Source organism: Pelomonas sp. BJYL3 (assembly GCF_027257975.1).
Taxonomy (GTDB): Bacteria; Pseudomonadota; Gammaproteobacteria; order Burkholderiales; family Burkholderiaceae_C; genus Roseateles_B; species Roseateles_B flavus.
This window is the reverse complement of record NZ_JANZKX010000004.1, coordinates 331,565-384,286: the sequence shown is the minus strand read 5'-3', so window position 1 is coordinate 384,286 and position 52,722 is coordinate 331,565. Positions and strand designations below refer to the sequence as shown.

Below are 52,722 nucleotides of genomic sequence, written 5' to 3'. Positions count from 1 at the left end.
GGTGACCGCGCACATCAGCTCGTAGCCGATGGTGCCGGCGGCACGGGCGACTTCGTCGATGGAGAGCACGGCGCCCTTGCTGCTCTGGCCCCACAGGGTCACCTCGGAACCGAAGCCGGCCTGGGGCAGCTCGCTGAGGTCCACGGCCAGCATGTCCATGGAGACGCGGCCCACGGTCTGGCTGCGCTGGCCGTCCACCAGCACCGGCGTGCCGCTGCCGGCATGGCGGGGGTAGCCGTCGGCATAGCCGCAGGCCACGGTGCCGATGCGCATGGGGCGCTCCGCCACGAAGGTGCTGCCGTAGCCCACGGAGTCACCCGGCTGCAGCTGCTGCACGGCGATGACCTTGGCGCGCAGGCTCATGCCGGGCTTGAGGTCCCAGTGCGCCATGTCGTGCTCGGGGTAGTCCGGCACGCCGCCATAGCTCATGATGCCGGCGCGCACCCAGTCGGCCCGGACTTCCGGACGCTGGTTGTAGCGCAAGGTGGCGGCGCTGTTTGAAAGCGAGCGCTCACCTGGCAGGTCATGGGTGGCTTCGGTCCAGGCGGCCATCTGGTGGGCGATGCCGTCCTCGCCGAAGCGCCGGGCGTCGGCGTCGGAGAAGTGCGTCATCAGGGAGATCTCGTCGACCTGGGGCAGGGCGTTGAGCCGGGTCCAGGCGGCGCGGAAGGCCTGGGGGGTGAAACCCAGGCGGTTCATGCCGCTGTTCATCTTGAGGAAGACGCGGTGGGGCTCGTGCGTCTTGTGCATGGCCAGCCAGTCGATCTGCTGCTCGCAGTGCACGGCATGCCAGAGCTTCAGGCGCGAGCACAGTTCGAGGTCGCGCGCCTCGAAGCAGCCTTCCAGCAGCAGGATGGGGCCGCGCCAGCCCAGCTCGCGCAGCAGCTGGGCCTCGTCCAGGTCCAGCAGCGCGAAGCCATCAGCGGCACGGAAGGCCTCGAAGACGTTGGCCACGCCATGCCCGTAGGCATTGGCCTTGACCACCGCCCAGACTTGGGCATCCGGGGCGCAGGCGCGGGCGCGGGCCAGGTTGTGGGCCAGATGGGCGGGGTGGATCAGGGCTTGGATGGGACGCGGCATGGCTGCCATTGTGGCAGCAAAGCCCGAGGGTTTGCCCTAGGGCAAGGACTTGCCCGCACGAGGCGGGGCGCTGGCCTGCCCTGGATTGGGTCACGGGCGGCGCCCTGTACGGGTCTGCTGCCGGCCGGGCTTGCCGCCTGTCGGCCGTGCGCCCCGGCTGCGAAGGATTGCAGTGGCCTGCCCGGACGCCGGCCCCTGACGTCATGGCATGCACAGGTGTGCGTGCTATAAACCCGCCGCAGCATGGCCCGCTTGTGAAGTTTTGTGAGGCGTTTACGGGGGCACGGCTTCTCTTTCCTTTGCTTCGATAAGACAGGCATTCACAAGCTCGGGTCCATGAAAAAAGGCTTCTACACCATCATGGCGGCGCAGTTCTTCAGCTCGCTGGCTGATAACGCGCTGTTTGTCGCTGCCGTGGAGTTGCTGCGCAGTGGCGGGTCTCCGGAATGGCAGCGCGCGGCCCTTGTGCCCATGTTTGCGCTGTTCTACGTGGTGCTGGCCCCCTTTGTCGGGGCCTTCGCCGATGCGGTGCCCAAGGGCCGGGTGATGTTCGTCTCGAACAGCATCAAGGTCGTGGGCTGCCTGCTCATGCTGACGGGACTGCACCCGCTGCTGGCCTATGCGGTCGTTGGCCTCGGTGCAGCGGCCTACTCGCCGGCCAAGTACGGCATCCTGACCGAGCTGTTGCCGCCGTCGCAACTGGTCAAGGCCAATGGTTGGATCGAGGGCCTGACCATTACCTCGATCATCCTTGGCGTGCTGCTGGGCGGCCAGCTGGTCGGGCAGCACATCGCGCCGCGGCTGCTGGCGCTGGACTTGCCTCTGGTCGATACCGGTATCGATACCCCTGCCGAGGCGGCCATCGCCGCTCTGGTGAGCCTTTATCTGCTGGCCGCGGCCTTCAACCTGCGCATCCCGCGCACCGACAGCGCCCTGCAGCCCATGGGCCGGGACCTGCTCTACCTGGTGCGCGATTTCGCCAACTGCAATTCGCGTCTCTGGCAAGACAAGCTGGGCCAGATCTCCCTCGCCACCACGACCCTGTTCTGGGGCGTCTCCGGCAATTTGCGCTACATCGTGCTGGCCTGGGCTCTTGCCGCGCTGGGCTATGGCACGACGCAGGCCTCCAGCCTGGTCGGGGTCGTTGCCATCGGCACCGCTGCGGGTGCTGTGGTGGCGTCCATGGTCATGCGCCTGGACAAGGCAACGGCCGTGGTGCCTCTGGGCATCGTCATGGGCTTGCTGGTCATCCTCATGAACTTCATCCACAACGTGTGGATCGCTGCGCCTTTCCTGATCCTGCTCGGCGGCATCGGTGGTTACCTCGTCGTCCCCATGAACGCGCTGCTGCAGCACCGGGGCCACAACCTCATGGGCGCCGGCCGCTCCATCGCGGTGCAGAACTTCAACGAGCAGGCCTGCATCCTGGGCCTGGGCGCGCTGTACACGGGCATGACCCGCGTCGGCATGTCGGCCTTCGGCGCCATCACCATCTTCGGCCTGGTCGTGGCCGGCACCATGTGGCTGATCCAGCGCTGGCACCGCAGCAACTGCGTCCAGCACGCCGAGGAAGTGCAGCGCCTGCTGGCCATCGCGCGCAGCGACAAGCACTGAGTCCGGTCGGCGGACCAGCAAAAGGAAAAGGGGCGCTGCGAGCGCCCCTTCTTCATGGTCGGTCCGAAGCGCTCAGGCCTTCTTCTTTCCGCCCGTGTTGCCGTTGAGCACGCCTTCGATGTGCTCGCTCCAGGCGCGGGCGATCTTGAAGCAGCCACTGTGGTTCAGGTGGATCTCGTTGAACCAGTCCCCGCTGTTGCCGCTGGAGCCGGGCGCGGCCAGGGCCAGGGGCACGGCGGTGGAGTCGAAGACATGCAGGCCGGGGTAGAGCTGCTGGTCGGCGGCCAGGCGCTTGAGCAGCTGGGCGAGGTGGTAGACCATCAGCCGGCTCACCGCGGCCCAGTCAGCCGCCGGGATGGCATAGGCCTTCAGTGCGGGGTAGAGCCAGGGGCCCGAGGCGTCCTCGGCGCCGGCAGGGCGGGGCATGGGCACGGCATAGCTGTGCATGAAGACCGGCTTGCCCGCCGAGCGGCCCTGGTCGCGCAGGCTCAGCAGATGGCGCAGGTTGGCGCTGAGGTAGTCGGCATAGGTGGCCCAGCCGGGTTCGGAGAAATAGCGGGCGACGCCGGCCGAGGGCGGGCCCCATTCGGTCTGGCGGCGCAGCAGGCGCAGATGCAGGGCCACGGGCTCGCCGCCGGGCAGGTGGGCCGGGGTCTGGGCGGCCTTCACCAGGTCATTGCCACCGACCGACAGCAGGATGCCGTCCCAGACCGGGGCGTCGTCGGCACTTAGCAGGCGCACGAACTCGGGCGCGGATTCCAGGTCCACCATGTGGCTCAGGGCATTGCTCTGGCCGGCGCAGTTGACGGCGAGGGCCTTGTCCCGGAAGACCAGCTCCTCCAGCAGATTGGCGTGCGCATTCATCTGCGCGGCGGTGAAGCTGAACCAGGAATCGCCCTGGGCCAGCAGGCGCCAGCGGAAGGCGCTGAGGTCGGGTGCCGGTTTCGCTTGCAGATCAGCCGGGGTCAAGCAGGCCAAGTGGTCCAAGTCGGGCTCTCCCTAGTTCATGAGGCTCATCGGAGGGGGGCCGGCCTCCCGGAGGCTGGCCGCACGGCGTCCCGATTGGAGTACGGTTCTCCTTCCGGACACCATGCTATAAACCCTGGGCATTGTGGGTCGGCAGTGTGTCGGCTTCCCAATGGATTTCAAGGGGTTGTTGCAGCGAGCCAACCCATGCCCTGTAAGCAGTGACATGGTCCGCACGGCCCTGCTGCCCCCGAGGCATGACCTGACCCCATCGTTTCACCCGGCCCTCGCATTCGCCGGGCTCTTGCACGCCTCGCTGCATGGCATTCCTCGGTCTGATCTTCAACGCCCTGGTCTGGGGCCTGTCCTGGTGGCCCTTTCGCCAGTTCCAGTCCGCCGGGCTCCACCCGCTGTGGGCCACGGTCTCCTTCTTCTTTCTGTCCTGGCTGGTGATCCTGCTGCTGCGCCGCGAGGCCTGGCGGGAGTTGCTGGCCACGCCCTCGCTGTGGCCCATCATGCTGGCCGCCGGCGTCACCAACACCTTCTTCAACTGGGGCGTGGCCACCGGCGACGTGGTGCGGGTGGTGCTGCTGTTCTACCTGATGCCGCTGTGGGCGGTGCTGCTGGCGCGGCTGATCCTGGGCGAGCACCTGACCCGGCTGGCCCTGCTGCGCATGGCCCTGGCCCTGGGGGGCGCGGCGGCGGTGCTGGCGCCGGCCGGCGGCGGGCTGCCCCTGCCGGCCAGCCTCTCGGACTGGCTCGGCGTGCTGGGCGGCATGTCCTTTGCGCTGAACAACGTCATGCTGCGCCGCGAGGCCGGCCGCAGCCCCGAGGCCCGCGCCCTGGCCATGTTCAGCGGCGGCGTGGGCGTCTCGGCCCTGGCGGCCACGCTGATGGCGTCGCAGGGCCTGGCGCCCTGGCCGGCCCTGGCCTCGCCGTGGTGGGTGCTGCCGCTGGCGGGCATGGCCGTGCTGTTCTTCCTCTCCAATCTGTCGCTGCAATATGGGGCAGCGCGGCTGCCGGCCAACGTGACGGCCATCGTGATGCTTTGCGAGGTGCCCTTCGCGGCCCTCTCGTCCCTGGCCTGGGGCGGCGGGACCCTGGGCCTGCGCACGGCCGTCGGCGGCCTGTGCATCGTCGGAGCGGCCCTGCTGGCTGCGCTGGAGAAGCGGCAGGGCTAATATCCGGCTTCCCAAGGAGCGCGCCATGGCACAACAGACGATCTACGACTTCAACGCCACCTCCATCGACGGCCAGCCCTTCTCGCTGGCCGCCGAGCACGGCAAGGTGCTGCTTGTCGTCAACACGGCCAGCGAATGCGGCTTCACGCCGCAGTTCAAGGGGCTGGAGCAGCTCTGGCACGACTACCGCACCCGTGGCCTGGTCGTCATCGGCTTCCCCAGCAACGAGTTCGGCGGGCAGGACCCCGGCACGAACGACGAAATCTCGTCCTTCTGCGAAATCAACTACGGCGTCACCTTCCCCATGATGGCCAAGGTGGAAGTCAACGGCGAGAAGGCCGATCCGCTCTGGCAGTGGCTCAAGAAGGAAAAGCCGGGCCTGCTGGGCACGCAGGCGATCAAGTGGAACTTCACCAAGTTCCTGATCGGCCGTGACGGGCGCGTGCTGCGCCGCTACGCCCCCAACGACACACCGGAATCACTGCGCGCCGACATCGAGGCCGCACTCGGCGGCTGACCCCGCCATCCTCAGCACGCCAGTGATTCGCGCAGCTGCGCGCCCTCCAGGCCGACGCGCAGGGTGCGCGCCTGCAGGCGCAGGCTGCCGCCGCGCGCGAACTCCAGCTGCAGCGCCAGCCGGCCTGCGTAGAGCGCTGGCAGCTGCGGGGTCAGGTCTTGCCCGTCCCGGCTCAGCCGGGCCTGGGCGATGCGCCCCGGCGTGAAGTCCCGCAGCGTCCAGACCTCCAGGCCGGACCACTGCAGCCGCAGGGGCCAGACCCAGCCCTGCACCGGCTCGCGCTGGCTGGGGCTGTGCCAGTGCACGAGGGCGCTGGAGAGCTCGATGAGGCCGTCGTCGCCCTCCCGCCCCAGCCGCAGCAGCTCCGAGTCCTGCAGGACCAGGGTCAGGGGCGAGGGCCAGTCGGCGAGGGCCTGGACGGGCACCTGGGGGGGCACGGAGTCAGGCGGGGAATGCATGGCTTCATTGTCGACGCCATCCCTAGCACATCAACCGAAGTGATCCCGTTGCCCCTGTCTCCCTCTCCTACAGTTGTTATGACTTTGTAAATGGGAGCAAGTCATGACGAGGACGAGAGCAAGAACCCCCGTGGCCGCGGCCGTCGCGGCGCTGACCCTGGCCGCCTGCGCGCTGTGGCAGCCCATCAAGCCCACGCCCGACAACACGCCGCTGCCGGACCCCGTCGGCCCGATGTCCGTGGTCACCCTCGACCAGGGCTGGGACCAGTTCACGCGCATGTCCTACTGGTTCACCTCCCAGGGCTCCCAGATCGTGCCCTACCGCTGGTTCCTGGTGCTGGAGCAGGCCCACAGCACCGAGCGGTTCCGCAGCGACGCCCACATCGAGCAGCTGGGCTACCTGCCCGCCGCGCCGGGCCCGGGCGCCTGGAACCCGGACGGCCTGCCCGTGGGCTTCACCAAGGCCAGCAGCAAGGGCCAGGACTGGATGGGCATGAGCTGCGCCGCCTGCCACACCGGCCAGATCAACTACAAGGGCCGCGGCCTGCGCATCGACGGCGCACCGGCCCTGTCGAGCTTCGACCGCTTCTACGCCGAGCTGGTGGCGGCCCTGCAGGCCACGCAGGCGGACGAGGCCAAGTTCCAGCGCTTTGCCACCGCCCTGGGCCAGACCAGCCCCGCCCAGCAGCAGGCCCTGCGCGATGATCTCGCCCGCCAGACGCGTGACTCCGCCGCCCGCCTGGCCCTGAACAGGCCGACCTACGACCCCGGCCACGCCCGCCTGGACGCCTTCGGCAACATCTTCAACGAGGTGCTGGTGACGGCCCTGGATCAGCCGAGCAACGCCCGGCCGCCCAACGCCCCGGTGTCCTACCCCTTCCTGTGGGACACCCCCCAGCACGACAAGGTGCAATGGAACGGCTCCGCGCCCAACGGTCCGCTGGGCCTGGGCGAGGTGACCCGCAATGTGGGCGAGGTGCTGGGCGTCTTCGGCGGCCTGCACATCGAGGACTGCAAGCCCCAGGGCTGCAGCTACCCCAGCACTGTGGACATCGTGGCGCTGGGTCACCTGGAGGGCTGGCTGCGCAGCCTGTGGTCGCCGCAATGGGACGAGAAGGTGCTGGGCCCGCTGGATCGCGAGCTCGCCCGCAAGGGCGAGGCGATATATGGCCAGCAGTGCGCGCAGTGCCACCTGCCCATCGAGCGCACCAATCCCTACCGCCGGATCACCGCGCAGATGCATGACGTCGGCACCGACCCGGCCATGGCCACCGCAGTCGCCATGCGCCAGGCCCTGACCGGGCGGCTGCAGGGCACGCCCATCATCACCAGCCTCCCGAAGCGCTTCGGTGACAAGGACGGCGGGGCCACCATCGTGGTCCAGGGCGCGCTGGGTGTGATGTTGAGCACCAAGGAGGCCCGGATGGCGACGCTGCGGGCGCTGATCATCCAGTACGAGGCCCAGCTGGCCGACGAGCTGCGCGGCGCCGGCCAGTTCAAGGCACCGGCCGGCTGGACGCACGAGAAGCCCTCCGAGGAGCTGCTCAACAAGGTGCTGGCCACACCCGCACCTCACGAAGATCCGCCGCCCAGCCTGGCGACCTACAAGGCGCGGCCGCTCAACGGCATCTGGGCCACGGCGCCCTATCTGCACAACGGCTCGGTGCCCAATCTCTGGGCCCTGCTGCAGCCGGTGGCGCAGCGGCCGGCGCGCTTCTTTGTCGGCAGCCGCGAGTTCGATCCGGTGCGCGTTGGCCAGGTCAGTGAGCAGGGCCCCTCGCTCCTGGACACCAGCCTGCCCGGCAACAGCAATCGCGGCCACCTGGCCGGCACGACCCTGCCCGAGGCGGACAAGCGCGCCCTGCTCGAGTACCTCAAGACCCTGTGAACGGTGCCGCCGCCCCGGCGCCGGGGGCGGGCGGCCGCCACAGGATGCAGCGGTAGGCCTGGCGCAGCCGGCCTTCGCGGGCCTGCTGGCCCAGCCATTCATTGACCGTTTGCCGGGAGACGTTGGCCAGCGCTGCCAGCTCCGCCTGGCTGACCCGCAGGCGCCGCCAGCCGGGCTCGCCCGGCAGCGGCTCGCCGCGTTCCTGGTCCAGCTGCTGCAGACCCAGCAGCAGGCGCTCCGCCGCCGTGGCATGGCGCGAGGCCGCCAGCAGCCCCAGGGTGCCAGCGAAGCGGCCGGCGAATTCCTGCATCAGGGCGCGCGCAAAGCCGGGCAGCTCGTCCATCAGCCGGGCATAGGCCGCCGGGCCGATGGCGATCAGCACGCTGGGGCGCAGCGCCACGGCCTCGTAGCGTGAGGGCTGACGGCACACGAAGCCGGCCAGGCCGAAGAGCCGCGGCGGCCGCATGGTCTCCAGCACCGAGACCTGGCCGTCCAGGCCGCTGAATCGGGCCTCGATCTCCCCCTGCACCACCGCGTAGAAGGCCTGGGGCTGCTGGCCCTGCAGCAGCACCGCCTCGCCCGTCGCCAGGTGCTGCAGGCGCAGCAGCGGTGCCAGGGCTTGCCAGCGGGTGTCGTCCAGGGGCAGGCCCGGCGCCAGGCTCTCGAGGACGGTGGCGAAGCCGGTCCGCAGGTCCACACGGCCGGGGGCGGCCGCGCCGACGCGGGGAGCTCGCGCCCGGGATGGGCCGGATGGGGCCCTGGCGGAGGTGCGGGGGGCAGGGGCGCGAGGGGCGCGAGGGGCGGACATGTGGAAATTGTCGGGTATCCGACCATTGCCTGCCGGCCCTGCGCCTAAGCTTCTCCCATGACCGCTCTGCCTGCTTCATCGTCCTTCGCCACCGAGCCGCCCCGGCCGCCCCGGCCGCCCCGGCCGGACTTGTCCGCCCGGTTCCGGCGCTTTGCCGATGAGGACTGCCCCGAAGATCCGCTCTACCAGGCGCTGTGCCGGCTGCTGGCGGCGCGGCCGGCCCTGCTGGCCCTGATGGACGAGGCGCCGCCCGAGCAGGCCCAGCCCAACCTCTATCTGGCGGCGCTGCATGCACGGGTGATGGCGGCGCCGCAGTCGGCCCTGGCCGCCTACTTCCCCTCCGTGGGCGGCCGGCGCCTGCCTGACGAGGCCCTGGCCGCCGTCCTCGCCGGCTTTGTCGCCGACCATGAAGCCGCGCTGCGCAGCCTGCTGCGCCACCGTGCCACGCAGACCAACGAGATCGGCCGCTGCGCCCTGCTGTGGCCCGCCCTGCAGCATCTGGCAGGGGCCGGCGGCCGGCGGCGGCTGGCCCTGTTCGACTTTGGCTGCAGCGCCGGGCTCAACCTGGGGGTGGATGCCTACCGCTACCGCTACCTCGGGGAGGATGGGCAGGCGGTCGAGGCCGGCGCGCTCGCGGACCGGGACGCTCCGCAGATCAGCTGCCGCTGGCAGGGCGCGCTGCCCCGGTCGGAGGCGGGCTTCGAGCTGGCCTTTCGGCAGGGCGTGGACCTCAGCCCGCTGCATGCCGCCGAGCCGGAGGACGCCCGCTGGCTGCTGGCCTGCCTGTGGCCGCATGACCAGGAGCGCCGCGAGCGCCTGCAGTCCGCCCTGGCCCTGGCGCGGCAGCGCGCCTGGCCGGTGCAGGCGGCGGACGACGGCCTGGCGCGGCTCGAGGCCTGGCTGGACGGCCTGCCCCCAGAGGTGCAGCCGGTGCTCTTCCACAGCTGGGTGCTCTACTACTTCCAGGCGGCGGACCGCCGGCGCCATGGGCAGCGCGTCGAGCGGCTGATGGCGCAGCGGGGCCTGTGGTGGCTCTCGGCCGAGTCCCTGGCTGACAGCGACTGGCCCGCCGACGCCGCGCTGGCTCCCCGGCCCGACGGCGTGTCCGCGGGCAGCGCCACGCTGTGGCAATGGCGCCGGGCCGGGCAGGCGCCCCAGGCCCTGGCCTGGTCGCATCCGCATGGGCGCTTCGCGCACTGGCTGGCGCCCGCGGTGGGCGCTCCGGGCGCGCGCTGACGGGTGCCCTTCGGCACGCGAACAGGGCCGGCTCCCTGGCATAGACTCCCGCGCAGTGGCCCTGCGGCACAGCCGGCGCGGGGCAAGCCTCCCCTCATCAGGGACGAAGGCGCCCGCCAGGGCCTGGCGGGCCTGGGCTGCCGGCTGCGAGGCCAGGCGCCAGGCCCCCGGCCGCATAATGGCAGGCTGTCTCAGACCCCGGAGTGACCTGCCATGTTCCAACACGTTGACGCCTACGCTGGCGACCCCATCCTCAGCCTGAACGAAGCCTTCCAGAAGGATCCGCGGGCCGGCAAGATCAACCTGTCCATTGGCATCTACTTCGACAACGACGGCCGCATTCCCATGATGGATTCGGTCCGCAAGGCCGAGCTGGCCGTCGTCGAGTCCGCCGGCGCGCGACCCTACCTGCCCATGGAAGGCCTGGCCGCCTTCCGCACCGAGGTGCAGGCGCTGCTGTTTGGCCGCGACGCCGAGGTGCTGAAGGCGGGCCGCGTGGCCACCGTCCAGAGCGTGGGTTCCAGCGGCGGCCTGAAGGTCGGCGCCGACTTCATCAAGCGCTACTTCCCCGAGAGCGCGATCTACGTCTCCGACCCCACCTGGGACAACCACCGCGCCGTCTTCGAAGGCTCGGGCATCGCGGTCAAGACCTATCCCTACTACGACCCGGTCACCGGCGGCGTGCGCTTCAAGGAGCTGCTGGAGGCCGTGCAGGCCATGCCCGCCAAGAGCGTGGTGCTGCTGCACGCCTGCTGCCACAACCCCACCGGCGTGGACCTGACCCCCACCCAGTGGGACACCCTGATCCCCCTGCTGAAGCAGCGCGAGCTGCTGCCCTTCCTGGACATCGCCTACCAGGGCTATGGTGAAGGCCTGGAGCAGGACGCCTTCGCCATCCGCGCCATGGCCGATGCCGGCCTGTGCTTCTTCGTGGCCAACAGCTTCTCCAAGAACATGAGCCTCTACGGCGAGCGCTGTGGCGGCCTCTCCGTCGTCTGCCCAGACGCCCAGCAGGCCACGCACGTGCTCGGCCAGCTCAAGGCCACCATCCGCCGCAACTACTCCAACCCGCCGATGCACGGCGGCCAGCTCGTCGCCAAGGTGCTGGGCGACCCGGCCCTGCGCGCTCTGTGGGAAGGCGAAGTCGAGGAGATGCGCGAGCGCATCCTGGCCATGCGCAACGCCCTGCACCAGGTGCTGTCGGCCAAGCTGCCGGGCCGCAACTTCGACTACTTCCTGCACCAGCGCGGCATGTTCAGCTACACGGGCCTCACGCCCGCCCAGGTGGACCGCCTGAAGGACGAGTTCGGCGTCTACCTGGTCCGCTCGGGCCGCATGTGCGTTGCCGGCCTCAACACCAAGAACGTGGAAGCCGTGGCCAACGCCATGGCCGCGGTGCTGGCGTGAGCCGGGCAGGCCGCATCGCCTGGGGCGGCGCGCTGGCGCTGCTGGCCTGCGGCCTGGTCTTTTCCATCGGCCCCCGCAACGGCGAGATCGCCTGGGAGCCCGCCCCCATGACGCCCGTCCAACTGCCCGAGCAGCTGGACGCGCTGGAGGCCCAGCTGGCCATGGGCGAGGCGCGCGTCGCCGGCCTGACGCCGCAGACCGAGAAGCACATCGTCTGGGGCGACCAGGGCCGCAAACGCGCGCCCTGGGCCGTGGTCTACCTGCACGGCTTCTCCGCCACCCGCCAGGAGATGGCGCCTGTGCCCGAGCGCCTGGCCCAGGCCCTGGGCGGCAACACCTTCTACACCCGCCTGGCCGGCCACGGCCTGCCTGGCGATGCCATGGCCCAGGCCAGCCTGGGCCAGTGGAAGGCCGACGCGCTGGAGGCCCTGCAGGTGGGCCAGCGCATCGGCGAACGCGTGCTGGTGGTGGGGGCCTCCACCGGCGCCACCCTGGCCGCCTGGCTGGCCCAGCGCGAGGAAGCCAAGGACGTGGCCGGCTGGGTGCTCATCTCGCCCAACTTCGGTCCCCGCGATCCCAAGGCCGGCATCATCAACTGGCCCTGGGGCCGCAGCATCGCCCGCCTGGTGCAGGGCGCCGAGTACGAGGAGCAGCCCGCCAATGAGCGCAAGGCGCGCTTCTGGACCCACCGCTACCCCACCGAGGCGCTGTTCCCCATGATGGCCCTGGTCGAGCGCGTGCGCAGCAGCGAGCTGGGCAAGATCCAGGCGCCCACGCTGATGCTGATGTCCCCGCGCGATACCGTGATCGACGTCGCCGAAGCCCGCGCGGCCTTCGAGCGCATCGGCAGCCCGCGCAAGCAGCTGATCGAGGTCGACTACAGCGAATCGCCCGGCCAGCACGTGCTGGCAGGCGACATCGATGCCCCGCGCGCGGTGCAGCCCATGGTCGAGCAGATCCGCGAGTTCGTGGCCACCCAGGTCGAACCCCGGCCCTGAACGCGGGCCCTCGCCCCTTGCCACCTCAACAGGTGACGGTCCCCTGAAACAGGGGGCTTCTGCGCCGCAGATGCGATGGCTTTCGCTCAGGCAGCGGCGCACACTGCATCCATCACTGAAGCCGTAGAGGTGGACCATGGCACAGCTGATCAAGCCCCGCGGGGCCGCACATCCCGAGACCGGCATGGCCCGCATGGCCGCGCTGGGACGCAGCGCGATGAACGCCATCGCACGGCCGCTGAACATCGTCGGGAGCAGCAAGATCGACGGCCTGGAAGTCCAGGACTCGACGCTGGAGGAATGGGAGCAATGCCAGTCCCAGTTCGAGGACAAGTTCCGCCACGGCGTCTCCGACTACCTGCGCTGAGCGCCCTGCCTGCGCCGCTCCGTCCGCTCCTGGGTCCTCAGGATGCAGGCCGGACGCCGGCCGGGCGCTACATTGCGGTCCATGCATTGCAGCGCCCCCGCCACTCGCCCACTCCCCTTTCGGTCCCTGGTGCAGGCCGCCCTTCTGGGTCTGGCCTGCGTGGGCCTCGCCTTGCCGGTGCGGGGCGCCACGGACCGGCTGCCGGCGCAGGGTGCCACGAACCGGCTGCCGGCGCCGGTGGCCGCCGCTCTTCAGCGGGCCGGCTTGCCGCCTGAATCCCTGGCCCTGCGTGCCTTCCCGCTGGACCGCCCCCGGGCCGGCTACGCCTGGCAGGCGGACCGGCCCATGGTGCCGGGCTCGGTGGCCAAGCTGCTGACGGCGGCCGTCGCCCTGGACCAGCTGGGGCCAGGCGCGCGGACCCGGACCGAGCTGCTGAGCACGGGCACGCCGCAGGACGGCATCCTCGAGACCCCGCTGTACCTGCGCGGCGGCGGCGACGGCGAGCTGGACAGCGCCGCCCTGTGGCAGCTGCTGCGCGAGCTGCGGCAGTCCGGCGTGCGCGAGCTGCGCGGCGGCCTGGTGCTGGACCGCAGCGCCTTCCAGCCCGAGCGCGAGGACCTGCAGACGCCGGACTTCGACGACACGCCCAACTTCCCCTACAACGTCGTGCCCGACGCCCTGCTGCTGGAGGGCGGCGTGCAGCTGCTGGAGCTCGCCAGCGGTGCCCAGGGGCCGGTGCAGGCGCGCCTGCCGGCCTGGCCGCAGCTGCAGGTCGACACCAGCGGCCTGACCCTGGCCGAGGCCCCCTGCCGGCACTGGGACGTGCTGCCCCTGCAGCCGCGTTTCGAGCCCGGCCAGGGCGGCACGCCGCCGCGCCTGCTGCTCAGCGGCCGCTTCCCCGTCGAGTGCCGGGTGAGCCAGGCCCTGCAGCTGCTGGACCGCCAGTGGCTGCTGGGCGAGACAGTGCGCCAGCTGTGGCTGTCCCTGGGCGGGACGATGAGCGGCGAGCTGCGCAGCGGGCGCGCGCCCGCCGAGGCCCGCGTGCTGCAGACCCGCTGGGGCCGGCCGCTGGCGGAGGTGCTGCGCGGCGCGCTCAAGCGCTCCGACAACGTCCAGCTGCGCCTCGTCTACCTTCGACTGGGCCAGCAGGCGGGCGCTGACGCCGCCCTGCCCACTCGCGAGCGGGCCGCCCAGGCCGTGCAGCGCTGGCTGAGCGAGCAGGGGATCGCTGCGCCCGACCTGGTGCCGGACAACGGCGCCGGCCTCTCGCGCAGCGAGCGCATGAGCGCCGAGACCCTGGCCGCCGTGATCCGGCAGGCCGCCCAGGGCCGCCATGCGCCGGACTGGCTGGCCGGCCTGCCCCTGGCGGGTGTCGACGGCACGCTGTCACGCCGCTTCCAGGGCTCGCCGGCCCAGGGCCGGGCTCGGCTCAAGACGGGCACCTTGCGCAATGTCGTCTCCCTGGCCGGACTGGTGCAGGACCGTCGCGGCCGCTCCTGGGTGCTGGTGCTGATGCTCAATGACGAGTCGGCCCTCTGGGTGGGACGCCCGGCCCTGGACCGCATCGTGGACTGGCTGGCGGGTCAGTCCTGATCTCGCGGGCCGCCGTACTGGCGCTATGCTGCCTGCATGAAGCCTCTGGTCCTGACGCTGAGTCTGAGCCTGCTGGTCGCGACGCCGATCGCCGCCGAGCCACCGCCCGTGCTGCACTTCGGGACGGAACCCTTTCCACCCTATGTGATCGAGCGCCAGGGGCGGGCCGTGGGCCCCATGGTGGAGGTGCTGCGGGCCACCTGCGAGCGACTGGCCTGGCGCTGCGAGCTGACGCTGCTGCCCTGGCGCCGCGCGCTGGCCGAGGCCGAGGCCGGCCGCCTCGATGGCCTCTTCCCCCTGCTGCAGACGCCCGAGCGCGAGCGCCTGTTCCACTTCAGCAGCCCCGTGCTGAATGCCCGCTACGCCCTGTTCAGCCGCAGCGGCCAGAGCTACCGCTACGATGGACCGGCCAGCCTGGAGGGGCATGAGCTGGGCGTCTACGGCCCCTCGGGCTCGTCCATCGCCCTCAACGAGCTGCTGCAGGACGGCCCAACCGTCTCCGTGCATGTGGAACCCGACAACGCCACGGTGCTGCGCAAGCTGGTCCATGGCCGCTATGGCGAGCAAGGCCTGGCCTTCATCAACGAGAGCGTGGCGCTGTGGCTGCTCAAGCAGGAGCAGCTGCAGGGCCTGCAGATGGCCGGCGTGGTCCGGGAGATCAGCTACGGCTTCGGCCTCGTCAAGGCCCGGCTGTCGGAGGCCGACTTCCAGCGCTTCGACGAAGCCCTGCAGGCCAACTGCCGCAGCGGGCGCACGGCCGCGCTGGTCCGCCCCTACGCGCTGCCGGCCTCGGCCTGTGTGGTGCGCATGCCGCGCTGAGCGCCGGCGCGGGGCCTGCCGCGCCGGATGCGCGCCCCTCAGGCCCTATGCTGGCAGCCTCATCCCCGGAGACATCACCCCATGCTCCTGATGCCGCGGCCCGCCTCCGCCCGCCTTCCCGGCTTCCGTGCCCTGGTCCGCCTGCTCGGCACCGCCGTGGCGGGCCTGGCCGTGCTGGCGGCCCAGGCGGCGCCGGCGCCCCGGCGTCTCTTCCTGACTGAACCCTTCCCGCCCTACACCTACGAGCGTGCCGGCAAGCCTGCCGGCCCCATGGTGGATGTGCTGGACAAGGCCTGCGAGCAGCTCGGCTGGCGCTGCGAGGTCCGGGTGATGCCCTGGCGGCGGGCGCTGGCCCTGGCAGAGCAGGGCGCGGCCGACGGCCTGTTCACCGTGGTCGACGCCCCGGAGCGGCGCAAGTACTTCGCGCTCTCGCCGGCCGTGCTGCAGGCGCGCTACACCGTCTTCGGCCGCCAGGGCGAGAGCCTGCAATACAAGGGGCCGGCCTCGCTGGAGGGCCGCACGGTGGCGGCCTACGGCCCTTCGGGCACCTCGATGATGCTGGAGGAGCTGGCCCAGGGCCTGCAGATCCAGACCCTGATCGAGCGTGACAACCTCACCGTGCTGCGCATGCTGCACGCAGGCCGCTACGGCCCCCAGGGCCTGGTGCTGATGAACGAGGCCGTGGCCCTGTGGCTCACCGCCCAGAACGACATGCCGCCCCTGCAGGCCGTGGGCACGGTCAAGCAGTTCGGCTACCACTTCGGCCTGAGCCGACAGCGCCTGAGCGTGGCCGATCAGCAGCGCTTCCAGCGCGGCCTGCAGCAGCTGTGCCGCAGCGGGCGCATGGCCGAGCTGTTGCAGCCGTATGCGCTGCCGGCGGCGCCCTGCAACTGAAGGCCCCCGCTCAGGCCACCGCGGGCGCCAGGATGCGCAGGGTGCGGGCGTCCGCGTCGATCTCGGCCTCGGCGCCGATGGGCAGGGTGAACTTGCGCGGAATGTGGCCGATCATCGCGCCGCGATAGACCGGCACGCCCAGCCCGCCGAAGTAGTCCTCGAAAACCTCGTCCAGCGTCAGCGTGCCGAAGTTGCCGTCGCCCGGCTCGCACTTCGTGAACTGGCCCAGCACCACGCCGGCCAGGCGGCGGAAGGCCCCAGCCAGGCGCAGGGTGGCCAGCATGCGGTCCACGCGGTAGATGTACTCGTTGATGTCTTCCAGGAAGAGCACCGCGCCGTCGAAGTCCGGAAAGTAGGCCGAACCGGCCATGGCGCTGAGCACGGCCAGGTTGCCGCCCACCAGCCGGCCGCGGGCGCGCCCGCCGCGCACGGTCCAGGCGCGGTCGTGGGCCTGCACCAGATCGCCCCCCTGCTCGCCCTCGGGATTGCGCAGCAGCGGCGCCTCGCCCGCCATCACCAGGGCACGGAAGTGCTGGGTGGTGAAGGCCGTCCAGGTGGAGCCGGCAAAGGGTGCATGGAAGGTGAGGAGCCCGGTCTGGCGGTGGATGGCGTTGATCAGGCAGGTGACATCCGAGAAGCCGCCGAAGAACTTGGGATGCTGACGGATCAGGCCGTAGTCCAGCCGGTCCACGATGCGCGCGCAGCCCGAGCCGCCGGTGAGGGCCAGAAGGCCGGCGATGCCGTCATCGGCGAAGAAGCGGTGGATGTCCTCGGCGCGTTCGGCGTCGCTGCCACCGAACTGGCCGCGGCGGGACAGCGCATGCGCGCCCAGCGTCACCTTCAGGCCCAGGGCCTGCAGGGCCTCGATGGCCAGGGCCACGGGCTCGCGTTCGAAGCTGGCGTTGGCGGGGCTGATCAGGCCCAGCGTGTCGCCCGGGCGCAGGCGGCGCGGGCGCACGGGGTCAGGTCTTGCGCTCGCCGCCCCTGCGGCACCGGTGGCGGTCAGCGGGCCGAGCACGGCCGGGGCCTGCAGGAAATGACGTCGGTCCATGCGGGGCTCCTTCACAGCACGCGGGGCAGGGTGGCGCGCGCCTGCTCGCGGTCGCCGAACTCGAAATGCCACCATTCCGTGGCGATGGTGTGGAAGCCGCCCGCACGCATCGCTGCGCGCAGCCAGCCGCGGTGCACCAGCTGCTGCGCCGTCAGCAGGCCCAGGGCCAGGTGCTCGGCTTCGTGGTCGGGGTGGGACAGCAGGCACATCTCGTCGAAGCCCGAGCCCATGTCCAGCTCCTGCCCGTGTTCGTCCAGCAGGCCGGCGTCCACCGCCACGCCAAAGGAATGCAGGGAGCCGGCCTCGGGGTGGGCCAGGTACATCGCCAGCGGCGTGCCGGCCAGCTCGGCGTAGAGCGCCTCCTGCACCCGCTGCGGGCGCAGGGCATCGAAGACGCGGATCTGCCATTGCGGCCGCTGCCGCTGCAGCCATTGCGCCGCGCGCCGCAGGCCCTCGGCTGCGTCCTTTCGCAGGTAGGCGCAGTCCAGCGGGCCGTAGACGTCACGGCTGACGAAGTTGTCGGGCGTGGCGTAGCGCAGGTCCAGGTCGACCTCCGCCATGCCGCGCAGGGGCTGGAAGTCGGGATGGGTCGCGATGTCCTCGCAGGCAATCATGGGAACGGGCAGGGTCTTCATTCGCGCCAGACCTTCTCGAACTCGACCCCACCATTGGGGTTGATCACAAAGCCTTTCACGTCCGCGCGCACCGGCAGGTACAGCGTGGAATGGGCGAAGGGGATCCAGGGCCGCTCGCGCTTGAAGATCTGCTGGGCCTGGACGTAGAGCGCGCTGCGCCGCGCGGCATCCGGCGTGGCGCGCGCGGTGTCGATCAGGCGCTCGAACTCCGCGTTGCAGAACTTCACGCCGCTGCGGTTGGCCGCGCAGCTGAGATTGGGGGTGAGGAACTCGTCGGCATCGCCGCTCTCGCCGCTCCAGCCGCTCATGTACACGTCATGCTCGCCCTTGTTGGCGCGCTTGAGGTACTCGCCCCACTCGTAGGTCTTGATGCTGGCGCGCACGCCGATGCGGGCCCAGTCCTGCTGGATCATCTGCGCCAGCAGCAGGCCGTTGGGATTGGTGGGCCGCGCGATGGGCAGGGCCCACAGGTCGAGGGCGAAACCCTGCGGGAAGCCGGCCTCGGCCAGCAGGCGGCGGGCGCGTTCGGGGTCGTACTCGTTGCGCAGCGTCGTGTCGAATCCCGGGATGGCCGGCGGGAAGGCGCTGGTGGCCGGCGTGGCGTCGCCGCGCGGGAACAGCACCTTGAAGAGGGCCGGGCGGTCGATGGCGATGTCCAGCGCCTCGCGTACCGCCCGGATGTTGGTGGGCGCGCGGGCCAGGTTGAAGCTCAGGTAGCTGATGTTGAGGGCCTGGACCTGCAGCAGCTGGATGTCCGCGCGCTTGGTGAGCACCGGCACGTCGATGTCGCGGGCTGGTGCGCTCACCTGGCATTCGCCGGCCAGCAGCTTCTGGATGCGCACATTGGGCTCGCGGGCGATGGCGAAGATCAGCTTGGGCGTGCGCACCGGCCCGGCCCAGTAGCCGGGGCTGGCCTCCAGGCGCAGCACGTCGTCCTTGGCATAGCTGCGAAAGGCGAAGGGGCCGGTGCCGATGGGCGCGTTGTTCAGCTTGTGCGGTTCGCCGCGCTGCAGCAGCTGGGCCGCATATTCCGCCGAATGGATGCCCGCGAAGGGCATGGCGAACCAGCTGAGGAAGACGACATTGGGCTCGCGCAGCGTGAAGCGCACGGTGTGATCGTCCAGCTTCTCAAGCTGCTGCACCAGCTTCGCCAGGCCCAGGTTGTTCGGGTAGATGAAGTTGCCGGGCAGGGCCTTGTTGAAGGGGTGGGCGGGGTCCAGGAAGCGGCCGAAGGTGAAGAGCACGTCATCCGCGTTGAACTCGCGCGAGGGCGTGAACCAGGCCCGCGAGTGGAAGCGCACGCCGCGGCGCAGCGTGAAGGTGAAGACGCGGGCGTCCTGCGACACCGTCCAGCGCTCCGCCAGCCGCGGCACCAGGGCCGTGCCGCCGCGCTCGAAGCCCAGCAGGCCCTGGAACATCTGGCGCACGGCGTTGTTGGTGCTGGTGCTGTCCCACAGGCCGGGATCGAAGCCCTCGGGGCTGGCCTCGCTGCAGTAGACGATGGGCTTGCCCACCGGCAGCGTGGCCTGGGCCGACGCAGCGGCGGTCGCCAGCATCAGCAGGGGAGCGAACAGCGGGGGGAGACCGGGGCGGGACATCGGCACAGGCGCGCAAGGCAGGTGGGACTGGGCTGCCATTGTGAGCGCAGCGCGCGCCCTGTCCAGGCAGGGGGCGCTCATGGCCGTGCGCCCGTGGGCGAGGGCAGGCGGGCGTGGCGCCGGCGGAACTCGCCCGGCGTGCAGGCCAGCAGGGCCTGGAAGCTGCGGTGCAGGCCGGCCTCGCTGCCATAGCCCAGCTGCTCGGCCACGGTCTTCACGGGCAGGGCGGACTCGCACAGCAGCTCCGCCGCCTGGCGCAGCTTGAGCAGGCGCAGCCACTGGCCGGCGGCCAGGCCGGTCTGCGCCGGCAGCCAGCGGCTGAGGCTGCGCACCGACAGCCCGAGCGCCTGCGCCGCCGCCGCCAGCGACAGCGCCTGCGCCGGCTGCCGCTGCGCGAAGACGATCAGGCGGCGCAGGGCCTCGTCGGACTGGCCCATCAGCTCCACGGGACGGAAGGCCGCCGGCCACTGCTGCGGGCGCGGCAGCATCAGCACGGCCTCGATGTCACGCAGGGCCGACGCCTCCAGACGCTCCGCCAGCGCCTGCAGCATCAGGGGCAGGTAGCCGTGCGGCCCTGCGGCGGTGCGCACGGGGCCGCTGGACACCAGCAGCTCGTCGAAGCGCCAGTGCACCTTGGGGAAGCGGGCGCCCAGGGCGGGCCTGAGCCACCAGGTGGCCGTGGCGTCCCGGCCGTCCAGCCGCCCGGCCGCCGCCAGCAGGGCGACGCCAGCGCAGTAGCTCCACAGCGCATGCCGCCTGGGCAGCTGGCCCAGGGCCTGCACCAGGGGGGCGAGCGTGGCCAGCTGCTGCGCCAGCGCCTGGGGCGAGTCCGTCCAGAGGCCGGGCAACAGCCAGGCCTCGCAGCCGGCTTCGGCCAGGGCCGCCTCGGCGGCGAGCACCGGGCCTTGCCAGGTCTTCACCGGGCGGCCATCCAGGCTGACCCAGCGCAGGCGCAAGACCTCGCGGCCGGCGCGCAGATGGGCCGCCCGGGCCAGGTCCGCTGCGGCGAAGAGGCCGGCGGGCATGCAGCCCTCGAAGAGCAGCAGGCCCAGGTTCAGCGGCGGTCTTGGCATGGCTTGGCCTGAAACGGCATGAAATTGGCGAATTGCGCCATTGTGGGGGTCGGCCGGGCTTTGAACAATCCGGCCAACGACCACTCACCACGCCCTGCGCGAGACCGCCCATGCACATCACCCAGATCCGCAATGCCACCGTGCTGCTGGAGTTCCGCGCCGGCGGCCACGACGTCGCCCTGCTGGTGGACCCCATGCTGGCCGAGGCCGGGGCCCTGCCCAGCCTGCGCTACCTGGGGGGCACGCGGCGGCGCAATCCGCTGGTGCCGCTGCCGGCCGCCGCGGGGCCGGCGCTGGAGCGCAGCACCCATGCCCTGATCACGCATTGCCAGAAGGGTCACTTCGACCACCTGGATCGCGCCGGCCGACGCTTCCTGCGCGAGCGCGGCCTGCCCGTGCTCTGCATGCCGGACGATGCCGCCTGGCTCAGCGCCCGCGGCCTGCAGGCGCAGCCCCTGGCAGGCCTGCAGCGCCAGCCCTTCCTGGGCGGCTTCGTCACGCCCATCCCCTGCCTGCATGGCCGTGGCTGGGTGGGGCGGCTGATGGCCCATGGCGCGGGCTACCTGATCGAGATGCCGGGCGAGCCCAGCGTCTATGTGGCGGGCGACACCGTGCTGCACGAGCCCGTGCGCCACTGCCTGTCGGTGCTGAGGCCGGACATCGCCGTGCTGCCTGCCGGCGGCGCCCGCTTCGACCTGGGCGGTGAAATCCTGATGGACGCGGCCGAGGTGGCCGAGGCCGGGCGGCTGTTCGCGGGCCAGCTGGTGGTCAACCACCTCGAAGCCCTGGACCACTGCCCCGTGAGCCGCGAGGACGTGCGGCGCGAGGCCGCCTGCCTGGGCGATCGCCTGTGGGTGCCGATGGACGGCGAGTCGCGCCGCTACCCAGCCCCGGCGGGCCTTCAGCGCGCGGCCTGAGCCAGCCGGCCGCAGAGGTAGGTCCAGACGAACTGCGCGGCGGCGTAGCTGGTCAGCTCGGCGTGGTCGTAGGGCGGGGCCACCTCCACGCAGTCCATGCCCACCCAGGGCAGGTCGGCCAGCTCCTCCAGGATGCTCAGCACCTGGTTGCTGCTCATGCCGCCGGGCTCGGGCGTGCCGGTGCCGGGCGCGAAGGCGGGGTCCAGGCAGTCGATGTCCAGGCTGAGGTAGATCGGCGGATGGCCCAGCGCCGCCATTCGCTCGCGGATGCCGCCCAGCACGCCGGCCAGCTGGGCCGGGCTCTCCAGGCCGCGCAGGCTGCGGGCGTCGTGGATCAGGCCGCCCTGGTCGCGGACGTAGTCGCGGGCCTCGCGCTGGCCGGCCGAGCGGATGCCCAGCTGCACCATGCCCTCGGGCATCACCAGGCCCTCCTGCAGGGCCTCGTAGACCCAGGTGCCATGGCCGCTGGGCTCGCCGAAGTGGTCTTCCCAGGTGTCGCAGTGGGCGTCGAAGTGCAGGCAGGCCAGGGGCCGGCCGACGTGGGCCCGGTAGGCGCGCAGCAGGGGCAGGGTGATGCTGTGGTCCCCGCCCAGCCAGACCATGTGCTGCTGCGCGATCAGCGGCTGGATCAGGGGCATCATCGCGGCGCGCATGCCCTCCAGGCTGGTGTTGGGCAGGGGGAGGTCGCCGTGGTCCTGGAGATGGCCGTCGGGCGTGGTGTCGAAGAAGGGGTGGATGCCGTCGCACAGCATGTGGCTGGCCTCGCGGATGGCGCGCGGGCCGAAGCGGGCGCCGGGCCGGTTGGTCACGCAGCCGTCCCAGGCGATGCCGGCCAGGCCGAAGGGCTTGCTGCCCGGCGCGGCGGCGGGCTGCTTCATGAAACTCGTGTGGCTGAGGAAGGCGAACTGCGTCATGGCGAGGTCATGGAGGGGATGCGGGGCCATCTTGACCGAAGTCGGCGCCTGCGTCACCTCGTGCATGCGCGAGGCGGGAAGCCGGGCTCAGCCGCGGCGCAGCCTGGGGTCCAGTGCATCCCGCAGGCCGTCGCCGACGAGGTTGACGCTCAGCACCGTCAGCAGGATGGCCAGGCCCGGCAGGCTCAGGACCCAGGGCGCGCGCTGGAGCGCGTCTCGCGCCGTGGCCAGCATGCCGCCCCACTCCGGCGTGGGCGCCTGCACGCCCAGGCCCAGAAAGCCCAGACCCGCCGCCTCCAGGATGGCCGAGGAGAAGGCCAGCGTGGCCTGCACGATCAGCGGCGCGGCGCAGTTGGGCAGCACGGTGCGGAACATCAGGTGCCAGGACGAGGCCCCGGCGGCCCGGGCCGCCTGCACGTAATCGCGGGACTTCTCGGCCAGGGCCGCGGCGCGTGCCAGCCGGGTGCTGCCGGGCAGGGCGCCGATGGCGATGGCGATCACCGTGTTCATCAGCCCCGGGCCGAGGATGGTGATCACGCAGATGGCCAGCAGCAGCCCCGGCAGCGCCAGCAGCACGTCCATGCTGCGCATCACCAGGGGCGAGAGCCAGCGCTCGTGGAAGGCGGCCAGCAGGCCCAGCACGATGCCCGGCACGAGCGCCAGCACCACCGAGGCCAGGCCCAGGCCCAGGGAGACGCGCGCGCCGTGCAGCAGGCGCGAGAGCAGGTCGCGGCCCAGCTCGTCGGTGCCCAGCGGGAAGCGGGCGATGCCGCCCTCCATCCACAGCGGCGGCTGCAGCAGGTGGTCGCGGTACTGCTGCAGCGGATCGTGCGGAGACAGCCAGGGCGCCAGCAGGGCCGCCAGCGCCACCAGGCCGAACACCCCCAGGGCCGCCAGGGCGCCGCGCTGCGTGGCAAAGCGGTCCCAGGCCGCGCGTGCCGGGCTGCGGCCCCGCGGCGGGCGTGGGGTCAGGTCTGGAGTCCGGGAGGGCTGGTTCATGGCTTCAGCGCGCACGCATCCGCGGGTTGACGACGCCATAGAGCAGGTCCACCGCCAGGTTCACCCCCATGAAGGTCAGCGCGGAGATCAGGATGCCCGCCTGCACCACGGGATAGTCGCGCCGGGCGATGGCGTCGATCAGCCACTTGCCCACGCCGGGCCAGGAGAAGATGGTCTCGGTGAGCACCGCGCCGGCCAGCAGGCTGCCGGTCTGCAGGCCCACCACGGTCAGCACGGGCACCAGGGCGTTGCGCAGGGCATGGCCCAGCACCACGCGGGCGGTGGAGAGGCCCTTGGCGCGGGCGGTGCGGATGTAGTCCTCCTGCAGCACCTCCAGCATGCTGGAGCGCGTCATGCGGGCGATCACCGCGGTGCTGGACGTGCCCAGCACCAGGGCCGGCAGCAGCAGGTGCAGCAGGGCCGAGCGCCAGGCGCCGGGCTCGGGGTGCAGGGCGGCGTCGACGAGCATGAAGCCGGTCACCCGCGTGACCTCGTACTCGATGGCGATGCGCCCCGTCACCGGCGTCCAGGCCAGGCCCACCGAGAAGGTCATGATGAGGATCAGGCCCCACCAGAACACCGGCATGGAATAGCCCAGCGTGGCCAGGCCCATCACGCCCTGGTCCAGCCAGGAGCCGCGCTTCAGGCTGGCCGCCAGGCCGAGGCCCAGACCGAGCAGCAGGGCCAGCAGCAGGGCGGCCACGGCCAGCTCCACCGTGGCAGGGAAGAGGGCGAGGAACTCCTGCGCCACCGGCTCATGGCTGACCAGGCTGCGGCCGAGGTCGCCCTGCAGGAGCTGCTGCAGGTAGCGGCCGTACTGCACGGGCCAGGGCGCGTCCAGCCCCAGTTCGTGCATCAGCCGGGCGTGCGTGGCGGCGTCCAGGGCGCGCTCCCCCATCATCACCTCGACCGGATCGCCGGGCACCAGGCGGATCAGGCCGAAGGCGACCAGGCTCACCCCCAGCAAGGTGGGCAGCAGGGTCAGCAGGCGGCGCAGCAGGGCGTTGAGCATGGGCGGGTGTCAGCGCGGCAGGCTGCCGTCCTTCATGCGAAATCCCTCGCGGCGGGTGATCACGTCCAGCAGGGCGGCGGTCTCGGCGTCGGCCTCGCCGTCGTAGCGGGCGGGGCGGTATTTCATCTGGAAGGCGGCCAGCACCTTGCGGGTCTCGGTGTCCCAGAGGCCGCTCTGCGTCAGGCCGAACCCGTGCTGGGCCAGCTTCTGCTGGAACCAGGCGGCGTCGGGCAGCCCCTGCTCATAGAAGGGGCGCAGGCTCTCCGCCAGGGCCTCGTCGGGCCAGGGAATGAGGCCGGCCGCCCACAGCTGCTTCCAGGGGAAGGCGGGGCCGGGGTCCTGCTTGCTGAGCGGTTGCACGTCGCTGTGGCCCAGGATGCGGTCCGGGCGGATGCGGTGGCGGGCGACGATGTCCTGGCACAGCCGGATCACCTCGTCGATCTGGGCCTGGGGGAAGGGTGCGTAGCGCGGGCCGTCGGGGGTGTCCACGCGGCCGGGGTTGACGATCTCGATGCCGATGGAGGCCGCGTTGAGGTTGCCCCAGCTCTTCCAGCGGCTCACGCCGGCATGCCAGGCGCGGCGGGACTCGTCCACCAGGCGGTAGATGCGCACGGGCTCGTCGCGCACCAGGTAGTGGGCCGAGACCTCGCCACCACCGGGATTGGGCTGGGTGAGCGTCTTCAGCGAACTCTCGAAGTTGCCGACGGTGTAATGCAGCACCAGCAGCTGGGCGCGGCTGTCCTGGTTGAAGGACGAAAAGCTGTCGTCGATCTGCAGGCCGCGCGGGCCGGTGGCGCAGGCGGCCAGCAGCAGGCTGGCCAGCAGGGGCAGGGAGCGGGTGAAGCGAACGGCACTCATCGGCCCGCATTGTTGCAGCTTGTGCATTGGGGAAAGGCCCGATCCCGCCGAGGGGCCTGACGAGCGGCAGGGAGCGGGTCCTGGCGCCACAATGCGGGCCTTCACGAAGACACCCTTGCCCCACCATGAAGACTGCCCGCAAGACCGCCTGGCGCCTCAGCGCCCTGGGCACCGCACTCGTCCTGGCCAGCCTCGCCCAGGCGCAGGAAGCCAAGCCCGCCGAACAGCCGCTGCAGAGCCTGCCCTACACGCCCAGCCTGGACCTCTCGGCCATGGACCGCACGGCAGACCCCTGCGAAGACCTCTACCAGTACGCCTGCGGCGGCTGGAACAAGAACAACCCCATCCCGGACGACCAGGCCCGGTGGTCCGTCTACGCCAAGGCGGCCAATGACAACCAGCGCTACCTCTGGGGCATCCTGGAGAAGCTGGCCCAGCCCGCGGCGGCCGGCGAGACCCGCAGCGCTTCGCAGGCGAAGATCGGTGACTACTTCGCCGCCTGCATGGACGAGGCCGCCGTCGCGAAGAACGGCCTGGCCGCGCTCAAGCCGCTGATGAGCCGCATCGAGGGTATGAAGGACAAGTCCGAGCTGCCCTTCGTGCTGGCGGCCCTGCACCAGAACACCCACAACAACCGGATCTTCTTCAGCTTCGGCTCAGGCCAGGACTTCGCGGACAGCACCCGCCAGATCGCCTTCGCGGCCACGGGCGGCCTGAGCCTGCCGGAGCGCGACTACTACCTCAAGACCGATGCCAAGAGCCGCGAGCTGCGCGCCAAGTTCCAGGCCCATGTGGCCCGCATCTTCGAGCTGATGGGCGATGCCAAGCCGCAGGCCGCGGCCAATGCACGCCTGGTGCTGAGCGTGGAGACCGCGCTGGCCAAGGCCTCGCTGAGCGTGGTCGACAAGCGCGACCCCTACAAGAGCTTCCACCGCTACACGGCCAAGCAGCTGCAGGCCCTGATCCCGGACTTCGACTTCCCCGCCTACCAGAGCGCGCAAGACCTGACCCCGCAGCAGGAGTTCAATGTCACCGAGCCCGCGTTCTACAAGGCCCTGGGTCAGCAGTGGAAGCGCCTGCCCGTGGCCGACCTCCGCACGATGCTGCGCTGGCAGCTGGCCAGCAGCATGGCGCCCTACCTGGGCCCGGACTTCGTCAACGAGCACTTCGAGTTCTTCAGCAAGACCCTGCACGGCGTGCCCAAGCAGCAGGCGCGCTGGAAGAAGTGCGTGACCCTGGTCGACGGGCAGCTGGGCGAGGCCCTGGGCCAGGAGTTCGTGGCCCGCAACTTCAGCCCGGAGCTGAAGGCCGCCACCATCCGCATGACCGAGCAGATCGAGGTCGAGATGGGCAAGTCCATCCAGGCCCTGCCCTGGATGAGCGATGACACCAAGAAGCGCGCGCTCGAGAAGCTGCACAGCATCGTCAACAAGGTCGGCTACCCAGACCAGTGGCGTGACTACAGCCGCTTTGCCGTGCTGCGCGAGGACTTCGTGGGCAATGTGATGCGCGGCCAGGCCTTCGAGCGCCGCCGTGACCTGGGCAAGATCGGCCAGCCCCTGGACCGCGGCGAATGGGGCATGACGCCGCAGACGGTCAACGCCTACTACAACGCCCAGATGAACGACATCAACTTCCCCGCCGGCGTGCTGCAGCCCCCGCTGTACGACGCGAAGCTGGACGATGCGCCCAACTACGGCAACACCGGCGGCACCATCGGTCACGAGCTGGTGCACGGCTTCGACGACGAAGGCCGCCAGTTCGACGCCAAGGGCAATCTGAAGGACTGGTGGACCAAGAAGGACGCCAAGGCCTTCGAGCAGCGCGCGGCCTGCGTCTCCAAGCAGTACGCCCAGTACAAGGTGATCGACGACATCCGGATCAACAGCAAGCTGACCCTGGGCGAAGACCTGGCCGACCTCGGCGGCCTGGTCCTGGCCTGGGCTGCCTGGCAGACCCAGATCGCCGGCAAGCAGCTGCCCACGGTGGACGGCCTGACGCCGGAGCAGCGCTTCTTCGTGGGCTTCGCCCAGTGGGACTGCAGCGACACCCGGCCGGAGGCCGCCCGCGTGCATGCCGCCACGGACCCGCACTCGCCGGGCCGCTACCGCATCAACGGCGTGGCGGTGAATATGCCCGAGTTCGAGAAGGCCTTCGCCTGCAAGCCGGGCCAGGCCATGGTCAAGCCGGCCGCGGAGCGCTGCAAGGTCTGGTAAGCCGGACCTGAAGTGAGCGGGGGGCTGCTGCGGCGGCCCTCTTTTTTTGGCAAGACGTGACCCCCGGCATGCGGGCGTGCCGCCGGAGTCTGGCAAGCTGGGCCCATGAACACGCTGCAGCTCCGCGAGGGCCGGGCGGGCGATGGGGCGGCGATCAGCGCCCTCATCGTCGAACTCGCGCCGGCCTTCTTCCTGTCGCCCGACGGCGCGGGCACCGAGCCCTTCCTGGCCTCGGTGTCCGCCTCCGCCGAGGCGGGCTACCTGGCCGATGCGCGCTACCGCTTCTGGGTGCTGGAGGCCACCGGCGGCACGCTCGCCGGCTTCATCGCCAGCCGCGACACCAGCCATCTCTTCCACCTCTTCGTGGCGCCGGCCTGGCAGGGCCAGGGCCTGGCGCGCCGCTTGTGGCGGGCCATGCAGGCTGGCGCGGCCGAGGCCGGGCACCGCGGTGGCTTCACCGTCAACGCCGCGCTGCCGGCCGTGGCGGTCTACGAGCGCTTCGGCTTCGTCGCCGAAGGGCCGGTGCAGCGGCAGCATGGCCTGGCCTTCCTGCCCATGCGTCATGCAGGCCCGGCCGGCGAGGCGGGGTGCGATGATGCCGGCCTTTCGCGCTGAACGCCGCCGCCCATGCCTTCCCTCGACACCCTGCTGGCCTTCCTGGCAACCGCCCTCGTGCTGGGCTTCACCCCCGGGCCCGACAACCTCTTCGTGCTGATGCAGTCCGCCACCCAGGGCCGGCGTGCCGGGCTTGTCGTGGTGCTGGGCCTGTGCACGGGCATCGTGGTGCACACCGCGGCCGTGGCCCTGGGCCTGGCGGCGCTGCTGGCCGCCTCGCCCCTGGCCTTCACGCTGATGAAGGCGGCCGGCGCGGCCTACCTGCTCTACCTGGCCTGGGGCGCCTGGCGCGCACCCGCCGCCTCGCTGCCGGGCAGCGCGCAGGCCCCGGCCCAGCCGCTGTCGGCCCTGTACCGGCGCGGCATCGTGATGAACCTCAGCAACCCCAAGGTGCTGCTCTTCTTCTTCGCCCTGCTGCCGCAGTTCGTGGCCGCAGACCGCGGCCCCGTGGCGCTGCAGCTGGGGGTGCTGGGCGCCGTGTTCATCCTCGCGACCCTGATCACCTTCGGCAGCATCGCCTTTGCGGCCGGCCTGCTGGGCGAGCGCCTGCGCCGTTCGCCGGGCCTGCAGCGCGGGCTCAACCGCTGCGCCGCCCTCGTCTTCGCCGGCCTGGCGCTGCGCCTGGCCACCGTGCAACGCTGAACCCACGCCCATGCTGCAGATCCGCCCGCTCCAGCCCGAGGACTCCCTGAGCGCCCTGACCGCGCTGCTGCACCGCGCCTATGCCCGCCTGGCGGCCCTGGGCCTGAACTACACCGCGGTCGACCAGGACGAGGCCACCACCGCCCGCCGCGTGGCCGGCGGCCATTGCCTGCTGGCCTTCTGGGAGGGGCAGCTGGCCGGCACCGTGCTGCTGCAGCCCACCTATGCGCAGAACGACTGCGCCTACTTCACCCGCCCCGGCGTGGCCGCCCTGCACCAGTTCGCGGTGGAGCCGGGCCTGCAAGGGCATGGCATCGGGCGTGCGCTCATGCAGGCGGGCGAGGACTGGGCCCGCGGCCAGGGCTTCGGCGAGCTGGCACTGGACACGGCCGAGCCGGCCACGCACCTCGTCTCTCTGTACCAGGGTCTCGGCTACGAGCCCGTCAGCCATGTGCAGTGGCCCGGCAAGGTCTACCGCAGCGTGGTGATGAGCAAGCGGCTGGGCACGCTGGCCGCCTGAGCGCATGCGCACGCTGCTGCTGGCCCTGATCCGGCTCTACCAGCGCCATCTCTCGCCCCGCAAGGGCTATGGCTGCGCCTACCGCCTGCATTGCGGCGGCGCGGGCTGCTCGGGCCTGGGCCTGCGCGCCATCCGCTGGAAAGGCAGCTGGACGGGCCTGTGGCTGCTTCGCGAACGTCTGGCGCGCTGCGCGGCGGTGCATGCGCAGGCGCATCCGCCGCGCCGTCCCCCGGCCCTGCAGCGTGGGGACTGCGACTGCGGCGGCTGCGACCTGCCCGGGGCGGACGGCTGCAGCGCTTGTGATGTGGGCGACGTCTGCGACCTGGGCGATGCCTGCGACTGCTGCGACGCCTGCGATGTCTTCGAGCGCAAGTCCCGCCGCGAGCAGCGCCGCAAGACCTTTCGCGGCCGCTTCAGCTGAAGCGGCCGCAGCTTGCGCGATGATGGCGCCATGAAGCTCCTCTCCACCCTGCTCCTCCTGATGAGCCTGGGCGCCGCCCAGGCCGCACCTACCGCGCCGGCCGTGCGCACCGAGATCCAGGGCCTGCTGCAGCGCCTGCAGGACTCCGGCTGCGAGTTCAACCGCAACGGCAGCTGGTACAGCGGCACCGAGGCGCGCAGCCATCTGCTCAAGAAGCTGGACTACCTGGAATCGCACGACAGCGCACCCCGGCGCAGCGAGGACTTCATCCAGCAGGCCGCCAGCACCAGCAGCATGAGCGGCAAGCCCTACCTCGTGCGCTGCGCCGCGGCCGCGCCGGTCCAGAGCAAGGACTGGCTGACGCAGGAGCTGCTCAAGCTGCGCGGTGGCAAGACCTGACCCCCCGCGTGCAGGGCGCTCCCGGCCGCAGTAGCATGGGCGCCTGCACCGAAGGAGTCGCCCCATGCTGAACCGCCGCACCCTGTTGATCGCCACGCCCCTGGGGCTTTCGCTGCCCGCCTGGGCCCTGGGGGAGAGCGAGGCCGCCAGCGGCATCCGCGCGGCCCTGGAACGCGGCGCGCAGGCGGCCGTGGCCCAGCTGGGCCGCCGGGACGGCTTCCTGGGGGATGACCGCGTGCGCATCGAGCTGCCGGATTCGCTCAAGGGCGCGGCCCGCCTGCTCAAGGCCACCGGCCAGGGCCACAAGCTCGACGAGCTGCTCACCGCCATGAACCGTGCCGCCGAGGCTGCCGTGCCCGAGGCGCGCGTGCTGCTGGTCAATGCCGCGAAGAACATGAGCGTGGAAGACGCCCTGAAGATCGTGAAGGGCGGGGACGACTCCGTCACCCAGTTCTTCGCCACCAAGACCCGCGCGCCCCTCACCGAGCGCTTCCTGCCCATCGTGACCCGCGCGACCGAGAAGCAGGCCCTGGCCGACAAGTACAACGCCGTGGCCGGCAAGGCCGCGGGCCTGGGCCTGGTGAAGCAGGACGACGCCAACATCCAGGGCTACGTCACCCGCCGCGCGCTGGACGGGCTCTTCTTCATGATCGGCGAGGAAGAGAAGCAGATCCGCCGCGACCCGGTGGGCACGGGCTCGGCGCTGCTGAAGAAGGTCTTCGGGGGCTGAGCGGCCGTGCGGGGCGGGTTGACCCTGTCCCGTGAACATGGGGGCTGCCGGGCCGGGCGCTTCACGGCGCTGTCACCGGGCTTCACAAAGATGCCGGGCTGGTCCTGCCTGGAGTCCCGCCATGTCCCGTCCCCTGCCCATCCCCTTCCCACGCACCCTGGCCCTGTGCCTCGGCCTGGCCCTGCCCGCTGCAGCGCAGGCCGCGCCGCTGCTGGCCATCGGCTCGCTCACGGGCCTGCATGACAAGTCCGGCCTGGCCGGCACCCTGGAGAACGGTCTGCCCGCCGACCTGCTGGGCGGCATGGGCTCGGCCCTGGCCTGGGCGGGCGGCAACACCTTCATCGCCCTGCCGGACCGCGGCCCCAACGCCACGGTCTACAACCCGGCGGTGGACAACACGGCCTCCTACATCAGCCGCTTCCACACCGTGCAGATGGACCTGAAGCTGGCCGCCAGCGGCGCGCTGCCCTTCACGCTCACGCCTACCCTGCAAGCCACCACGCTGCTGTCCAGCCCCACGCCGCTGGCCTACGGCTCGGGCGCGGCCTTCGGCCTGCCCAGTGGTGCCCCGGCGCAGAACACCGCCACGCGCCAGTACTTCACGGGCCGCTCCGACGGCTTCGACCCGGCCAGGTCTTCGCTGAGCCCGGACAACGCCCGCCTGGACCCCGAAGGCGCGCGCGTCTCCAATGACGGCAAAAGCGTCTTCATCAGCGATGAATACGGGCCCTATGTCTACCAGTTCGACCGCGCCACGGGCCAGCGCATCCGCAGCTATGCCCTGCCGGCCGAGCTGGGCGTGAAGGTGCTGGGCACCACCACGGCGGCCGAGGACAAGCCCGTCAACAGCAGCGGCCGCGTGGCCAACAAGGGCATGGAGGGCCTGGCCCTGACGCCCGACGGCAAGACCCTGGTCGGCGTGATGCAGGCCCCGCTGCTGCAGGACGGCAACAAGGTCATCCGCATCGTCACCATCGACGTGGCCAGCGGCGCCACGCACGAGTACGCCTACCAGCTGACCGAGGGCAGCGGCGTCAGCGAGATCCTGGCCCTCAACGACCATGAGTTCATCCTGGACGAGCGTGACGGCGCCGGCCTGGGTGACGGCTCGGCGGCCAAGACCAAGAAGCTGTTCAAGATCGACCTCAAGGGCGCTGCCGACATCAGCGGCAAGAAGGGCGACCTGCGCAGCTTCGCCGTCAAGAAGAGCCTGTTCCTGGATGTGGCCTCGACCCTGATAGGCGCCGGCGTCGGCATCAGCGCCGAGAGCGTGCCCGCCAAGATCGAGGGCCTCAGCTGGGGCGAGGACGTGGTCTAGAAGGGCCAGCTGCTGCACACGCTGTGGGTGGCCAATGACAACGACTTCCTGCCCCAGACGGCCGGCCCCAACAACTTCTACGTCTTCGGCATCAGCGATGCGGACCTCGCCGGCTCGGTCTATGTGCCCCAGGCGCTGAAGGCCGTGCCGGAGCCCGCCTCGCTGGCGATGGCACTGAGCGCACTGCTGCTGATGGGCGGCGCAGTGCGGCGCTCGCGGCGCTGATCGGTGGGGTCAGGTCTTGCCAAGCGGGACCGTCTCATCGTCCTGGAGGCCTGACATCGACAGCGCGAGGCGCAGATGCCCCTCGCAGCGCTGCAGCAGGGCGCGCGCTGCGGAGGCGTCCAGCCCGGCGCGCAGCATCAGCAGGGCCGGCTTGAGCTCGCCGTCGCAGGCCTGCAGCGCCGCCTGCGCCGCCTCCGGCGTGGCCCGGCCCACTCGCTCGGCCAGCGTCTGGGCGCGGCGGCGCAGCTTGGCGTTGCTGGCCCGCATGTCCACCATCCAGCAGCCGTGCACGCGGTGCAGGCCCACCATCAGGGCGCTGGAGAGCGTGTTCAGCGCAATCTTCTGGGCGGTGCCCGCCTTGAGCCGCGTGCTGCCGGCGATCAGTTCGGGGCCGGTGTCCAGCAGGATGCCGATGTCCGCCTGCGCCAGCAGGGGCGTGCCGGCGTTGTTGGCCAGGCCCAGGCTCAGCGCGCCGGCCTCGCGCGCCGCGGCCACGGCACCCAGCACATAGGGCGTGCCGCCCGAGGCGGCGAGGGCGATCACCACGTCGTCCGCCGTGAGGCCGAGGGCCTGCAGCTCGCGCCGGCCGGCGTCTGCGTCGTCCTCGGCGCCTTCCTGGGCCTCGAACATGGCGGCCGGGCCGCCCGCCATCAGGCCCAGGGCCCGTTCGCGCGGCCAGCTGAAGGTGGGCGTCAGCTCCACGCCATCCAGCACACCCAGGCGGCCCGAGGTGCCGGCGCCCACGTAGACCAGGCGACCGCCGCGGCGCAGGCGGGGCAGGGCGGCCTCCACCGCGGCCAGCAGCTGCGGCCGGGCGGCCTGCACGGCGGCCAGGGCCTGCTGCTGGTCATCGACGAGCCAGGTCAGCAGCTGCGGGGTCGGGCACTGGTCCAGCGCGGGGCCCTGGGGCGGCGGGCTTTCGGTCTTCAGCATCGCGTTCTCCGGCAGCGTGCCGCTACTTTAGGGCGTCTGGGCCCTGCCGCGCCTGCCGCGCCTGGTCGCAGCGGGGCTGTCTTGTTACATCTTTTTTGATGGCGGCAGTGTAAGTTCCCGATGCCGTGCGCGACAGACCCGCAGATCCAACGCGAACGGCCCCGGCCGCCGCGCCGGGTCTCCTACCCATCTCAACAGAGCAAACTCAGGAGAATCACATGCAACAAAGCCTCAAGACCGGCCTGTCCGTCGCCGCTGCCGCCGCCGCCCTGTTCGCCGCTGCCACCCTGCCCGCCCAGGCCGCCACGCCGGCTGACGACGGCATGGTGAAGTGCTCGGGCGTCAACAGCTGCAAGGGCACGTCCGAGTGCAAGACGGCCAAGAACGAGTGCAAGGGCCACAACAGCTGCAAGGGCCAGGGCTGGGTCAAGAAGTCCGAAGCCGAGTGCAAGAAGGCTGGCGGCACCGTCCAGAAGTAAGCCCTTCCCGCCCTCCCCGGGGTCGGTGCGCCGCCCGCTGTCATCGGTGGCGGCCGACCCTGCTGAACGAGCATCCCCATGCATGCACGCCCCATCGAAGGCTTCGGCCTGGGACTGCGCGTCGAGCACTACCAGGCGCTCGCCGAGCCCCTGGACCCGACCTTGCGCCCGCAGTGGCTGGAGATCATCTCCGAGAACTACCTGGTGCCCGGCGGCAAGCCCCTGCACCACCTGGAACGCCTGCGCCGCGACTATCCCGTGGTGATGCACGGCGTGTCCCTGTCCATCGGCAGCAGCGACCCGCTGGACCGCGCCTACCTGCGCGAGCTGCGCGCCCTGGCCGAGCGTCTCGAGCCGGGCTGGGTGTCCGACCACCTCTGCTGGGGCGGTGTGGACCACCGCCACCTGCACGACCTGCTGCCCCTGCCCTACACCGAGGCCACGCTGCGCCACCTGCTGCCGCGCATCGCCGAAGTCCAGGAGCTGCTGGGCCGCCCGCTGGTGCTGGAGAACGTCTCCAGCTATGTGCGCTATGCCCAGGACGAGATGGGCGAGGCCGACTTCATCGCCGAACTCCTCAAGCGCAGCGGCGCGCAGCTGCTGCTGGACGTCAACAACGTCTACGTCTCCAGCCGCAACCACGGTTTCGACCCGCGCGTCTTCATCGACGCCATGCCGCCCGAGCGCGTGCGCCAGATCCACCTTGCGGGCCACGAGGACCAGGGCGAGCTGCTGATCGACACCCACGACCACCCCGTCTGTGACGCCGTCTGGCAGCTCTATGCCTACACGCTGCAGCGCCTGGGCCCCGTGCCCACCATGATCGAGCGCGACGACCACATCCCGCCCCTGCCCGAGCTGCTGCAGGAGCTGGACCTGGCGCGGCAGCTGTCCCGCCGCGTGCTGGCGGGCTGGCGGGAGGCCGCATGAGCGCGGCCCTGCTCGCGAGCCAGCGCCACCTGCAGGCGCTGCTGATGGGCGAGGCGCCCGGCGATCCCGGCGGCCTGCTGGATGAAGCCTCGCACCGCGGCCTGGCCGTCTACCGTCATGCCTACCGGGCGCGGCTGCTCGAGGCCCTGCGCGACAACTACCCCGTGCTGGCCCAGGTCATGGGCGACGAGGACTTCGACGCCCTGGCCGCCGCCTACCTCAAGGCCCACCCCTCCCGCTTCGCCTCCATCCGCTGGTACGGCGACGGCCTGGCGGACTTCATGGCCTCGGAGGCCGAGGTGGCCCACCCCGCCTTCATCGACGTCGCCCGCATGGACTGGGCCCTGCGCGGCGTCTTCGATGCGGCGGACGACGAAGCGCTGCCGATCGAGTCCCTACAGCAGCTGGCCCCCGAGGCCTGGCCGACGCTGCGCCTGCAGCCCCGCGCCAGCGCCCGCTGCCTGTTGTTGGACTGGGCCGTCGAGCCCGCCTGGGCCGCGCTCGCGCGCCATGCGCAGCAGCTCGACGCTGGCGAGGTCGAGGAAGAGCCCGAGCTGCCCGCGCCCGAGCCCCTGGCCCATCGCCTGCTGGCCTGGCGCCCGCAGCTGGAGACGCGCTGGCGCTCGCTGGAGCCTGGGGAGGGCGCCCTGGTCGCGGCCGTGTTCGAGGGCGTCGACTGGACCCGCCTCGGCGAGATCGCCGTCGCGCAGTGGGGCGAGGCCGAGGCCCCCGCGCGGCTGGTGGCCTGCCTGCAGCAATGGGTGCAGGAGGGCTGGCTGCGCGCGCGGGCGTGATCGCCCAATAGCCGAGCCCTGGCACAGGGTTTGCCGCGGCGGCATGATGCGTTCTCTGACGTTATCCAAGGACAGCCATGCGCGCTCCCGCTCTTCTCCTGATGTCGGCCCTGCTGGCTGCCGGCTCCGCCCAAGCCGCCCTCAAGCCCGGTGACGCCGCCCCGGACTTCAGCGCCGATGCCGCCCTGGCCGGCGAGCCCTACCGCTTCCAGCTGGCCGAGGCCCTGAAGAAGGGGCCGGTGGTCCTGTACTTCTATCCCAAGGCCTTCACCAGCGGCTGCACGGTCGAGGCGCACCAGTTCGCCGAGGCCACGCCCAGGTTCCAGGCGCTGGGGGTCACGGTGATCGGCATCTCCAACGATGACATCGCCACGCTCAAGCGCTTCAGCGTGGAGGCCTGCCGCAAGCAGTTCGCCGTCGCGGCGGATGCGGGGGCCAAGGTCATGAAGGCCTATGACGCCAAGCTGCTGATGATGGCGGACACGGCCGACCGCATCTCCTACTTCATCGTGCCGCCGGGCCGCATTGCCGCGGTGCACGCCAGGATGAGCGCCGACGGGCATGTCGAGGCCATGATGAAGGCCGCCGAAGCCTGGAAGGCCGGCCGGTGAGTGCGCGGCGGCGCGCCCTGCTGGGTGGCGCCGCGGTGCTGCTGCTGTCGGCCTGCGCCGCGCCGGGGCCGGCGGCTCTTCCCGAGGCTCGCGCCGAGGGGCCCCTGCCCGAGCCGGGCGAGGGCCAGCTGTGGCGCCTCGACCCGGCCCGCTCCCAGTTGCAGGTCCTGGCCTTCCGCCAGGGCGCGCTGGCAGGCCTGGGCCACAACCATGTGCTGACCGCGCCACGCCTGCAGGGCTGGCTGCAGCTGCCTGCGCAGGCGCAGGACCCCCTGCAGCTGAACGCCGCGCAGCTGGCGCGCTCCCGCTTCGCCCTGGCCCTGCGCCTGGACGAGCTGCAGCTCGACGAGCCGGCGCAGCGTGCCCGCCTGGGCCCGGGCTTCGCCTCGGTGCCCGGCGCCGAGGCCATCGCCGCGACGCGCGCCAATCTGCTGGGCGAATCGATGCTGGAGGCCGCGCGCTTCCCCTGGCTGCGCGTGCAGTCGGTCGAGCTGCTGGGCGAGGGGGCGACGGTGCTGGCCGAGATCGAGCTTGACTGGCACGGCCGGCAGCAGCGCTGGCGCCTGCCGCTGGCGCTGAGCCTGGAACCCTCGTCAGGGTCCGGGGGTCAGGTCTTGCGCGTGCAGGGCCAGATGGCCTTGCGGCTGACGGATTTCGGCATCCGGCCGCTGAGCCTGCTGGGCGGGATGCTGGCGGTGCAGGACGGCATTGGGGTCAACCTGGATCTCGCTCTGCGCCCGCGCTGACAGAATGGCGCCCCGCCCCGGGGACGCTTCCCGGGCCGCCTGCCAAGCCAGCTCATGACGCCTACCCACTACCGCAGCTTCCGCTATGCCTTCTGGCCGATGTGGCGGGGCCAGCTGTCGCTGTGCATGGCCGGCATCGGTGCCGTGCTGGTGCTGAAGTCGGCCTGGACGGGCGCCCCCATCCGGCGCCCCGACCTGCTCCTGCATGTGGCCATGGGTCTGATGCTGGCCCTGATCATGTGCGGGCCGGTGCACGCCTTCCGCTTCCGGGTTGGTCCGCAAGGTCTGCATACCTTCGACATCCGGGGCCGCTGGCAGACCTTGCCGTGGCCGGCCATCCGTGCGGTCGAGCCGGCCAGGCTGCTGCTGCTCGCGCACCTGAAGATCCATGTGGACGGGGAGCGGCGCAGCTTCTGGCTGCCGCTGATGCTGGCGGACCTGGAGGGCCTGCACCAGGCCGTGGTCGATGCCGCCGGTGCCGAGCATCCGCTCGCGCGGGCCCTGCCACGTCCGGCACGGGCGAGCTGGCGCCACTGAGCGCGGTTCGGGCCGCTTAAGTCCTTGCTAAGCGCGGCGCGCGATGCTGGCGCTCCCTTGTGAGGAGACACCCATGAAGATGCCCGCGAAACAATGGCTCCGTGAGAACCGCGGCTTCCTGGTTTTCCTGCTGTGCTTCGGCTTCTTCCGCACGGCCATCGCGGACTGGAACCCCATCCCGACCGGCTCCATGCGCCCCAATCTGCTGGAGGGCGACGTGGTGCTGGTCAACCGCCTGGCCTACGACTTCAAGCTGCCGCTGAGTGAGGTCGTCATCGCCCGGCTGGGCGAGGTGCAGCGCGGCGACATCATCACCTTCAGCTCCCCCAAGGATGGCACCCGCCTGATCAAGCGCGTGGTGGCCGTGGGCGGGGACCAGGTCGAGATGCGCGACGAGCGGCTCTACATCAACGGCGAGGCCGCCCGCTACGAGGACGAGACCGCCGTCCGCGAGCCCGTGGCCGGCCTGGGCGAGTGGCCGGCGCGCCGCGTGCAGGAGCATGTGGGCGGCCAGCGGCGGCAGGTGCAGTGGCTGGATGGCGTCCATGCCCGCTCCAGCTTCGCGCCCTTGACCGTGCCGCCGGACCAGCTGCTGGTGCTGGGCGACAACCGCGACAACAGCGCCGACTCCCGCTACATCGGCCTCGTGCCCCGCCAGGCGGTGATCGGACGGGCGCACCACATCCTGGCCTCGGCCGACATCGAGGGCTTCTGGGCACCGCGATTTGATCGGTTCGGGATGGCGCTGAGGTGAGGGCTGCTGCGCAGCAAGCTCGGACGGTCGATGCTGCACATCGCGCCGCCGGTGATGTGCCTACTGCGGACGTCTGTAGTCCGCGGACTGGACCTCATGCATTCTTGACCTGGGCCTCAAGGCAGGGTTGCGCCCAGCCGACCGCAGGATCCGTAGCGCGCTGGGCCTGATCCGGCTACCCTGTCACTGGGCGGCGCCCCTGTGTCGAATCCACGGGTCCTTGATCGTCGTACGCCTGAAGCTCCACCCTGGTGGGGCCTTCTCCCGGACTACATCAAGGAGCTCCCATGCCCAAAACCCTTTTCATCAGCCTGCCCGTCAGCAATGTCGCGGCCTCGACCACCTTCTACGAAGCCCTGGGCTTCACCCGCAATCCGCAGATGAGCGACGACAGCGGGTCCTGCATGGTCTGGAACGAGGCCGTCAGCGTCATGCTGGTCGGCCATGCCAAGTGGCGCACCTTCACCCAGCGGCCCTTCCCGCCGCCCGGCTGCGCCGACCACATGCTCTCGCTGGCCCTGGAGAGCCGGGCGGCGGTCGACGCCATGAACGAGGCGGCCGCGGCCCACGGCGGCACGGCCGACGTGAACCCGATGGAGGACCACGGCTTCATGTACACCCGCGACCTGGCCGACCCGGACGGCCACATGTGGGCCGCGCTCTGGATGGACCCGGCCGCGATGCCCGGCGCCGGCCAGTGAACCGGCGGCCCTGGCTCAGCCGATGAGCCAGGGCGTCAGACCGCGCGGCAGACGCCCCCCGTGGCTGGCGCCCTCAGGCCGGCCGGGGGCGCGGTATCGGGATGCCCTCCCCGCAGGAGATCTCGCCCGGCACCTGCCACTCCGGCGTGGGCTGCTCGCCCAGCTTGAAGCTGCCGTACTTGAGCTTGGCATGCGCGGACATCAGGCCGGGACGCAGCGCGCGGATGCGGGCATCGCGGACCACCAGCTGCAGAGACTTGAAACGCGCCGTCAGCTCCAGGGTGAAGCGCAGGTCCGGCAAGGGAACGCCGCCGGCCGTGAGATGCAGCAGGGGGGTGTTGGTCGAGGTGATCTCGACCTCATGCAGCGTCACGATCGCATCCTGGCCCGGTGGATGACGGGCCGGGTCCGCGCATTCCAGGACCTCCCGGAACTTCAGCCAGGCCTCGGCCAGGATCTCGAACAGGTCGGTGTCCAGCGCCTCGTTGAGCCGCTCGGCCGCCTTGGCCGCCACGAAGCCGCTCAGGCTGGGTCCGGCCTCGCGAGCCTGGCCGTCATCTCCCGGCTTGCCCGGCTTCGCCGCCTCGGCAGCCTCCCGGTCCCGGGCCTCCGCGCCTTGCTCCACGAGGGCCTGCGTGAACTGGAACAGCTGGTGCAGGGTGACGCTGCTCATGGCGATGTCTCCTGGTGCTCATGGACCTGGACCGGCCCGCGCAGCAATGAGGCGCGCAGCCCGAGGGTGGGGGCCTCGGGGCCGCTGGCCTGCGCCGTCAGGGGCCGGGTGTTGAAGTGGATGCTGGCGGACAGCTGGACGTCCCCGGCAGCGGGCGCAGGGTCGGGATCAGGCCGGGACCGCAGTCCCCGCCATGCCGCGGCCACCGTGGCGGCGGCGACGAGGCCGCCCGCGGCCCAGATCCACGCGGGCAGGACCAGCGTGAGCAGCACCGTGCTGCCGCGCTTCACCGCGGTGCCGGCGGCCGGCGCGCTGGTGTCGACCCGGGCGAGCGCCCAGTCGGGGCCTGTTGCGATGGCCGGCTGGAGGCCGCCAGCCTGCAGCAGGGCGCCGGCCTCGTCACGGCTGAGGCCCTGCAGGGTGGGGACGGTGACGACGGACCCGTTGGAGAGGCGCAGCCGCACGGCGCTGCCGGCCGCGACGCGGGCATGGGCGGGCGGGGTCTGCTCCAGCACCTGCCCGGCCGGCAGCGGGCTGTCGGCCTCGGTGGTGCCGAGGCTGAAGCGCTGCAGGGCGGCCTGGGCCTCGGCCAGGGGGCGGCCCACGACGTCCGGCACCTCCAGGCCCGCCGAGGCCCGCAGCGTCACCGCGCTGTCGCGCTTCACGACGCTGCCGGGCGCCGGCTCCTGGCCCGTCACCTGGCCGATCGGGGCGTCCGAGGGCTCGTCATCGACCTGCTGGACCTGCCCCTCCAGGCCCGCCTCGACCAGCGCCCGGCGCGCCGCCGCCAGCGGCAGGCTCACGACGCCGGGCACCTCCACGAGCGAGCCGTCGGACACCCGCAGCTCCACGACGCTGCCGCGCCGGACCTGCGTGCCGGCCGCCGGTTGCTGGCTGAGCACCTCGTCCCGGGGTCGCACGCTGGCCTGGGGTGTCGCGTTGAGCCCCAGGCCCTTGGGCAGCCGGCGCCTCGCCTCGTCAAGGCCGGTGCCGACGAGCTCGGGCAGCACGAGCGGCGGCGCATAGGGCAGCGTGACCTTCACCGTGCTTCCCCGCATCACCGCGGCGCCGGCCCGGGGCTCCTGGTCGATGATGAGGCCGGGCGTGTCGTCCGAGGTGCGCGCGGCGGAGCTCATGCGCAGGCCGTACTGCGCCAGCTGGCGCAGGGCGTCGTCGGAGGTCTGGCCCAGCACGGCCGGCACCTGGACGCAGCGGCCGCTCTCGATGAGGCGCTGCGCCAGGCGGCCGGTCTGGCCCCGGCAGGGGTCCGTCTGCGCCAGCGCAGCCTTGGGCGCCAGCTGCGCCTTCTGCGTCAGCGGCGCCGTCTGCGCCAGCGCCACGGACACGGCCGCCATCAGCAGGCCGACGAGGACGACGGCCCCGCTGCGCGTTGGAACTCGAATGTCCATTCGATGCCTCCCCGGGGGCAGTCTGGCGGCAGGGGCAGGGGGGTCAATCCCTAGCTTGGGCCGACCCGTCGGAGGGTTCGCGGCGCAGGCGCTCGGGGCCAGGCAACAAAAAGGGCGCCCCGCGGGGCGCCCTTGTCTTCAGCCCAGGCCGCTTCAGGCCTTGGCGTTCATGCCCAGCAGCCGGCGGTACAGCAGCAGACCCAGGCCCGCGAAGGCCAGGCCGCCCAGCCACTTGCTGGCGGTGTGGAAGCTGTCGCCCACCAGGGCCAGAGGCTCGCCCTGGCCGGAGAAGACGACGATGGCGGCCAGGATCACGCCGATCAGGCTCTCGCCCACGATCATGCCGGAGGCCAGCAGCACGCCCAGCTGCTTGGTGGCCTCGGGCTTTGCACTGCGCTCGGCACGGCGGTCGAAGTACCAGCCGGCGACGGCGCCCACCACGATCATCAGCGTGCTGTTGAGCGGCAGGTAGATGCCCAGGCCGATGGCCAGGGGCGGCAGGTAGACCTTGCCGCGGCTGGAGCGCTTCAGGAACTCGTCCACCACGATGGCGGTGACACCGATCAGAGCACCGATGCCGATCAGGTTCCAGTTCAGGTCACCCTGGATCACGCCCTTGGCCAGCGCCGAGATCAGCGCGGCCTGCGGTGCGGCGAGGGCCGTGGCCGGGTTCGCGCCGGGCGCGCCGGCGAAGCCGTAGGCCTTGTTCAGCAGGTCCAGCACCGGCGGGATCACCACCGCGCCGGCCAGCACGCCGATGATCAGGGCCACCTGCTGGCGCCAGGGCGTGGCGTCCACCAGCTGGCCAGTCTTCAGGTCCTGCAGGTTGTCGTTGGAGATGGTGGCCACGGCGAAGACCACGGCCGTCACGAAGAGGGCAAAGGCCACCAGGGCCTGGCCGGCGGTGGCCGGCAGCAGCGGCTTGACGACAAAGGCCAGCAGCAGGGCGATGCCCAGCACCACCAGGATGCCCACGCCCGACAGCGGGCTGTTGGACGAGCCGATCAGGCCGGCCATGTAGCCGCACACGGCAGCCACGAAGAAGCTCATCAGCACGATGTAGACCAGGCCGCCCACGACCAGCAGGGCCATGTGGTCACCCAGGCCGGCGCCGCCGATGAAGTGCGACAGCATGAAGCCGATGGGCAGCAGGCAGGCCGCGGTGATCAGGCCCACCGTCCCGATGGGGATGTCGCGCTCGGTGCGCGGCAGGCTGGCGCCCTGGCCGGCCTTGCGGACCTTGTTGGCCATCAGCGCGCCATGCAGGCCGTCGAAGACCGGACGGGCCAGCTTGACCAGGGTCCACAGGGCGGCCACGCCGATGGCGCCCGCGCCGAGGAAGCGCACCTGCTTGCTCCACACGGTGCGTGCGATGTCCTGGATCGGGCCGGAGCCTTCCACCAGGCCGCTGAGGTAGGGCACGGCGCCGCCCCAGGCGATCAGCGCCCCGACCAGGATGGCCAGGCCCACCCACAGGCCCACCAGGTGGCCCACGGCCAGCAGCGCGAAGCTGAGATTGAAGTCGTAGCCGCTGGCGCTGTTGGAGTGGCTGGAGACGCGGAAGAAGTCGGCGATCTTGTCGATGAAGATCTTGGTGGCGATCACCACCGCGAAGCCCGCCGAGACCAGGGAGCCCATCACGATGGCGCGCAGGCCCTGGCGGCTGCTCTCACCGGCGGCCTCGCCGTCGGCATGGCCGACCTTGAGCACCTCGGCGCAGGCCACGCCCTCGGGGTAGGGCAGGGGTGAGTTGGTGACGAGGGCGCGGCGCAGGGGGATGGAGTACATCACGCCCAGCACGCCGCCCAGCGCGCAGATGGTGACGGACACCCAGTAGGGGAAGCCCGTCCACCAGCCGATCATCACCAGCCCGGGCAGCACGAAGATGATTGAAGACAGCGTGCCCGCCGAGGAGGCGATGGTCTGCACGATGTTGGTCTCGCCGATGGAGTTCCCCGCGAAGCGCCGCAGCAGGGCCATGGAGATCACGGCGGCCGGGATGGAGGTCGCGAAGGTCAGGCCGGCCTTGAGGCCGAAGTAGACGTTGGCCGCGGTGAAGACCAGGGTGATGAGGATGCCCAGCACGATGCCGCGCAGGGTCAGTTCGCTTCCCAGGGCGACAGGGGGGTGGGACGTGGGTGTCTGAGGCGAGCTCATGGCACGGCTTCCTTGTTGGCGTGGCGGGCCCGCCCGGTGGGCAGGCTCCGGAAGCCGGCATCATCGCGCGAGTGGGCGCGGCCGGGATCGGGTCGACTACGGGGTGGGCGGCTGCCGCCCCGGCCGGCCGGACCGGCCCGGGGGCCAGGTCTTGCTCAGGCGCCCGGTGCGGGCGGGGCCCCGGGGCGCAGGCGGTGCACCATCAGGTCCTTGTCCAGCACGCGCCCGTCAGGCAGCACGATGGCGCCCTCCAGCCGGCCGTAGCGGGCGAAGCCGCAGCGCTCATAGAGCCGGCGCGCGGGCCGGTTGCTGCGGGTCACGCTGAGGGTCACCAGCTGCAGGGCCTCGTCCTGGGCCAGCAGGGCCAGGGCCGCCTGCATGAGGGCGCGCCCCAGACCGCGGCCCTGGGCGGCCTCGTCCACCATCATCCCGACGATATGGGCGATGTGGCGGATCTTGGCGCGGCTGTCGCGCTCGGCGGAGAGTGCGCCCAGCAGCTGCGGGCCGTCCCAGGCCAGCAAGGTGAAGAGGCAGTGGCCGGCGCCGCTGAGGCGGCTGCGGTAGCTCTCGGCGTCACGGCCGCGCTCGGCGGCGGCGTCCGAGGTGAAGGCCTCCTCGTGACGGGCCAGCATGGCGTCGCGCAGGGCCTTGTAGGTCTTGAGGTCGGCTTCGCGCATCAGGCGGATCTCCAGCCCGGGCGGCAGGTCCTGGGCAATGCGGGAGCGCGGGGCGGCAGGAAACGTGGACATGGGACAAGCATAGGTCATGCGCGGTGCGGGCCTGTCAGGCCTTGCAGCTTGGCGACGGAACGTCCTTTGCCATCATGGCGCGGCGGCGTCGCCAGGGGGCTCTGCCCTGACCCGGGGCGCCGCGGGCTCCGCAGTGCCGGGAGCACCGCGGCGGTTTGCCGTCTGGCGTGGGCCGCGTTCCCCAACGTCCTTGCATCGAGGAAGCCATGACTCTGACCCGTCCATTCGCTCGACCTTTCTCCAGACATCTGGGCGCCTGCCTTCTGGGCGCCGCCCTGCCGCTCGCGGGCCTGGCACAGGCCACCGACACCCACCCCCGGCCCCTCACCGTGGCGCGCCCGGTGGCCGCCGACCTGCGCTTCAGCGTCGACCCGCGCCAGGCCCTGGGCAGCACCGAGCGCCGCCTCAGCCAGCAGGTGCAGGCCGCGGGCGCCGACTTCGTCAAGGTGCACTTCGCCGAGTTCCGCCTGCCTGCGGGGGCCTATGTGCTCGTCGCCTCGGCGGACGGCCGCGAGGTGCATCGCTACGAGGCAGAGCCGCAGGCCAACCGCACCTTCGACCGCAGCCAAGGCGAGGACGGGATCACGCGCTTTGCCGCGCTCTCGGTCTTCGGTGACAGCGCCTCCGTGACCCTGGTGCTGCCGCCGGGCGTGGCCTGGGGGCCCTCGCATGCCCTGCGCATCGACCAGTTCCATGCGGGCCAGGTCGCGGCTGCGGAACGCACCACGCTGTCCGTGTGCGGCACGGACGAGCGCCGCGACCCAGTCTGCTTCGCCAGCAGCAACCCCACCCAGGTGGACCGCACCCGGCCGGTGGCGCGCCTGCTGATGGCGGGCAGCAGCCTGTGCACGGGCTGGCGCGTGGGCCCGGACAACCGCATGTTCACCAACAACCACTGCTTCGCCGACCAGTCCACGCTGACCAATACCGAGGTCTGGTTCAACTACCAGAAGACCAGCTGCGGCGGCAGCACCCTCGCCGCCGTGACCAAGGTGACCGGCGGCACCCTGCTCAAGACCGACAGCACGCTGGACTACACGCTGTTCACGATCAACAACTTCGCCAACGTGGCCGGCTTCGGCTACCTGGGCCTGGACGTGCATGAGCCCATCCTGAACGAGACCATCTACATCGCCCAGCATGGCGGCGGCAACCCCAAGCAGCTGGCCCTCACCAGCGACCAGGACGGCGGCGGCAACTGCAAGATCAACAATGCCAACGCCAATGGCAACGGCACGGGCACCGACGTGGCCTACTACTGCGACACCGAAGGCGGCTCCTCGGGCTCGCCCGTGATCGCCGGTGCCAGCCACAAGGCCCTGGCCCTGCACCACTTCGGCGGCTGCACCAACCAGGGCGTGAAGCTCAGCAAGATCTGGCCCCAGGTGGCCACGCACTTCAACAACCAGGTGCCCGACGGCGACACCGGCACCGGCACCAACACGCCGCCCGTGGCCAGCTTCACCAGCAGCTGCACGGGGCTGACCTGCACCTTCTCGGGCGCAGGCTCCAGCGACCCGGACGGCAGCATCGTCAGCTATGCCTGGACCTTCGGTGATGGCAGCAGCGGCACCGGTCTGCAGCCCGCCCACACCTATGGCGGCTCGGGCAGCTACACGGTCGGCCTGACCGTCACCGACGACAAGGGCGCCAGCAACAGCAAGTCCGCCACCGTCACCGTGAGCGGCACGGGCAGCGGCTTCCCCAAGACCAACCTCGCCGCCACCAAGGGCAACTGGCTGAGCTACACCTACACCGTGCCGGCCGGTGTCAGCAGCGTCACCTTCGCCAGCAGCGGCGGCAGCGGCGATGCCGACCTCTACCTGCGCAAGGGCGCGGCCCCCACCACCAGCAGCTACGGCTGCCGCTCCTGGAGCAGCAGCAACACCGAGACCTGCACCCTGGCCGTGGCGGCAGGGGACGTGGTGTACGTGGGCCTGTACGCCTACGCCAGCTTCTCGGGTGTGACGCTGAGTCTCAAGTAAGCCCGCGCTGAAGACGGCCGCTTCGTGCGGCCCCCGGACAGGCCCCGCGGGGCCTGTCCTCGCTGGAGCGCCACGGCTGATCGGGGGGTGTGGCCCGGGTCGGCAAGACCTGACCCCCACGCCCGCGCTGCCCGGGCCGGCGTCACCGACCGCGTCCGGCCGGCTTGCCAGACCGTGGCGGAGACGTGGCGGGGGCGCGCTGGTGGGACTTTGGTGGGACGGTGGTGGAGCGATGGTGAGGCAGCGAGGCGGCCGATCCCCGCCGGGGCAGGGGGCCCGCCTCGGTCTGCGGTCAGGACGGCTGCGCCCAGCGCCCGGCCAGCAGGGCCAGGGCCTCGGGGGTGTTGGCGTTGGCCAGCATCAGGGCGTCGCCGGGCCGGTCGAAGCGTACGCGCACATGCGGCTGGCTCGAGAGCCACTGGCCCAGGCGCCGCTCGCCGTCCGCCAGGGCTTTGGCCAGCGGTGCGGCCAGGGAGCGGTGCAGCAGGGCGAAGGCCGGGTGCAGGCGATGGCCGCCACGCTCCTCGTCCGGCCCCTCGACCAGCGCGACGCGCGCCTGCGGCTGGCCGTGGAGCGCCTCCGACAGGCGTGCCGCCAGGTCCGGGACCAGGGCCGGGCTGTCGCAGGGCACGCTGAGCAGCCAGTCGGTCGGGCAGGACTGAAGCCCGGTCAGCAGGCCGGCCAGCGGGCCCAGGAAGCCGGGCAGGCTGTCCGCCAGCACCGGCACGCCCAGGGCGGCATAGGCCTCGGCATGGCGGTTGGCGCTGATCAGCACCTGGCTCACCTGCGGCGCCAGCCGCTGCAGGGCGTGGGCCGCCAGCGGGCGATCGTTGAGCAGGAGCAGGCCCTTGTCCTGCCCGCCCATGCGCCGGCCTTCGCCGCCGGCCAGGATGAGGCCGGTGATCTGCGCCGGGCCGGGGCCCCGTTCAGCCACGGCGCACCCGGTCGTCCGCCGGACTGGGGCGGTGCGTCTCTTGCGGGAAGTCGTCGCCCAGCACCTGCCGGCCCTTCATGACCGCCAGGATCCAGGTCCCGATCAGCCAGGTCAGCACCATGCTGAGGCAGAAGAGGATGGCCCCCATCACCATGTAGTCCACCAGCAGCTGCTGGCGTTCGGCGTCGTTGTGCAGGCCCGGCTGCTGCCCCAGCTTGATCCAGGCCCCCAGCAGCCAGGGCACCACGAAGCTCAGCGCCGTCAACAGCGCCGCCCGCCGCCGCACCGGCCGCGTGAACCAGCCCGTGAGGGCTTCCTGGAAATGCTCGGGAGGTGAGGGCGACATGGCGGTCTCGCGGTCAGTCAGAGGGGACTCACTCAGGCAATCGACTCGCCCGGGCCGCTTGCCCGGCAGCGTTCGCCCCACCATCGGGCCGCGCCAGCAGGCCCTCAGGCACGACGGCCGAGGATCCGGCTTCGCCGGTCCTACGGCCGTGCCCCCTGAGGGGGCCGGCGAAGCCGGTAGGGGGGGAGCCCATCAGCCTCCGATGTAGTGCATCTCGATCCGCCGCTGCCCGCTCCCCGGCTCGGCCGCCAGCTCGGAGCGCAGCTCGGAATAGCGGTCCGCCCGGCGGTTCCACAGGGCGGCCAGGGTGGCGGCCAGGGCCTCGTCGTCCAGGGCGGCATGGCCGCGCTCGCCGCGCAGCAGGGCGCGCAGGTCGTGGCCGCCGCTGGCGAAGAGGCAGGTGTAGAGCTGGCCCTCGGTGGACAGGCGCGCCCGGTTGCAGTCTCCGCAGAAGGCCTGGGTGACGCTGGAGATCAGGCCGATCTCGCCCGAGCCATCGGCATAGCCCCAGCGCTCGGCGGTCTCGCCCGGCGCACTGGCCGAGAGCGGCTGCATTTCCCAGTGCTCGCGCAGCCGCGCCAGCACCTGGGCCGAGGGCAGGACCTCGTCCATGCGCCAGCCATTGCTGGCGCCCACGTCCATGTACTCGATGAAGCGCAGGACCACGCCCGTGCCCTTGAAGTGCCGGGCCAGCGGGATGATCTGGTCCTCGTTGGTGCCGCGCTTGACCACCATGTTCACCTTGATGGGCCCGAGGCCCACCGCCTGCGCGGCCTCGATGCCCGCCAGCACCTCGCCGACCGGGAAGCCGACATCGTTCATGCGCTGGAAGATGGTGTCATCCAGCGCATCCAGGCTCACCGTGACGCGCTGCAGGCCGGCGTCCTTCAGCGCCCGGGCCTTGCGGGCCAGCAGGGAGCCGTTGGTCGTCAGCGTCAGGTCCAGGGGCCGACCCTGCGGCGTGCGCAGCGGCGCCAGCAGCTCGACCAGGCGTTCCACGTGCTTGCGCAGCAGGGGCTCGCCCCCGGTCAGCCGCAGCTTCTGCACCCCCAGCTTCACGAAGACGCCGGCCAGCCGGGTGATCTCCTCGAAGCTCAGCAACTCCCCGTGCGAGAGGAAGGGGTGGTAGTGGTCGAAGACCTCCTTGGGCATGCAGTAGCTGCAGCGGAAGTTGCAGCGGTCCGTCACCGAGATGCGCAGGTCGCGCAAGGGGCGCCCGCGGGCGTCCAGCAGGGCGGTGCCCGGCTCGGGCAGGGCGATCCCGGCCGGCCGGGGCGGCACCGGGGAGCGCTGGCGCTGGTCCAGCAGGGGGATCACGCGTTCGGACATGGCGCCCATTGTGCCGCGCGCTTGCGGCGGTCGCCGCTGCAAGGGCATCGGGCTTGAGCGAGGTCAAGACCCGGCCCCTCAAGAGTCCGTGAATCCGCTGGCGGGCGACAGTGGCGACGGTGACAAATCACGGAATGCCTGGGCTTGGCCCGGCCCGTCAGCTTTGCGTCGGCCAGGGCCCGATCATGGGGCCATGAGCGCGCACGACCCGTCATCGTCCCGCCGCCAGTGCCTCCAGGCCCTGCTGGCAGCGGGCACACTGGCGGCGCCGGCCTGGGCCGCGACCTCACCCCTGGGCCTGGACCAGCTGCAGGGCTACGCGAACCCGCTGCCGCCCTTGAGCTTCGAGGAGGGCGGACGGGTCCAGGGCCTCTTCGCCGATCTCTTCCGGGAGATGTCCGCCCAGCTGGGCCTGCCGGCCTCGGTCGAGATCCAGCCCTTCCTGCGCCTGCAGCAGTCGGCCATGCTGGGGCCGGGCATGGTGGCCTTCCCCCTGGTGCGCCTGCCCGAGCGCGAGGAGATGTACCTGTGGATCGGCCCCGTGCTGCGGCGCAGGGTGATGCTCTACCGCCTGGCCCAGCGCAACGAGCTGGAGTTCCAGGGCTGGTCGCGCCTGGGCAAGGCCCAGGTGGTGGTCAACAAGGGCACGGCCACGCACCGCAAGCTGCTGGAGGACTTCCATGTGCCGCCGGCCCAGCTGCAGGTGTCGGCCAACTACACGACGGCTCTGCGCATGCTGGTGGCCGGGCGCGCCGAGTACCTGGCCATGAATGAGCTGGCCGCGGCCTGGGCCGCCCGCCAGCTGGGCCTGCCCAGCGACCTCCTGCGGCCCGTCCAGGAGCTGGACGGCGAGGGCGCCTACTGGTTCGGCGTGGTGCCCGCCGCCCGGGCGCTGGCCCAGCAGCTGCAGGAGGCCCTGGAGCAGCTGCGCCGCCAGGGGCGGGTGGACGCGCTGCGGCGGCAGTACGGCGTCTGAGGCGCGGCGGGCTCAGGGCGTGAGGCGGGCGTCCGCCAGGGCTCGGTCCAGGGCCTGGGCCAGCCAGTCCATGAACACCCGCACCCGCCGGGGCGTGTGCCGGCGCGCGCTGCGCAGCAGGGTGATGGGCAGGGGCGGCGCCTCGCAGCCAGGCAGCAGGCGTTCCAGCCGACCCTGGGCCAGGGCCTCGCGCACGCCGGTGAAGGGCAGCTGCACGATGCCGGCGCCGGCCAGGGCCGCGGCCTCGAAGGCATCGGTGTTGTTCACGGACACCCGCCAGGGCAGCGGCAGGCGCCGCGGCGCGCCGGCCGCGTCCAGCCATTCGAAGACGGCCTCGCGCTCGGCAAAGGTCTGGCTGTAGTGCACCAGCACATGCCCCTGCTGCTGCAGCTCCTCGGGCGAGCGCGGCCGGCCGTGGCGGTCCAGGTAGGCCGGGCTGGCCACATTGACCATGGGCAGCTGGCCCAGCGGCCGCGCCACCAGGCTGGTGTCATGCACGGGACCGACGCGCAGCACGGCGTCCACCCCTTCCTCGATCAGGTCGACCCGGCGGTCCGTGCAGCTGAGCTCCAGCTGCAGGCCGGGGTGGGCGTCCAGGAAGGCGGGCAGGGCGGGGAGGACCGCCTGCAGGGCCAGGCGCACCGGCAGGTCCACGCGCAGGCGGCCGCCGAGCTCGCCCTCCTGCTGGAAGAGCGTGCCGATGTCGGCCGCCTCGTCCAGCAGGGCGCGGGCGCGCTCCAGCAGCAGGCTGCCGTCCGGCGTGAGGCTGACCCGGCGCGTGGTGCGCTGCAGCAGCCGCGTGCCCAGGCGCGCCTCCAGCTCGCCGACCACCTGGCTCACCCGCGCCTTGGGCAGGCCCAGGCCTTCCGCGGCCCGGCTGAAATGCGCCAGCTCGGCCACACGCACGAAGACGCGCAGCGAGGCGAGGTCCAGATCCCCTTCTTTGTTCATGACTCGAAGAACAGTCCGTTCAATTTCCTCGACTTTATGTTCAATCAGGCGATCAATACAGTGAGTGCATCCCTCAACCGATGCAGGACGCTGTCATGAACCAACCCTCCCACACCACCCCGATCACCCTGATCACCGGCGGCAGCCGCGGCCTGGGCGCCGCCATGGCCCTGGCGCTGGCCCGCAGCGGGCACGACGTGCTGATCACCTACCGCGACGCGGCCGAGGCCGCGCAGGGGGTGGTCACCCGGATCGAGGCCCTGGGCCGCCGCGCCGCGGCCCTGCCGCTGGAGATGGCCCAGGTCGACGGCTTCCCGGCCTTTGTGCAGGCGCTGCAATCGCAGCTGGCCGCCTGGGGTCGCGAGCAGCTGGACGGCCTGGTCAACAACGCGGGCGCCGGCCTGCACGCCAGCGTGGCGGAGACCACGCCGGCCCAGCTGGAGCAGATGTGGCGCCTGCACCTGCAGGGTCCCTTCTTCCTGACCCAGGCCCTGCTGCCCCTGCTGGCCGACGGCGCCCGGCTGCTCAACATCTCCAGTGGCCTGACCCGCTTCACCGTGCCCGGCTATGCGGGCTATGCCGCCATGAAGGGCGCGGTGGAGGTGATGAGCCGCTACCAGGCCCGGGAGCTGGCGGCGCGGGGGATCCGGGTCAACACCCTCGCGCCAGGGGCCATCGCCACCGACTTCGGCGGCGGTGCGGTGCGCGACAACGCCCAGCTCAATGCCTTCCTGGCCTCCGTCACCGCCCTGGGTCGGGTGGGCGAGGCCGAGGACATCGGCGGCGCCGTGGCGGCCCTGATGCAGCCCGGCGCGGCCTGGATCACCGGCCAGCGCATCGAGGCCTCGGGCGGCATGTTCCTCTGAGCTGACTCAGCGGGGCGGGGCGCCCGCGGCCTGCGGCTCCGGCACGCCGTCCTTCATCCAGTAGCCGCTGGCCAGCAGGCGCTCGCGCACCTGGGCCCGGGCCCGGTGCAGGCGGCTCTTCACCGCCTCCAGGCTCAGGCCCAGCTCGGCGGCCACCTCCGGGCCGCTGAGCTCGTGCACATCGCGCAGCAGCAGCACCTCGCGGTAGGGCGGGCTCAGGGCCTGCAGGGCGCGGACCAGGTCCTGGCGCAGGTCCAGGGGCAGGGCGGGCGCCTCGGGATGGTCCTGGGCGGCCAGTTCGTCCAGGGGCACATGGCGGGGCTGGCCGCGCAGCAGGCGCCAGCACTCGCGCTCGACGATGCGGAACAGCCAGGTCGTGAAGGTCGCCACCGTGCGCAGGGTGCCGATGCGGCGGTGCAGCTGCCACAGGGCCAGCTGCACGGCGTCCTCGGCGTCCTCGCTGTTGGCGCAGCTGCGCCGGGCGAAGCGGCGCAGGTCCGGCTGACAGCGGCGCAGCAGCTCGTGCAGGGCCTGGGTGTCGCCCGCGCGGGCGGCCTCGACCAGGGGGGTGTGGGCAGGGTTCATGGCTGACGGTCCAGGGGGCGGCGGCCCATCATCGCGCAGGCCGGGCAGAAGCCGAGCAGGGCGGTGAGCGCCAGGCCCAGGCCGGAGCCGCCCAGCAGCCAGGCCCAGGCCGGCTCCAGGCCGCCCATGACCGCGGCCAGGACCATCAGGGTGGCCCCCGCCAGACGTGCGATGCGTTCGGCCGCGGGCACATTGCGTTTCAGGTAGAACATGGACAGCCTCCTCGGGCTGGAAGTGGATCACCCAGCACAAGAGGCGTGGCCGGCGCGAAAGGATTCAGCCACCTGCAAAAAAAGTGACGGGAGTGCGCCGGGCGTTCTCCGGGTGTGGCCGCAGGGTCGTCGCGGCCCCCAGGCTGGCCCTCAGCGGGCCAGCGGCAGGAACTCCATGGTCCAGTTCTCCTCCCAGGTCTGGCCGCCGTCGGGCGAGAAGGCCTGGCTCCAGCGCGGCGGCTGGCCGGGCTCGGCCAGCCAGATGAAGCGCACGCGGATGGGGCGGCCGTCCAGCTGGTCCTCGGCCAGAAACTCGCCGCGGTGCCCCTGGAAGCGGCCCACCACGGGCGTGTCCAGCTGGCCGGGCAGGCGGCCGTCCAGCCACCAGATCGACCATTGCCGGCGGGCCGCGTCATAGGAGCGCAGCGCCACGGCCCGCACCTCGCCCTCGGGCAGCTGGAGCAGGTTGTCCTCCAGGTTGCCGAAGCCGCCCAGCACCGGGCGCGTGGATGACAGCCCCTCGAAGCTCACCCAGTCCTGGCAGCCCTGCAGCCGCTTCAGCAGGCGGCGGTGGCGCACGCGCCAGTGGCCGTGGATGAAGTCGAAGTCATGCGGGGCGTCGTCGCGCAGCGGGAGTGTCATGGTCCGTCCTGGAGGCAGGGGTGGTCAGGGCGCAGAGCGTAAGTCCCGCCACTGCCACGTCTTGTCAGCAGACCCCGGCGGCGCGGCGCGCCGGCACAATGCGCGGCATGGACATCGACCTGCGCCCGGCGCTGCCGGAAGACATCGCCGCCTGCGTGGACCTGCGCGGCCGCACCCGCGAGAACGCCGTCCCGCCCGAGCGCCTGGCCGCGCTGGGCATCACCGTGGCGTCCTGGTCCGGCCAGGTGAGCCGGGGCGAGCTCGTCGGTCATGTGGCCTGGGCCGGCGAGGTGATGGCCGGCTATGCCTTCGGTGACGTCGGCAGCGGCGAGGTCGTGGTGCTGGCCCTGCTGCCGGCCTTCGAGGGCCGGGGCCTGGGCCGGCGGCTGTTGCTGCGTCTCGTGGCGGACCTGCGGGCTCGCGGCCACCGCCGGCTCTTCCTGGGGTGCGGCAG

General features: G+C 71.7%; 57 protein-coding genes (2 of these 57 only partly in view). 33 read left to right on the top strand and 24 right to left on the bottom strand.

The window, feature by feature from the left end; genetic code table 11:
* On the bottom strand, positions 1-1,080 hold the 5' portion of the coding sequence (gene alr / locus O9Y01_RS15385; protein ID WP_269632490.1) for an alanine racemase. It extends 39 nt beyond the left edge of the window; only the first 1,080 of its 1,119 coding nucleotides appear in the window; the start codon lies at positions 1,078-1,080; the stop codon falls past the left edge of the window.
* Positions 1,081-1,416: 336 nt separating this feature from the next.
* On the opposite strand from alr, the gene lplT reads away from it, so the two are divergent.
* Positions 1,417-2,694, top strand: coding sequence for a lysophospholipid transporter LplT (gene lplT / locus O9Y01_RS15380; protein WP_269632489.1), 1,278 nt, complete (start codon positions 1,417-1,419; stop codon positions 2,692-2,694).
* Between the two features lie 72 nt (positions 2,695-2,766).
* Here lplT and O9Y01_RS15375 read toward each other — a convergent pair whose 3' ends face one another.
* The gene (locus O9Y01_RS15375) at positions 2,767-3,663 is read right to left on the bottom strand and encodes a hypothetical protein (RefSeq protein WP_269632488.1); all 897 of its coding nucleotides are present in this window, start codon (positions 3,661-3,663) and stop codon (positions 2,767-2,769) included.
* A 317-nt stretch (positions 3,664-3,980) separates the two neighbouring features.
* Between O9Y01_RS15375 and O9Y01_RS15370 the strand changes: the two genes are divergently transcribed.
* Together O9Y01_RS15370 and O9Y01_RS15365 are read left to right on the top strand one after the other, a co-directional pair.
* Positions 3,981-4,841 carry a DMT family transporter gene (locus tag O9Y01_RS15370; RefSeq protein WP_269632487.1) on the top strand — a complete coding sequence of 287 codons (861 nt, stop codon included), beginning with the start codon at positions 3,981-3,983 and terminating at the stop codon, positions 4,839-4,841.
* Positions 4,842-4,866: 25 nt separating this feature from the next.
* Positions 4,867-5,358 carry a glutathione peroxidase gene (locus O9Y01_RS15365; protein WP_269632486.1) on the top strand — a complete coding sequence of 164 codons (492 nt, stop codon included), beginning with the start codon at positions 4,867-4,869 and terminating at the stop codon, positions 5,356-5,358.
* Positions 5,359-5,369: 11 nt separating this feature from the next.
* On the opposite strand, the gene O9Y01_RS15360 is transcribed toward O9Y01_RS15365, so the two are convergent.
* Positions 5,370-5,816, bottom strand: coding sequence for a hypothetical protein (locus O9Y01_RS15360; protein WP_269632485.1), 447 nt, complete (start codon positions 5,814-5,816; stop codon positions 5,370-5,372).
* 103 nt (positions 5,817-5,919) lie between these two features.
* Between O9Y01_RS15360 and O9Y01_RS15355 the strand changes: the two genes are divergently transcribed.
* Positions 5,920-7,704, top strand: coding sequence for a di-heme-cytochrome C peroxidase (locus O9Y01_RS15355; RefSeq protein ID WP_269632484.1), 1,785 nt, complete (start codon positions 5,920-5,922; stop codon positions 7,702-7,704).
* Here the strand turns inward: O9Y01_RS15355 and O9Y01_RS15350 are convergent.
* Complete coding sequence (locus tag O9Y01_RS15350) at positions 7,691-8,401, bottom strand: Crp/Fnr family transcriptional regulator (RefSeq protein WP_269632483.1); 711 nt, start codon at positions 8,399-8,401, stop codon at positions 7,691-7,693. The two genes, O9Y01_RS15355 and O9Y01_RS15350, sit on opposite strands and share 14 nt — an antisense overlap.
* Positions 8,402-8,569: 168 nt before the next feature.
* Between O9Y01_RS15350 and O9Y01_RS15345 the strand changes: the two genes are divergently transcribed.
* The 7 genes from O9Y01_RS15345 (at position 8,570) to O9Y01_RS15315 (ending at position 15,826) form a co-directional block, all read left to right on the top strand.
* Positions 8,570-9,748 (top strand): DUF2332 domain-containing protein, encoded by a 1,179-nt coding sequence (locus O9Y01_RS15345; protein ID WP_269632482.1) that lies wholly within the window; start codon positions 8,570-8,572, stop codon positions 9,746-9,748.
* A 213-nt stretch (positions 9,749-9,961) separates the two neighbouring features.
* Positions 9,962-11,155: an amino acid aminotransferase gene (locus O9Y01_RS15340; protein WP_269632481.1), complete on the top strand. Its 1,194-nt coding sequence runs from the start codon at positions 9,962-9,964 to the stop codon at positions 11,153-11,155.
* Complete coding sequence (locus tag O9Y01_RS15335) at positions 11,152-12,153, top strand: alpha/beta hydrolase (RefSeq protein ID WP_269632480.1); 1,002 nt, start codon at positions 11,152-11,154, stop codon at positions 12,151-12,153. Before O9Y01_RS15340 ends, O9Y01_RS15335 begins: the two co-directional genes overlap by 4 nt.
* Before the next feature lie 136 nt (positions 12,154-12,289).
* Positions 12,290-12,520: a hypothetical protein gene (locus O9Y01_RS15330; protein ID WP_269632479.1), complete on the top strand. Its 231-nt coding sequence runs from the start codon at positions 12,290-12,292 to the stop codon at positions 12,518-12,520.
* A gap of 129 nt (positions 12,521-12,649) precedes the next feature.
* Positions 12,650-14,113, top strand: coding sequence for a D-alanyl-D-alanine carboxypeptidase/D-alanyl-D-alanine endopeptidase (dacB, locus tag O9Y01_RS15325; protein ID WP_269632478.1), 1,464 nt, complete (start codon positions 12,650-12,652; stop codon positions 14,111-14,113).
* A gap of 36 nt (positions 14,114-14,149) precedes the next feature.
* Entirely contained in the window at positions 14,150-14,932 is a 783-nt protein-coding gene (locus tag O9Y01_RS15320; RefSeq protein WP_269632477.1) for a substrate-binding periplasmic protein, read from the top strand.
* An 81-nt stretch (positions 14,933-15,013) separates the two neighbouring features.
* On the top strand, positions 15,014-15,826 hold the full coding sequence (locus O9Y01_RS15315; protein ID WP_269632476.1) for a substrate-binding periplasmic protein: 813 nt from the start codon (positions 15,014-15,016) through the stop codon (positions 15,824-15,826).
* Positions 15,827-15,836: 10 nt separating this feature from the next.
* On the opposite strand, the gene O9Y01_RS15310 is transcribed toward O9Y01_RS15315, so the two are convergent.
* The 4 genes from O9Y01_RS15310 to O9Y01_RS15295 form a co-directional block, all read right to left on the bottom strand.
* A complete protein-coding gene (locus O9Y01_RS15310) occupies positions 15,837-16,877 on the bottom strand; it encodes a S66 peptidase family protein (protein ID WP_269632475.1) in 1,041 nt (346 codons plus the stop codon).
* Between the two features lie 11 nt (positions 16,878-16,888).
* Positions 16,889-17,512: a M15 family metallopeptidase gene (locus tag O9Y01_RS15305; protein ID WP_269632474.1), complete on the bottom strand. Its 624-nt coding sequence runs from the start codon at positions 17,510-17,512 to the stop codon at positions 16,889-16,891.
* A complete protein-coding gene (locus tag O9Y01_RS15300; RefSeq protein WP_269632473.1) occupies positions 17,509-19,110 on the bottom strand; it encodes an ABC transporter substrate-binding protein in 1,602 nt (533 codons plus the stop codon). The genes O9Y01_RS15305 and O9Y01_RS15300 overlap by 4 nt, the downstream gene beginning before the upstream one ends.
* A 77-nt stretch (positions 19,111-19,187) precedes the next feature.
* Positions 19,188-20,183 carry a helix-turn-helix domain-containing protein gene (locus O9Y01_RS15295; RefSeq protein ID WP_269632472.1) on the bottom strand — a complete coding sequence of 332 codons (996 nt, stop codon included), beginning with the start codon at positions 20,181-20,183 and terminating at the stop codon, positions 19,188-19,190.
* 110 nt (positions 20,184-20,293) lie between these two features.
* On the opposite strand from O9Y01_RS15295, the gene O9Y01_RS15290 reads away from it, so the two are divergent.
* Entirely contained in the window at positions 20,294-21,100 is an 807-nt protein-coding gene (locus tag O9Y01_RS15290) for an MBL fold metallo-hydrolase (protein WP_269632471.1), read from the top strand.
* On the opposite strand, the gene O9Y01_RS15285 is transcribed toward O9Y01_RS15290, so the two are convergent.
* The 4 genes from O9Y01_RS15285 to O9Y01_RS15270 all read right to left on the bottom strand — a co-directional run bounded on the left by O9Y01_RS15285 (position 21,085) and on the right by O9Y01_RS15270 (position 24,883).
* Positions 21,085-22,014 (bottom strand): agmatinase, encoded by a 930-nt coding sequence (locus O9Y01_RS15285; RefSeq protein ID WP_269632470.1) that lies wholly within the window; start codon positions 22,012-22,014, stop codon positions 21,085-21,087. The genes O9Y01_RS15290 and O9Y01_RS15285 overlap by 16 nt on opposite strands.
* 87 nt (positions 22,015-22,101) lie before the next feature.
* Positions 22,102-23,013, bottom strand: a complete 912-nt coding sequence (locus O9Y01_RS15280; protein WP_269632469.1) for an ABC transporter permease — start codon at positions 23,011-23,013, stop codon at positions 22,102-22,104.
* 4 nt (positions 23,014-23,017) lie between these two features.
* Entirely contained in the window at positions 23,018-24,025 is a 1,008-nt protein-coding gene (locus O9Y01_RS15275; protein WP_269632468.1) for an ABC transporter permease, read from the bottom strand.
* 9 nt (positions 24,026-24,034) lie between these two features.
* Positions 24,035-24,883 (bottom strand): N-acetylmuramoyl-L-alanine amidase, encoded by an 849-nt coding sequence (locus tag O9Y01_RS15270; RefSeq protein ID WP_269632467.1) that lies wholly within the window; start codon positions 24,881-24,883, stop codon positions 24,035-24,037.
* Positions 24,884-25,008: 125 nt separating this feature from the next.
* On the opposite strand from O9Y01_RS15270, the gene O9Y01_RS15265 reads away from it, so the two are divergent.
* From O9Y01_RS15265 to O9Y01_RS15225, 9 genes are all read left to right on the top strand, one after another.
* Positions 25,009-27,099, top strand: a complete 2,091-nt coding sequence (locus O9Y01_RS15265) for a M13 family metallopeptidase (RefSeq protein WP_269632466.1) — start codon at positions 25,009-25,011, stop codon at positions 27,097-27,099.
* Positions 27,100-27,204: 105 nt separating this feature from the next.
* Positions 27,205-27,714, top strand: coding sequence for a GNAT family N-acetyltransferase (locus O9Y01_RS15260; RefSeq protein ID WP_269632465.1), 510 nt, complete (start codon positions 27,205-27,207; stop codon positions 27,712-27,714).
* 12 nt (positions 27,715-27,726) lie between these two features.
* Positions 27,727-28,356, top strand: a complete 630-nt coding sequence (locus O9Y01_RS15255) for a LysE family translocator (protein ID WP_269632464.1) — start codon at positions 27,727-27,729, stop codon at positions 28,354-28,356.
* 10 nt (positions 28,357-28,366) lie between these two features.
* Positions 28,367-28,876 carry a GNAT family N-acetyltransferase gene (locus O9Y01_RS15250; RefSeq protein WP_269632463.1) on the top strand — a complete coding sequence of 170 codons (510 nt, stop codon included), beginning with the start codon at positions 28,367-28,369 and terminating at the stop codon, positions 28,874-28,876.
* Between the two features lie 4 nt (positions 28,877-28,880).
* Positions 28,881-29,297 (top strand): membrane protein insertion efficiency factor YidD, encoded by a 417-nt coding sequence (gene yidD / locus O9Y01_RS15245; protein ID WP_269632462.1) that lies wholly within the window; start codon positions 28,881-28,883, stop codon positions 29,295-29,297.
* A 30-nt stretch (positions 29,298-29,327) separates the two neighbouring features.
* Complete coding sequence (locus O9Y01_RS15240) at positions 29,328-29,696, top strand: DUF5329 domain-containing protein (protein WP_269632460.1); 369 nt, start codon at positions 29,328-29,330, stop codon at positions 29,694-29,696.
* 64 nt (positions 29,697-29,760) lie between these two features.
* Positions 29,761-30,426 carry a DUF4197 domain-containing protein gene (locus tag O9Y01_RS15235; RefSeq protein ID WP_269632459.1) on the top strand — a complete coding sequence of 222 codons (666 nt, stop codon included), beginning with the start codon at positions 29,761-29,763 and terminating at the stop codon, positions 30,424-30,426.
* Positions 30,427-30,547: 121 nt separating this feature from the next.
* A complete protein-coding gene (locus tag O9Y01_RS15230) occupies positions 30,548-31,744 on the top strand; it encodes an esterase-like activity of phytase family protein (protein ID WP_269632458.1) in 1,197 nt (398 codons plus the stop codon).
* A 27-nt stretch (positions 31,745-31,771) separates the two neighbouring features.
* Positions 31,772-31,969: a PEP-CTERM sorting domain-containing protein gene (locus O9Y01_RS15225; RefSeq protein WP_269632457.1), complete on the top strand. Its 198-nt coding sequence runs from the start codon at positions 31,772-31,774 to the stop codon at positions 31,967-31,969.
* 9 nt (positions 31,970-31,978) lie between these two features.
* On the opposite strand, the gene O9Y01_RS15220 is transcribed toward O9Y01_RS15225, so the two are convergent.
* Positions 31,979-32,902 carry an N-acetylmuramic acid 6-phosphate etherase gene (locus O9Y01_RS15220; RefSeq protein ID WP_269632456.1) on the bottom strand — a complete coding sequence of 308 codons (924 nt, stop codon included), beginning with the start codon at positions 32,900-32,902 and terminating at the stop codon, positions 31,979-31,981.
* 218 nt (positions 32,903-33,120) lie between these two features.
* Here O9Y01_RS15220 and bufA2 point away from each other — a divergent pair, with 218 nt between their 5' ends.
* The 8 genes from bufA2 to O9Y01_RS15180 all read left to right on the top strand — a co-directional run bounded on the left by bufA2 (position 33,121) and on the right by O9Y01_RS15180 (position 38,454).
* A complete protein-coding gene (gene bufA2 / locus O9Y01_RS15215; protein WP_269632455.1) occupies positions 33,121-33,381 on the top strand; it encodes a BufA2 family periplasmic bufferin-type metallophore in 261 nt (86 codons plus the stop codon).
* 78 nt (positions 33,382-33,459) lie between these two features.
* Positions 33,460-34,311 (top strand): MNIO family bufferin maturase, encoded by an 852-nt coding sequence (gene bufB / locus O9Y01_RS15210; protein ID WP_269632454.1) that lies wholly within the window; start codon positions 33,460-33,462, stop codon positions 34,309-34,311.
* The gene (locus O9Y01_RS15205) at positions 34,308-35,105 is read left to right on the top strand and encodes an HvfC/BufC N-terminal domain-containing protein (RefSeq protein ID WP_269632453.1); all 798 of its coding nucleotides are present in this window, start codon (positions 34,308-34,310) and stop codon (positions 35,103-35,105) included. Before bufB ends, O9Y01_RS15205 begins: the two co-directional genes overlap by 4 nt.
* A gap of 77 nt (positions 35,106-35,182) precedes the next feature.
* Positions 35,183-35,716 carry a peroxiredoxin gene (locus O9Y01_RS15200; RefSeq protein ID WP_269632452.1) on the top strand — a complete coding sequence of 178 codons (534 nt, stop codon included), beginning with the start codon at positions 35,183-35,185 and terminating at the stop codon, positions 35,714-35,716.
* Positions 35,713-36,462: a YceI family protein gene (locus O9Y01_RS15195; protein WP_269632451.1), complete on the top strand. Its 750-nt coding sequence runs from the start codon at positions 35,713-35,715 to the stop codon at positions 36,460-36,462. Before O9Y01_RS15200 ends, O9Y01_RS15195 begins: the two co-directional genes overlap by 4 nt.
* A 54-nt stretch (positions 36,463-36,516) precedes the next feature.
* On the top strand, positions 36,517-36,999 hold the full coding sequence (locus tag O9Y01_RS15190) for a hypothetical protein (RefSeq protein WP_269632450.1): 483 nt from the start codon (positions 36,517-36,519) through the stop codon (positions 36,997-36,999).
* 73 nt (positions 37,000-37,072) lie between these two features.
* Positions 37,073-37,753: a signal peptidase I gene (gene lepB / locus O9Y01_RS15185; protein ID WP_269632449.1), complete on the top strand. Its 681-nt coding sequence runs from the start codon at positions 37,073-37,075 to the stop codon at positions 37,751-37,753.
* Positions 37,754-38,040: 287 nt separating this feature from the next.
* Positions 38,041-38,454 carry a VOC family protein gene (locus O9Y01_RS15180; RefSeq protein ID WP_269632448.1) on the top strand — a complete coding sequence of 138 codons (414 nt, stop codon included), beginning with the start codon at positions 38,041-38,043 and terminating at the stop codon, positions 38,452-38,454.
* 73 nt (positions 38,455-38,527) lie between these two features.
* On the opposite strand, the gene O9Y01_RS15175 is transcribed toward O9Y01_RS15180, so the two are convergent.
* From O9Y01_RS15175 to O9Y01_RS15160, 4 genes are all read right to left on the bottom strand, one after another.
* Positions 38,528-39,127 carry a hypothetical protein gene (locus tag O9Y01_RS15175; protein WP_269632447.1) on the bottom strand — a complete coding sequence of 200 codons (600 nt, stop codon included), beginning with the start codon at positions 39,125-39,127 and terminating at the stop codon, positions 38,528-38,530.
* The gene (locus O9Y01_RS15170) at positions 39,124-40,536 is read right to left on the bottom strand and encodes a PASTA domain-containing protein (protein WP_269632446.1); all 1,413 of its coding nucleotides are present in this window, start codon (positions 40,534-40,536) and stop codon (positions 39,124-39,126) included. The genes O9Y01_RS15175 and O9Y01_RS15170 overlap by 4 nt, the downstream gene beginning before the upstream one ends.
* 153 nt (positions 40,537-40,689) lie before the next feature.
* Positions 40,690-42,693 carry an OPT family oligopeptide transporter gene (locus O9Y01_RS15165; protein ID WP_269632445.1) on the bottom strand — a complete coding sequence of 668 codons (2,004 nt, stop codon included), beginning with the start codon at positions 42,691-42,693 and terminating at the stop codon, positions 40,690-40,692.
* Between the two features lie 155 nt (positions 42,694-42,848).
* On the bottom strand, positions 42,849-43,442 hold the full coding sequence (locus O9Y01_RS15160) for a GNAT family N-acetyltransferase (RefSeq protein WP_269632444.1): 594 nt from the start codon (positions 43,440-43,442) through the stop codon (positions 42,849-42,851).
* 206 nt (positions 43,443-43,648) lie between these two features.
* Here O9Y01_RS15160 and O9Y01_RS15155 point away from each other — a divergent pair, with 206 nt between their 5' ends.
* The gene (locus O9Y01_RS15155) at positions 43,649-45,427 is read left to right on the top strand and encodes a PKD domain-containing protein (RefSeq protein ID WP_269632443.1); all 1,779 of its coding nucleotides are present in this window, start codon (positions 43,649-43,651) and stop codon (positions 45,425-45,427) included.
* Between the two features lie 292 nt (positions 45,428-45,719).
* Here O9Y01_RS15155 and mobA read toward each other — a convergent pair whose 3' ends face one another.
* The 3 genes from mobA to moaA all read right to left on the bottom strand — a co-directional run bounded on the left by mobA (position 45,720) and on the right by moaA (position 48,036).
* Positions 45,720-46,361 (bottom strand): molybdenum cofactor guanylyltransferase MobA, encoded by a 642-nt coding sequence (mobA, locus tag O9Y01_RS15150; protein WP_269632442.1) that lies wholly within the window; start codon positions 46,359-46,361, stop codon positions 45,720-45,722.
* Complete coding sequence (locus O9Y01_RS15145) at positions 46,354-46,707, bottom strand: hypothetical protein (protein WP_269632441.1); 354 nt, start codon at positions 46,705-46,707, stop codon at positions 46,354-46,356. Before O9Y01_RS15145 ends, mobA begins: the two co-directional genes overlap by 8 nt.
* A gap of 192 nt (positions 46,708-46,899) precedes the next feature.
* Positions 46,900-48,036, bottom strand: coding sequence for a GTP 3',8-cyclase MoaA (gene moaA / locus O9Y01_RS15140; RefSeq protein ID WP_269632440.1), 1,137 nt, complete (start codon positions 48,034-48,036; stop codon positions 46,900-46,902).
* Positions 48,037-48,229: 193 nt separating this feature from the next.
* On the opposite strand from moaA, the gene O9Y01_RS15135 reads away from it, so the two are divergent.
* Positions 48,230-49,012, top strand: coding sequence for a substrate-binding periplasmic protein (locus tag O9Y01_RS15135; protein ID WP_269632439.1), 783 nt, complete (start codon positions 48,230-48,232; stop codon positions 49,010-49,012).
* 12 nt (positions 49,013-49,024) lie between these two features.
* On the opposite strand, the gene O9Y01_RS15130 is transcribed toward O9Y01_RS15135, so the two are convergent.
* Positions 49,025-49,963, bottom strand: coding sequence for a LysR family transcriptional regulator (locus O9Y01_RS15130; protein ID WP_269632438.1), 939 nt, complete (start codon positions 49,961-49,963; stop codon positions 49,025-49,027).
* Between the two features lie 95 nt (positions 49,964-50,058).
* On the opposite strand from O9Y01_RS15130, the gene O9Y01_RS15125 reads away from it, so the two are divergent.
* Positions 50,059-50,829, top strand: a complete 771-nt coding sequence (locus O9Y01_RS15125) for an SDR family NAD(P)-dependent oxidoreductase (RefSeq protein ID WP_269632437.1) — start codon at positions 50,059-50,061, stop codon at positions 50,827-50,829.
* Positions 50,830-50,835: 6 nt separating this feature from the next.
* On the opposite strand, the gene O9Y01_RS15120 is transcribed toward O9Y01_RS15125, so the two are convergent.
* The 3 genes from O9Y01_RS15120 to O9Y01_RS15110 all read right to left on the bottom strand — a co-directional run bounded on the left by O9Y01_RS15120 (position 50,836) and on the right by O9Y01_RS15110 (position 52,268).
* Positions 50,836-51,414, bottom strand: coding sequence for an RNA polymerase sigma factor (locus O9Y01_RS15120; protein WP_269632436.1), 579 nt, complete (start codon positions 51,412-51,414; stop codon positions 50,836-50,838).
* Entirely contained in the window at positions 51,411-51,626 is a 216-nt protein-coding gene (locus O9Y01_RS15115) for a YgaP-like transmembrane domain (RefSeq protein WP_269632435.1), read from the bottom strand. Before O9Y01_RS15115 ends, O9Y01_RS15120 begins: the two co-directional genes overlap by 4 nt.
* Positions 51,627-51,776: 150 nt before the next feature.
* Positions 51,777-52,268, bottom strand: a complete 492-nt coding sequence (locus O9Y01_RS15110) for a DUF1579 domain-containing protein (RefSeq protein ID WP_269632434.1) — start codon at positions 52,266-52,268, stop codon at positions 51,777-51,779.
* Positions 52,269-52,375: 107 nt separating this feature from the next.
* Between O9Y01_RS15110 and O9Y01_RS15105 the strand changes: the two genes are divergently transcribed.
* Positions 52,376-52,722, top strand: the 5' portion of a protein-coding gene (locus tag O9Y01_RS15105) for a GNAT family N-acetyltransferase (protein WP_269632433.1). Its footprint extends 118 nt past the window's final position; 347 of the gene's 465 nt are visible here — the first part of the coding sequence; the start codon lies at positions 52,376-52,378; the stop codon falls past the right edge of the window.

What these genes read in the sequence shown, in the direction of transcription:
- O9Y01_RS15160 (WP_269632444.1), bottom strand. Translation starts at nt 43,442, where the DNA reads ATGTCCACGTTTCCTGCCGCCCCGCGCTCCCGCATTGCCCAGGACCTG.
- O9Y01_RS15120 (WP_269632436.1), bottom strand. Translation starts at nt 51,414, where the DNA reads ATGAACCCTGCCCACACCCCCCTGGTCGAGGCCGCCCGCGCGGGCGAC.
- O9Y01_RS15355 (WP_269632484.1), top strand. Translation starts at nt 5,920, where the DNA reads ATGACGAGGACGAGAGCAAGAACCCCCGTGGCCGCGGCCGTCGCGGCG.
- lepB (WP_269632449.1), top strand. Translation starts at nt 37,073, where the DNA reads ATGAAGATGCCCGCGAAACAATGGCTCCGTGAGAACCGCGGCTTCCTG.
- O9Y01_RS15130 (WP_269632438.1), bottom strand. Translation starts at nt 49,963, where the DNA reads ATGAACAAAGAAGGGGATCTGGACCTCGCCTCGCTGCGCGTCTTCGTG.
- O9Y01_RS15135 (WP_269632439.1), top strand. Translation starts at nt 48,230, where the DNA reads ATGAGCGCGCACGACCCGTCATCGTCCCGCCGCCAGTGCCTCCAGGCC.
- O9Y01_RS15170 (WP_269632446.1), bottom strand. Translation starts at nt 40,536, where the DNA reads ATGGACATTCGAGTTCCAACGCGCAGCGGGGCCGTCGTCCTCGTCGGC.
- lplT (WP_269632489.1), top strand. Translation starts at nt 1,417, where the DNA reads ATGAAAAAAGGCTTCTACACCATCATGGCGGCGCAGTTCTTCAGCTCG.
- O9Y01_RS15315 (WP_269632476.1), top strand. Translation starts at nt 15,014, where the DNA reads ATGCTCCTGATGCCGCGGCCCGCCTCCGCCCGCCTTCCCGGCTTCCGT.
- O9Y01_RS15125 (WP_269632437.1), top strand. Translation starts at nt 50,059, where the DNA reads ATGAACCAACCCTCCCACACCACCCCGATCACCCTGATCACCGGCGGC.
- O9Y01_RS15275 (WP_269632468.1), bottom strand. Translation starts at nt 24,025, where the DNA reads ATGCTCAACGCCCTGCTGCGCCGCCTGCTGACCCTGCTGCCCACCTTG.
- O9Y01_RS15200 (WP_269632452.1), top strand. Translation starts at nt 35,183, where the DNA reads ATGCGCGCTCCCGCTCTTCTCCTGATGTCGGCCCTGCTGGCTGCCGGC.
- O9Y01_RS15260 (WP_269632465.1), top strand. Translation starts at nt 27,205, where the DNA reads ATGAACACGCTGCAGCTCCGCGAGGGCCGGGCGGGCGATGGGGCGGCG.
- O9Y01_RS15235 (WP_269632459.1), top strand. Translation starts at nt 29,761, where the DNA reads ATGCTGAACCGCCGCACCCTGTTGATCGCCACGCCCCTGGGGCTTTCG.
- O9Y01_RS15360 (WP_269632485.1), bottom strand. Translation starts at nt 5,816, where the DNA reads ATGCATTCCCCGCCTGACTCCGTGCCCCCCCAGGTGCCCGTCCAGGCC.
- O9Y01_RS15115 (WP_269632435.1), bottom strand. Translation starts at nt 51,626, where the DNA reads ATGTTCTACCTGAAACGCAATGTGCCCGCGGCCGAACGCATCGCACGT.
- bufA2 (WP_269632455.1), top strand. Translation starts at nt 33,121, where the DNA reads ATGCAACAAAGCCTCAAGACCGGCCTGTCCGTCGCCGCTGCCGCCGCC.
- O9Y01_RS15290 (WP_269632471.1), top strand. Translation starts at nt 20,294, where the DNA reads ATGCACATCACCCAGATCCGCAATGCCACCGTGCTGCTGGAGTTCCGC.
- O9Y01_RS15280 (WP_269632469.1), bottom strand. Translation starts at nt 23,013, where the DNA reads ATGAACCAGCCCTCCCGGACTCCAGACCTGACCCCACGCCCGCCGCGG.
- moaA (WP_269632440.1), bottom strand. Translation starts at nt 48,036, where the DNA reads ATGTCCGAACGCGTGATCCCCCTGCTGGACCAGCGCCAGCGCTCCCCG.
- O9Y01_RS15285 (WP_269632470.1), bottom strand. Translation starts at nt 22,014, where the DNA reads ATGACGCAGTTCGCCTTCCTCAGCCACACGAGTTTCATGAAGCAGCCC.
- bufB (WP_269632454.1), top strand. Translation starts at nt 33,460, where the DNA reads ATGCATGCACGCCCCATCGAAGGCTTCGGCCTGGGACTGCGCGTCGAG.
- O9Y01_RS15365 (WP_269632486.1), top strand. Translation starts at nt 4,867, where the DNA reads ATGGCACAACAGACGATCTACGACTTCAACGCCACCTCCATCGACGGC.
- O9Y01_RS15155 (WP_269632443.1), top strand. Translation starts at nt 43,649, where the DNA reads ATGACTCTGACCCGTCCATTCGCTCGACCTTTCTCCAGACATCTGGGC.
- O9Y01_RS15205 (WP_269632453.1), top strand. Translation starts at nt 34,308, where the DNA reads ATGAGCGCGGCCCTGCTCGCGAGCCAGCGCCACCTGCAGGCGCTGCTG.
- O9Y01_RS15175 (WP_269632447.1), bottom strand. Translation starts at nt 39,127, where the DNA reads ATGAGCAGCGTCACCCTGCACCAGCTGTTCCAGTTCACGCAGGCCCTC.
- O9Y01_RS15145 (WP_269632441.1), bottom strand. Translation starts at nt 46,707, where the DNA reads ATGTCGCCCTCACCTCCCGAGCATTTCCAGGAAGCCCTCACGGGCTGG.
- O9Y01_RS15230 (WP_269632458.1), top strand. Translation starts at nt 30,548, where the DNA reads ATGTCCCGTCCCCTGCCCATCCCCTTCCCACGCACCCTGGCCCTGTGC.
- O9Y01_RS15310 (WP_269632475.1), bottom strand. Translation starts at nt 16,877, where the DNA reads ATGGACCGACGTCATTTCCTGCAGGCCCCGGCCGTGCTCGGCCCGCTG.
- O9Y01_RS15345 (WP_269632482.1), top strand. Translation starts at nt 8,570, where the DNA reads ATGACCGCTCTGCCTGCTTCATCGTCCTTCGCCACCGAGCCGCCCCGG.
- yidD (WP_269632462.1), top strand. Translation starts at nt 28,881, where the DNA reads ATGCGCACGCTGCTGCTGGCCCTGATCCGGCTCTACCAGCGCCATCTC.
- O9Y01_RS15180 (WP_269632448.1), top strand. Translation starts at nt 38,041, where the DNA reads ATGCCCAAAACCCTTTTCATCAGCCTGCCCGTCAGCAATGTCGCGGCC.
- O9Y01_RS15370 (WP_269632487.1), top strand. Translation starts at nt 3,981, where the DNA reads ATGGCATTCCTCGGTCTGATCTTCAACGCCCTGGTCTGGGGCCTGTCC.
- O9Y01_RS15190 (WP_269632450.1), top strand. Translation starts at nt 36,517, where the DNA reads ATGACGCCTACCCACTACCGCAGCTTCCGCTATGCCTTCTGGCCGATG.
- O9Y01_RS15220 (WP_269632456.1), bottom strand. Translation starts at nt 32,902, where the DNA reads ATGCTGAAGACCGAAAGCCCGCCGCCCCAGGGCCCCGCGCTGGACCAG.
- O9Y01_RS15250 (WP_269632463.1), top strand. Translation starts at nt 28,367, where the DNA reads ATGCTGCAGATCCGCCCGCTCCAGCCCGAGGACTCCCTGAGCGCCCTG.
- O9Y01_RS15165 (WP_269632445.1), bottom strand. Translation starts at nt 42,693, where the DNA reads ATGAGCTCGCCTCAGACACCCACGTCCCACCCCCCTGTCGCCCTGGGA.
- O9Y01_RS15110 (WP_269632434.1), bottom strand. Translation starts at nt 52,268, where the DNA reads ATGACACTCCCGCTGCGCGACGACGCCCCGCATGACTTCGACTTCATC.
- O9Y01_RS15305 (WP_269632474.1), bottom strand. Translation starts at nt 17,512, where the DNA reads ATGAAGACCCTGCCCGTTCCCATGATTGCCTGCGAGGACATCGCGACC.
- O9Y01_RS15265 (WP_269632466.1), top strand. Translation starts at nt 25,009, where the DNA reads ATGAAGACTGCCCGCAAGACCGCCTGGCGCCTCAGCGCCCTGGGCACC.
- O9Y01_RS15340 (WP_269632481.1), top strand. Translation starts at nt 9,962, where the DNA reads ATGTTCCAACACGTTGACGCCTACGCTGGCGACCCCATCCTCAGCCTG.
- O9Y01_RS15240 (WP_269632460.1), top strand. Translation starts at nt 29,328, where the DNA reads ATGAAGCTCCTCTCCACCCTGCTCCTCCTGATGAGCCTGGGCGCCGCC.
- O9Y01_RS15320 (WP_269632477.1), top strand. Translation starts at nt 14,150, where the DNA reads ATGAAGCCTCTGGTCCTGACGCTGAGTCTGAGCCTGCTGGTCGCGACG.
- O9Y01_RS15255 (WP_269632464.1), top strand. Translation starts at nt 27,727, where the DNA reads ATGCCTTCCCTCGACACCCTGCTGGCCTTCCTGGCAACCGCCCTCGTG.
- O9Y01_RS15300 (WP_269632473.1), bottom strand. Translation starts at nt 19,110, where the DNA reads ATGTCCCGCCCCGGTCTCCCCCCGCTGTTCGCTCCCCTGCTGATGCTG.
- O9Y01_RS15270 (WP_269632467.1), bottom strand. Translation starts at nt 24,883, where the DNA reads ATGAGTGCCGTTCGCTTCACCCGCTCCCTGCCCCTGCTGGCCAGCCTG.
- O9Y01_RS15295 (WP_269632472.1), bottom strand. Translation starts at nt 20,183, where the DNA reads ATGCCAAGACCGCCGCTGAACCTGGGCCTGCTGCTCTTCGAGGGCTGC.
- O9Y01_RS15330 (WP_269632479.1), top strand. Translation starts at nt 12,290, where the DNA reads ATGGCACAGCTGATCAAGCCCCGCGGGGCCGCACATCCCGAGACCGGC.